We start from the raw sequence: 57,671 nt of genomic DNA on the forward strand, positions 1-57,671 counted from the left end.
CGGACCTTTCCAGATCGCTTCGTCTACTTCGTTTCTTTGTAACTCCGTTTAGAGTGTCCTACAACCCCAAGGGGCAAGCCCCTTGGTTTGGGCTGTTACCGTTTCGCTCGCCGCTACTCAGGTAATCGAATATTTCTTTCTCTTCCTCTGGGTACTTAGATGTTTCAGTTCCCCAGGTCTGCCTTCTCATACCCTATGTATTCAGATATGGATACCATCCCATTACGGATNGTGGGTTCCCCCATTCGGAAATCCCCGGATCAAAGTTTACTTACAACTCCCCGAGGCATATCGCTGTTCGTCGCGTCCTTCGTCGGCTCCTAGTGCCAAGGCATTCACCGTGCGCCCTTTCTAACTTAACCTAATTTTTCCGTAATAAGCTGCGGATCTCTTCGTTGGCTTCTCTTTTCTGCGCTGCTCATGTATCCTTAAACATACACTCCGCTGCTCGAAAGCTCGCCGCCTCGATCTCCTTGCTTCTTCCGAAAAAATACCTGTTTTTTCAAAAGGATTTTTCGTCGAATTGAATTCTTGACTACTCAAGATTTACTCAAAGTCATAATGACTTCCGGTAAAACTTAAATGTATTGTTGTTATCTAGTTTTCAAAGAACGAGTCGGCAAATGATAAACGTCGTATTTCTTCGTCAGCTTTCACATTGCCTTACTATTTAAATGAGAGATCATTCTCTCAAAACTGAAACACAGCGTCAGCGTACTTTTCCTAAGAAAAGCATCGACTAGAGTATTACTCCATAGAAAGGAGGTGATCCAGCCGCACCTTCCGATACGGCTACCTTGTTACGACTTCACCCCAATCATCTGTCCCACCTTAGGCGGCTGGCTCCAAAAGGTTACCCCACCGACTTCGGGTGTTACAAACTCTCGTGGTGTGACGGGCGGTGTGTACAAGGCCCGGGAACGTATTCACCGCACGCATTTCACCGCTACACATGGAATTCCACTCTCCTCTTCTGCACTCAAGTCTCCCAGTTTCCAATGACCCTCCCCGGTTGAGCCGGGGGCTTTCACATCAGACTTAAGAGACCGCCTGCGCGCGCTTTACGCCCAATAATTCCGGACAACGCTTGCCACCTACGTATTACCGCGGCTGCTGGCACGTAGTTAGCCGTGGCTTTCTCGTTAGGTACCGTCAAGGTACCGCCCTNTTNGAACGGTACTTGTTCTTCCCTAACAACAGAGCTTTACGACCCGAAGGCCTTCATCGCTCACGCGGCGTTGCTCCGTCAGACTTTCGTCCATTGCGGAAGATTCCCTACTGCTGCCTCCCGTAGGAGTCTGGGCCGTGTCTCAGTCCCAGTGTGGCCGATCACCCTCTCAGGTCGGCTACGCATCGTCGCCTTGGTAAGCCGTTACCTTACCAACTAGCTAATGCGACGCGGGCCCATCCTGTAGNGTTAGGTAAACCCAACTTTTACTTTAGAACCATGAGGCTCCAAAGATTATCCGGTATTAGCTTCGGTTTCCCGAAGTTATCCCAGTCTACAGGGCAGGTTGCCCACGTGTTACTCACCCGTCCGCCGCTAATTTCAGGGAGCAAGCTCCCATCCATTCGCTCGACTTGCATGTATTAGGCACGCCGCCAGCGTTCGTCCTGAGCCAGGATCAAACTCTCCATAAAAGTGTTTGATAAAGCTCAAAATAAAACATTGACGAGATAATGTTATCTCTTTTAATTCGCTTGGCTGTGTGTTCAGTTTTCAAAGAACAATCAATGTTGTCCAAATCGCAACAAGAATTAAATCTTATCAATTTTTTCCTTGTTTGTCAACAACTTTTTTCAATAACGTCAACCGATGTTCAAATCAGCGACTTTTTAAATATACCATTTTAACCGAGTTATGTCAAACACTTTTTAAAACTTTTTTTTGAAAAATAAGTGTTTCACACTTTAAGCAACTAGCAACTGTCGTTTTTAGCGACAAGATTTATTATATCACCAAACCAACCAAAGTCAATAACTTTTTTTATCACCTAAACCTAACATAGTAAAACCTCCTAAATATTTCTTCACTATCTGTTTTCACCTTCATTATATCAATTATTCCTTTTTGAACTAGATAATCGACAAGTAAATTTAATTCAACCACACACCCTTTAAATTCAAGTTGAGTTATTACTCCTTCAATATCCACAGGTTCTTTTAAGTTTAATATCTCTATCAAGTAGGTTGCACTTAACTTTGATTTTGATGCTATCGCAAAATCAATCGCTAGAAAAAGGAGTTCTAATCTTTTTTCTAAGTTTTCACCACCAGTAACAATTTCATCATACAATTTATATATTTCTGGCTCAATACGTTTAACCTGTTTCCAAACATTAACCTCAGGATAATACCCATGTTCAATTATCGAGAGTTTAGCAAGGTGTTGTAACGAACAGACAATTGTATTGAAAGCATCCAAATAACATCCATTAAGAAATAATTTCTTACCATAGTTATATTTACGAATTAACTTCGCAAGTTCGGTTAGCATTTTTTGTTTTCTTTCCATTAAAGGAAAATCATTAATATTTTCTCGATACATAGTTATATATTCATCTTTTTCAAACAAAACCATACCACTTAGTACCCAATCAATTAGATGAGAGTCACTACTGTTTACAGAACCCCTCTCTAATTCATCTTTATTAATCCATTGTAACTGTACCAACTTATTTTTTATATCATAGTGTTCTAAAGGGTTAGGTTTAGCGCTTTCAACAATTAGTAGCACAACTGCAGAAAGATTCGGAATCCCTTCTACCTTGGACATCATTTCATTTATATACAATACCCCTAATGTATCTTCAGTAATCCTGTTATCATATAAATGATTAATCAATTGTTCCAAAGTTATACCCTCCTTAAAAACGCTTATTAATCATACATTTTCGACACTATAATAAGTGAAACCTTCTAAAAACAATCAATATTATTTCCACAAAGTTTTATAAATGGTAGAAGAGAGTGAACAACAAAAAAATGAGCCTTATCCACTCCAAGATCGGAGATAATAAAGCTCATTTGTATGTATAAAAGGAGCTGACTCAAAAAGTAGTTAAGTCAGCTATTAATGTTGCTCTTTTTTCGAACACTCTGGGCAAGTACCGTAAATTTCCATTCTGTGACTCTTAACTTTAAACCCGGTCACATGCTCAGCTAAGGTTTCCACTTCATCTAGGCCTGGGTAATGAAAATCAACTATCTTTTCACAACATTGACAGATTACATGATAATGATCAGATGTAACACTATCAAACCTACTAGACGAATCACCATATGTTAATTCTCTCACTAGCCCAACTTCTTTAAAGACACGCAAATTATTATATACAGTTGCTACACTCATATTAGGGAACTTTCCCTCCAAAGCTTTATATATTTCATCAGCTGTCGGGTGGGAAAATGAACTAAAGAGATACTCTAATATGGCATGACGTTGAGGTGTCATACGTACTTTTGTGTTCTTCAAGGAATCAAGTGCTTCTTGTAAACGATACGTCATAAACAAACACCTCTCCTTTTCATTAAATATAAATTATTATTTTATAATGTTTATAAATAGTATATTATAACTAGGAAGTACTGTCAATAATTGTACCATTAACACAAAAAATAATGACGTTAAAAGCTATTTGTAACTAAATATACTAATTTAATATCCTCTGTCAAAATCTATTTTGTTCAAATAATTTTTTTCACCTTTTAAGAATAACTTTAAATTCTCTTCAAAAATTTCAAGTGCTCTAGGTTGGTATTGAGATGAAATTCCAGACAAGTGAGGTGTTACCGTTACATTTTCCATATCCCAAAATGGGTGACTTTTTGGTAGTGGCTCTTCTACAAATACATCTAAAACAGCGTGAGTAACCTTCCCTTGATTTAAGGCTGAAATCAAATCTTTTTCTACTACATTTTTTCCTCGACCTATATTTATAAAAATTACATCTTCCATTAGATCAAATAGTTTTTTATTTAATAAACCATTTGTCATACTAGTGCTAGGAAGTACAGATACAATAAAATCACTTTCTTTTATTAATTTCTCTAGATTATCAATAGTGACAATTTCATTAAAACCGTCGACTTCTTTACCACTACGATTAAAACCTATAGTTCTCATGTTAAACACTTGCGCATATTTGGCAATTTCTGCTCCTATTGATCCTGTCCCTAGTATCCCCAATACCTTTTGATTCAACTCCATCATTGGTATGCGCCGATCCCAAGTATGATCTTGTTCATTTTGAATTAGTTGCTTAGTTTGCCTTGCTACTTGAAGCATCATGCCGATCGTATATTCAGCCATTGGTATTTTATGAATACCTCTTGCATTCGTTACTAAAATGCCTTTTTCTTTAATCGCTTGAAATGGCATCATATCTAAACCTGCTGAAATAACCATTATCCATTTTAAACTATTTACCTTTTTAATAATTTCATCCGTTAGATCCTCTCCATACGTAATTAAAACATCAGCATCTAATAACTCAGTTAGTCCTTCATCAATATTTTTATAAAAGTAGAAGGATACCTCTGGATATGTAGAAACTAATTTTTCTTTTAATCTTGTTTTTAAATTAGCAGACGAAACTACCTTCATTTATAAACACCTCTCAAAAAAGTTACCTTTATTTTAACAAACCATAAAGCTGAACTTCAATCAGTGGGGGTTTTCCTTCATCCCCCACTGATTGTTAGTTCAACTTATCGGACCTTTAGGGGCAGTTTATCCCCCACCTAAACTTCTCGATTTTCTTAAGTTTTGAGGTGGGGGTCTTACTTGCCCCTTAAGTGTGGGATAAAATAATTGTATGCTTTTCACTTACTGCTTATCTAAATAAAAAAAAGCGAGAATAACGTATATTCTCGCTAACAATGTATGAGGAGGAAAAATCAAAAACAAATTTCCTAATTTATCTATATTCACCATGAATAAAAATGTATAGACAGACGCCTCGACTTATGGAATTAAAAAACTTTAGTACAAATCCACCTCATTTGAGTGAATTTCACCATTACCAAAAAAACGTCACATAAAGCTGAACTTCAATCAGTGGGGGTTTTCCTTCATCCCCCACTGATTGTTAGTTCAACTTATACCACGGGCATAAGAATAACTAATCATCAGCTTCACTGATGAAAGTTATTCTATATCGGACCTTTAGGGGCAGTTTATCCCCCACCTAAACTTCTCGATTTTCTAAAGTTTTGAGCTGGGGGTCTTACTTGCCCCTTAAGAGTGGGATAAATCTATACCCAGTTAGAACTGACCTGCGTATCTAAATATAGTATCTTAATTGCGATAATAATGAATGATGCAATTCATTAAGTTAACTCACTTATTTCAAATTATTTTTAACGTATTCTAATGCCTCTACTACATGTTCCTTTACCTTTACTTTACGCCACTCTTTTACAAGTACTCCCTCTTTATCGATCACAAAAGTAGAGCGCTCTATCCCCATATATTCCTTACCGAAATTTTTCTTTAACTTCCAGACACCATAAGCTTCTGCAATCTCATGGTTCTCATCAGAAAGGAGCGAGAACGGAAGTCCATGTTTTTCTATAAATTTATGATGTCTATCTATAGGATCTGGACTCACCCCTAAAATAACTGCGTTTACCTCGTCAAAATTTTTATGATAGTCTCTAAAATCACAAGCCTGAGTCGTACAGCCTGGAGTCATATCTTTCGGATAAAAATATAATACAACATTTTTACCACGAAAATCTGAAAGTTTCATTGTTTTACCATTTGTTGCTTCACAAGTAAAATCAGGAGCTACCTGACCTATTTCCAATACCATATTACCCCTCCATTTTAAAACTTTAGTAAAGTAGTAAACCATGTATGAAATAATACGCGATTAATCCTACATTAGTATAAGGGTAACCAAATTCAACCAAATGTACAACTAGTTTGCTCTTATCTTTTCTTTTAAGTTAGCAACAGTAGAAACTACAAAAGCTGCAGGAAGTAAATATCCAAAAAATGCTTCAACCATCGCTATCCAACGACCGATACCTAAAGGTGTTATATCTCCATATCCGACCGACAAAATGGTCACTGCACTAAAATACAATGCATCTTCTAACAAATGAAAGAAAGATCCACCTACCCTAACTTCTCCTTCAGTCAGTACTGGCACTCCCATCAATTCTAGTGATATATATAAACAACCAAAACCTATCGCTACAGTCACATACACAAGAAATAAAATAACAAAATTCCGAACTGAAATCCTTTTACCATGAAAAATAGGTTTATGTTTTAAAATCAATAATACACTCATCATAATTCCAGCCACAGATATGAACATCACTAAAAAAAGCACAACTTTGCTCATAACAAAACCACCTCCTCATATTGTATGATCAGGTGGTTTCATTTAGGACAGGCAACAGCAACTAGTTGCCTGCACCTCGATATTTTTTTACACCAACATTCCATATACAGATCGATATTATAATAAAAATTAATCCCATTACTGGTGTTAAGAAAGCATAATAATACCATTCCTCACGCTTTAAGAAATAAGCAGCTGGATAGACCCCAACAAAAGCAAACGGTAAGATCCACGTTAAAATATAGCGAATTACTCGATGATAAATATCGACTGGGTATCTACCGTAGTTACCTATGTTATACATCATTGGCATAATATCGGTTCGACTATCTGACCAAAAACCAATGCTTGCTAATGAGATAAAAATACCAGCATAAATAAAGGCTCCACCTAGGACCATCACGATGAATACGAAAACATCATACCAAGCGATAGATAGTCCTAAACTACTTCCTGCATAATACATAATGACCAACCCAGTGACCACACCGAATAACGACTCTAGTTCCATGCGTTCCATAATAATTTGAAAAAGGCTATGAATTGGCCTTGTTAGAACACGATCCAATTCCCCTTTAACAATATAACGATCATTGAAGTCCCAAATATTAAAAAACGATGTAAATATCGCATAAGGGACTAGGAAAAAACCGTAAATAAAAATAATTTCCTCACGGTTCCATCCACTTAAAAAAGTTGTATGTCCAAATACAACCAAAATGAAAATAAGGTTTACTGCTTGGAACAGTAAGTCCGAAAGTATTTCTACAAGTGTATCCACTCTATAGGTTAGTCTTGTTTTTAAGTATTGTGCAGCATACTGAAAGAAAATACTCACATAAAACATACTTTCTATCCCCCCTGCACAATCAACTGTTTTTTAGCTATCAGCCATAACAATTGAATTGGTATTAGTAAGATTGCCACCCAGATCATCTGCAGAATAAGAGCAGAATATATCTCTTGGCCAACAAACCCCTCAGTGAAAATCATACTTGGAATATAACTGATCGCTTGAAAAGGCAAATATGTCATTACTGTTTGCGCCCATATTGGATAAAAACTAATCGGCAACAGTAATCCCGAGAAAAGGTCGATAACAACTCGCTTCGCTCTTATCAAACCAGAATTATTAAAAAGAAAAAACGTCATTATACCAGTAAGGAGATTAATCTGAGTGTTAACGATAAAGCTAAATAAAAGTGAAATAAAAAACAATCCCCAAGTTGTTAAATTGGCAGAAAAGTTTAACGGGAATAAAAATGCAACGATAAACATCCCTGGCACCGAAAAGAACAACAGGCGAAATACACCTTCGCCTAAACCTTGCATCGTTTTCATACCTAAATAGTTGTAGGGGCGGATCATTTCTATAGCAACCTTACCGTCTTTAATCTCGGCTGCAATTTCTCTATCAATGTTATTAAAATAAAATGCTCTAGCCATCCAGGCAACTGCTACATATGTAGTCATTTGAATGACTGAAAGGCCTTGAATTTCTTCCTTCCCACCATAAATAGCCGTCCACAAAAAATAGTAGGCACCTATATTAATACTATAAATTAAAATTCCACTATAGTAATTTGTTCGATAAGCCAGCATCATTAAAAAACGAACTCTTATCATTTCTAAATATTTACTCATGAAGTCGCCATTCCTTCTTCATATATTTTTCGAATGATTTCCTCAGTAGAAATCTCATTAATTTTAATGTTCTTAATTGGATCTTTCTCAACAACTTCACTAATTAATTTTGAAACTTGAGTTTCATCTCCATCAACCATTGCAATCCAAGTATATGGATCTTTCCTTTCCCATTTCACATTACCTTTCTTTGGTAATACTTCTTCAGATATATCCTTTAAAAACTGAAATTCAATTTGTTTTAATTCAACAGAATTAGCCTGTAATTGATCTAGTCTTCCGTCATAGACAATTTTTCCTTCATCTAATAACACAACTCTTTCACATAGCGCTTCAATATCAGTTAGATCGTGCGTTGTTAATAATACAGTAGTTTTATACGTTTCATTCATTTCTTTTAGGAACTTGCGAATTTTCAACTTCACTAGTACGTCTAGACCAATCGTAGGTTCATCCAAAAATAACAATGGTGGATTGTGAATGAGCGCAGCTGCTAACTCACATCTCATTCGTTGTCCTAATGAAAGCTTTCTTACTGGTTTATCTAACAAAGGACCAATATCTAACGTCTCAATTACATATCCCATATGCTCTTTATAATCTTTATCAGATACCTTATAGACCTTCTTTAACAACCTAAAAGATTCTTGAACGGCAATATCCCACCAAAGCTGCGAGCGTTGCCCAAATACAACACCAATTGTTCTAACAAACTCTTCTCGTTGTTTATGAGGATCCATTCCATTGACGATGACGGATCCTGATGTAGGTGTCAAAATACCAGTAAGCATTTTAATGGTAGTCGATTTACCAGCCCCGTTTTCACCAATATAACCCACCATTTCACCTTGTTTTATATTTAATGAAATATCATCTACTGCAGCCATAACTTTGTAATTTCTAGTAAACAAGTCTCGGAAAGCTCCAGTTAGTCCTGAACGACTTGAATAAGACTTAAATTCTTTACGTAATTTTTTTACCTCTATTACATCCATTCTTAATTCCCCCTGAATTTTTCAACGAGTTAAGTGTAACTGGTGGTCTTCATTACTTCAAGTAGTCTGTGAAAATTGAAGGGCTATGGTATAAAATAATTTCAGATCAAGAACTAGAAGTGAAAAAAACAACTAATTTATGAACAAGGAATACAATGATCAATGTTGTCGAACAGCAAAGCATAAAGTTACATAGTAAGTCATCATTCATGCTAGAATATGTAGGACCTTAAATGAAGGAAGATTTAAGGCATCTCTCTAATGTTTTTTTAACTTAGTAAATTTCATCATTACATTGAATACATCGACACAAACTAATTCTATTCAAAATGCGCTAATTCAACTAACTATAGTAACTCAGTCGAATAAACTTTTGAGTATTATTGTTTTAAGGAGGAAATTATGGAATTTCAAAAATCAGAACTTCTATATAATGAAGCACTAGAACATATCGTTGGTGGCGTTAATAGTCCATCACGCTCGTTTAAAGGGGTGGGTGGTGGCACGCCAATTTTCATGGAAAAAGCAAAAGGGGCTTACTTTTGGGATGTAGATGGAAACAAATATATTGATTACTTAGCTGCATACGGACCATTAATTACTGGCCATGCTCACCCCCATATAATAGAGGCAATTACAGCTGCCGTAAAAAATGGAGTTTTATACGGAACACCCACAATTCTAGAAGTGAAATATGCAAAAATGTTAAAAGAAGCCATACCATCTATGGAAAAAATTAGGTTTGTAAACTCTGGAACCGAAGCTGTTATGACAACTATTCGTGTTGCACGAGCCTACACGGGGAGAGATAAAATTATTAAGTTTGCTGGATGTTACCACGGACATTCTGACTTAGTCTTAGTCGCCGCCGGGTCCGGACCATCGACTCTCGGAACACCTGACTCGGCTGGTGTTCCTAAAAGCATTGCCCAAGAAGTCATTACCGTACCTTTTAATGATATTGATGCATATGAAAAAGCCTTACATAAATGGGGTAATGAGGTGGCCGCTGTTTTAGTCGAACCAATTGTGGGTAATTTCGGAATTGTCGAGCCTTCTTGTGGATTTTTAGAAAAAGTTAACGAACTTACTCACAAGGCAGGAGCGCTTGTCATATATGATGAAGTAATAACAGCATTTCGCTTCATGTATGGTGGAGCACAAAACCTTTTAAACGTAGAGCCGGATATAACTGCTTTAGGAAAGATTATTGGTGGTGGACTACCAATAGGCGCCTATGGTGGAAAAAAGGAAATCATGGAACAAGTAGCACCATTGGGGCCTGCTTACCAAGCCGGGACAATGGCTGGGAACCCAGCATCAATCAGCGCAGGAATAGCTTGTCTTGAAGTTTTAAAAGAGCCTGGAATATACGAAAAGTTAGATCAATTAGGGAAGATGCTAGAAGAGGGAATTGAACAACTTGCAACTACACATCAAATTCCTATTACTATCAATCGACTAAAAGGTGCGTTAACTATCTATTTTACGACTAAAAAAGTTTCTAACTATGAACAAGCCGAACAGACAAATGGAGACATGTTTGCTAAATTCTTTAAATTAATGTTAAAAGAGGGAATCAATTTAGCACCTTCGAAATACGAAGCATGGTTCCTCACAACCGAACATACAAAAGATGATATCGCACTTACATTAAAAGCTGTTGAAAACGCATTTAGGGCTTTACAAAATGAATAAACATACATTATATACCGCCCTGAAGAATATTAATCAAACTAATTTGTACTTAAGGGGCATAGAACCCCACCTCTAAGCGTAGTATAGGTGGGAACTTCCATTCAGGTGGAGTTGAGACTCCATCTGAATTTCCGATGTTCTAGCGAAGCTAGAACGAGTTCTCTTTGAAAAAGAAACCGATCAAAAAAATCCTTTACTTAAACGAACTTGCCACTAATAAACCTTCACATATTAATTGTCGCTCGTCCATTCGAATAAATACAAATAATTGATTTAAATATTAACAAGTGATATACTTATTTTATAATTCTGACAATTCAACTAACATACTTCTGTCGTTACCTACCAATCTAGTATTGGTTTTTTTTAAGATTGATTAAATTAAATTTCATAATCTAATAAACATAACTACAACTCTATATTTGGTTAAGAATGGTTCAACTCAACCAGCCTAAATGTCCATCTAATAAACGAGCGCACAATACCGCCAAATGGCGTAAACAAACTCATACATCATATGTTATAGACTTTAGCTTCTATCCCATTTCTTAATAAAGCTAGTCTAACTTTTTTATTGGAGGTGACGGTCAGTACTTGACCAAATACTATGAAAATTAAATGGAGCCCCGAACACTTTACTGGTTTTAAGAATGAAGAGCATGACTCATGCGGTATTGTTTCTGCCATTGAAAAGAAGCGTATCCCAACAAAGAAGAATATTGATAATTGTATTAACGCATTGATAAAAATGAATCACCGTGCAGGCTTTATTAATGAAGAAGGTGATGGCGTTGGTATACACATCGATATACCTCGTGCTCTCTGGAAAGAAAAGTTACATGAAGTCAATCAAACCCCCAATATTGTAGATAATCCAAATTTCGTTGTCGGTCACTTCTTTATAAGTAAGGAAACTGATGTAACAAAATCTAAAGATAACATTAAAGTTAAATTTGCAAAAGCTAACTTAGAGGTTGTCTATGAAACTGATCAAGTAACCAACTCTGATGCATTAGGACCATTGGGACGCAGAGAAGAGCCTTACTTTTGGCAAGTAGCTTTACTTGCCAATGACAATGTCGAAAATCTCTCTAGAAAATTATTTGACTTAACAATTGAAATCGAAAAAGACGCTTATATTCACGTTACCTCTCTCAGCCAATACTCTGCTGTTTACAAAGTAATGGGTGCTGGTGATATCTTACCTAAATTCTACAAGGATCTATCTAATCCATTAGTAGCTTCTACTATGACACTCGGCCATAATCGCTATTCCACAAACACATTATCAAACTTTTTTCGTGTTCAACCATTCAGTCTCTTAGGACATAACGGAGAAATAAATACGATTGCTAGATTACGTGACGAAGCAGCCATGCTAGGCGTGCCTCTTGTAGAAGGTGCTAGCGATTCCCAAGATTTAAGCCGCATCTTAGAAACATTCATCTGTAGACATAATTATTCTTTATTTGAAGCTCTTGAAATTATGTTCCCACCAATCATAAATGAAATCAAATCTTTTCCAGAACACTTACAAGATTTATATACGTATATTCGCGAAGCATGGGGCCATTTTGCCCAAGGTCCAGCTGGTATCATCTCAAGATATGGAGATGAAGCGGTATTTTCCTTAGATTCGTTAGGATTGCGTCCTCTTTGGATGATAGAAAATAAAAGTACGTATTATTTTTCTTCTGAACAAGGAATTTTAACCACTAATGAATTTGTTTCTGATCCTAAACCACTTGCCCCTGGTGAAAAAGTTTCCTTAAAGTGGAATAGAGACGATATTCAAGTTTACTTTCACGATGAAGTTCAAGAAGAAGTCTATAATCGGATGAAAAAACGACTGAACTTTACGGGGAGCCGTAAACGTTTAAGTACAAAACTAGAGAACATTAAAACACCTCATAAAATGAAAATAAAAGTAACAAACAATTACTATTCAGCGTTTGGATGGAATCGTGAACACATTCAAATGGTGGAGCAAATGGCTGAAAAAGGTGTAGAACCAATTCGTTCATTAGGTCATGATGCCCCTCTTGCATCTCTTGATCAGAATCGTAAAAACTTGGCTGATTTTATTAAAGAAAGTGTAGCAGTCGTGACAAATCCAGCAATCGATAGAGAACGTGAAATGGAACATTTCTCAACTCGAGTTATTGTTGGTAAGCGTCCATCACCATTTACGGATGCACCATTTCATGTTATCGAGCTAGCATCACCACTCGTAATTGAAGGTTCACCTGGTGAATTTATAGCTAGAGAGAATAACCACCCATCTTATGAGCAAGTAATGGGAAACTTTAAAAATAAAAATGAAGTTTATTATATTGCTATCTCCTTTTCTAAAGAGGAAAAAATTGAGGATGTATTAAAACGATTAGTTGAAGAAGCTGCCTTAGCAACGAAAAACGGTGCCGCACTTATTGTCCTAGATGATGAAAAAGCACATAAGGAAGATCAATTGTGGTTAGACCCTCATTTAGCCGTTTCTGCCATTGACCAAGGGTTAACAGAAATGGAACTAAGACGTGGCTGTTCAATCGCTGTACGGTCTGCTAGTGTTCGTTCATTACATGATGTAGCTGTAATGTTTGGGTTAGGTGCAGATATCATTAATCCTTATTTAATGTTTGCAACAGTTGTTGAACAAAGTGATGAACCAGCAATTAAGCTTTTCACCGCATTAAACAAAGGACTAGAAAAAATTATTTCTACAATTGGTATACATGAGTTACGCGGGTACGGTCGTTTATTTTCATCGATTGGTTTGAATAAAGAAATTGCTGATGTATTAAATATTGTAAATTTCTTAGGGTCAAGCGAAGTAGTTCTTAACTTTAAAACATTAAAAGAAGATGCTTTAGCACGCTACAAAGATTTTCATAGCGACAAATCAAAACCAGGAAAACTTTTTCATTTCTTCCCTCGTATATGGAAGTCAATAGGAGACTTAGCAACTGGTGCCGCAACTTACGAGGATTATAAAAATAAGCTTAATGAACAAGAATTAAAAAATCCTATTTCTATTAGACATTTAACAGATATAAAGAAATCAAAAAAGAAATTAAATCCAGAAGATGTTAATATCGGTATTAAAAAGCATAGTCTCCCATTCATTATCAGTTCTATGTCATTCGGTTCTCAAAATGAAATTGCGTTCCGAGCTTACGCTGAAGCTGCCGAACGCCTAAATATGATTTCGTTAAATGGTGAAGGTGGAGAAATCAAGGATATGTTAGGTAAATACCCGAATACAAGAGGGCAACAAGTTGCTTCTGGTCGCTTTGGGGTAAATGTAGAGCTCCTTAATTCAACAAATTTAATCGAATTAAAAATAGGGCAAGGAGCTAAACCTGGTGAAGGTGGACATTTACCTGGTTCTAAAGTAACGGCAAAAGTAGCAGCGGCTCGTAATGCTACTACTGGATCAGACCTTATCTCACCATCTAACAACCATGATATCTATTCAATTGAAGATCTTGCTCAAATAATTACAGAGTTTAAAACTGCTAATGACCAAGCGAAAGTAGCCGTTAAAGTACCAATCGTCCCAAACATAGGAACTATCGCTGTAGGAATTGCTAAAGCCGGGGCTGATTTTATTTCATTAAGTGGGTTCGACGGCGGTACCGGTGCTGCTCGTGTTCACGCTATCCAACATGTCGGCCTACCAATTGAAATTGGTGTAAAAGCAGTCCATAACGCCCTTATTGAAGCAGGACTTCGAAATTCTGTTGAAATCTGGGCCGACGGCGGAATGCGTAGCTCTCTTGACGTTATGAAAATTATCTTATTAGGGGCTAACCGAGTTGGATTTGGTACATTAGCGATGATCGCGGTTGGTTGTACAACTTGTCGTGGTTGTCACTTAGATACTTGTCATGTCGGGATTGCAACACAAATCGAAAGTGAAGAACAAGCTAAAGAACACGGGTTGCGTCGTTTCGTTCCTCGGCAGTTTGATTTGGCCGTTAATGGATTGATAAACCTTTTCACAGCATTTGGAAATGAGTTGAAAGTACTTACTGCATCTTTAGGTGTAAAGCGTACACAAGATCTCGTCGGACGATCAGATTTACTAGAGCAAGTACGTGGTAAAGAATTAATGGATTTAACTAGTATGTTAGAAACTATTTCAGTAACTGATATTTCTCATTTTGATTCTCATCAGCAAATGGAAAAAACTGCGTTATCACTTGCAGTTGGAGCTGAATATTTAGATGGAAACGTAGACGAACTTTCTCAATCTAGAGAGTTCACTTCTGTAACTGCAGAGCAACGAGTGCTAGGAAGTCGCGTTTCGTGTCATCGAGTAAGAGGAAAACTCGATGGTTCTTATCGGAACCTTCCTGAAGTAACCTTAAATTTTAAGGATGGATCAATTCCTGGGAATGGACTTGGCGCATACAATTGTGCTGGTGTAACTATTAATGTAGTAGGTGGGGCTCAAGACGGCATTGGAAAAACTTCCTTTGGTGGCTCGTTTGCAATTTTAAAATCTGAAGGAGCTGACGGTAGGTATTATAATGGATCAGTCGGTAAAGGAGCAGGGTATGGCGCTCAAAAAGGACTTTTCATTATTCAAGGAAATGCCGATGCGAGAGCAGGGATTCGCCTTTCTGGGGCAGATATGATTATTGGTGGCCGAGTAACAAAACCACTTCGTACCGATTACTTTGCAAACATAGGTACACACGCTAATATAAAAGGATTTGCTTTTGAATATATGACAAATGGCCGTGGTGTTGTTCTAGGAGATCCTGGTCCATGGATTTGTGCTGGTATGACTGGTGGGATTGTTTATCTACGTCACCAACCTGAAGTTGGCTTAACAAAGGAAGCTCTTCTTAGACGCATTGCAAAAGGAGCTCACGTCACAATTCAGCCGTTAACCAATAGAGGAATTGATGATTTAACAGAACTATTGACTATTTACAAAGATATACTAACGAAGAATGGTCAATCAGAAGAAGCTGAAATCATCGGTATGTTGCTTACTGAGCCAGAAGAACATTTCTTACAAGTAATCCCGACAAAAGAGCAGGCAGATCCATCAGTTTCTACAGAATAATAAGAAAAGCGCAAGCGCCTTGGTCACGAGCAGCTGCTCCTGTGCCACTCCGTTTGCTCAAGAGCAAAGCCGCTTCGAAGTAATCCAAGTAGTAGCTTCACTGGGGCGGCCTTTGACAGAAGCCGCTCTTTGGCTTCTTACATGCTTCTGCATCTTCAAGTACTGCTTCGTAGTAAGCTTCCTCGAAGCAGTGTTTTGTGCGACGAGTAACCGCAGGAGCAATTGTTTTCCGTGCGACGAGTAACCGCAGGAGCAAAGCTGCATGAAGCTAATCAACGAAGAATTTCAAGCGGTAATTGAAGTCAGTTGCTTGACTGAAGTGACCGAGCTCGTAGGCGCTTGCGCTAGACAGTTTCCAAGTTAGAAATTTATAAATTCTGGTGTATAAAAAAATATTGAGTACATTATAAATGCACAATACGCGAACAACATTATCTTTTATAATGTAAAAATAATATCTTTTCATTTTCTATCTCCAAAAGGTCAAGTTTACCAGATTTATCACCTGGTAAACTTGACCTTTTTTAAAGAACCTTATTTCATTTTTTTGTCAATTTTGAAAACGAAATCATTTTAATACTAAAACTTTTTTATCTTGATTGTTTTATAAATTAAGTGTATATTACCTTTCGATGGATTAAGTTTAGTGCGGTTGTTAATAATACTTGTTTAACAATCAAATAATAGGATATAGGTAAAAATATTTAGACTATAATAGAAATTTATAACGAAAGGAATTAATAAAGATATGAAACTTGGAGCCCGGATTTTTAAAACCGGTTTATCCATTACACTTTCGCTTTACGTGGCTCTTGCTTTTAATTTGCAACCACCTATGTTTGCTGCTTTAGCAGCTACATTTGCTATTCAACCTTCAATTTACAAAAGCTTTCAAACAATACTAGAACAGGTTCAGGCAAACATTATTAGCGCCATACTAGCTGTAATATTTGTCCTTACATTCGGTCATGATCCCTTTGTTGTTGGTGTCGTAGTTATCATTGTGATTGCTATTAATATTCAATTAAAAATGAACTCAATTATTCCACTTGCAGTAGTTACCGTTATTATTATTATGGAAACTCCTACAGATGATTTCATTACTTTTGCAACAACTCGATTTCTTTTGATTATGATTGGTGTATTTTCAGCATTTATTATTAATTTATTATTCATTCCACCTAAGCACGAAACTCAGCTTTATTACAAAATTTCTAATAGTACTGAAAATATTATTAAGTGGATTCGTCTTTTAACGAGGAATGATGCCAAGCATAAAATGCTTAAGAAGGATTTATCAAAACTAAAAGAATCGATGATGAAAATTAACAATCTCTTTCTTTTATATAAAGAAGAGCGAAATTACTTTAAAAAGCGACAATATGCAAAAGGAAGAAAAGTTGTACTTTTTCGCCAAATGCTAGCTACTTCAAATAAAGCACTAACGATCTTGAAATCACTAAACAGAAGAGAAAATGAACTACATCATATGCCGGAAGAATTACAAATGCTAATTCGAGATCGACTTGATTATTTAACAAATTATCATGAACGTATCCTTCTTAAATATGCTGGTAAAGTAAAATCTCACACAACTGACGAATGTATTCAAGAGGTTTGCCACGGCAAAAAAGAGTTAACAGAGCTTTTTATGAACTTTTATAAAAAAGAGGATATTGACTCAAATGAATGGCTTCACCTTTTCCCAGTTATTGCTCAAATTATTGAATATAGTGATCAATTAGAATACTTAGATAAACTTGTCGACAGTTTCTTTACTTACCATAAGCAAGAAAATGAAGTGAATCTTAAGGATAGAGAAGAATAGTTATTAGTCATTTGATTGATACGTGGCTTACTGAAAAAAAGTCCAATACCTATAGGTATTTGGACTTTTTATGTATACGAGTTCCATGCTTATCTTTCATTCAAGATACACTTTATTTATTGTACTTGTTAAATATCAAATAATTTTCGATACGTTCCACCACGATTAAGCAACTCATCATGTGTACCGACTTCAGAAATTTGCCCATTTTCAATTACAACGATTCTATCCGCATGTGTAATTGTTGAAAGACGATGTGCAACGATAAATGTTGTACGATTTTTTGCTAATCTCTCCAGAGCGACTTGAATCCAATGTTCACTTTCATTATCTAGTGAAGATGTTGCTTCATCGAAAATTAATAACTTTGGACTTTTCAAGAACACTCTAGCTATAGCAATTCTCTGTTTCTGACCACCAGAGAGTTTTACTCCTCGCTCACCAATTTCTGTTTCGTAACCCTCGGGTAAGCTCATGATAAACTCGTGAGCATCTGCTGCTTTTGCTGCAGCTATCACTTCTTCTTCAGTTGCAGCGGGGTTGCCCATTAATATATTAAACTTAATAGAATCACTAAAAATAATATTATCCTGTAAAACCATTCCAATTTGATCTCTTAATGAACGCACTTTATAATTTCTTATATCCTCACCATCAAGGAGAATTCTTCCTTCATTCACATCGTAAAATCTAGGTAATAAGCTTACTAACGTACTTTTTCCCCCACCACTCATTCCGACAAAAGCGATAGTTTCACCACTACGAATAGTTAAATTAATATTCTTAAGAACTGGCTCTTTGTCTTCGTCATAGGAAAAAGTCACATTTTCAAAACAAACATCACCTTTAACATTCTTTAATTCTTTTGATTTTGAATGATCAACGATATCATACTTTTCATCAATAAATTCAAATACTCTATCCATAGAAGCGACTGATTGTGTTAGTGAGGTTGAAGAATTCACCAGACGCCTTAGCGGATTATAAAGTCTATCCATATATAGAACAAAGGCACCCATTGCTCCGATACTTAAATCTTCATTAATAACTAAAAATCCAGCATAACCTATGACTAATAAAGGAGCAATATCGGTAATCGTATTAACAACAGCAAACGTTTTTGCATTCCACTTCGTATGATCAATCGCTTTTGATAGAAAATTAAAGTTCCTTCTATCAAACTGTTCTTGTTCATAATTTTCAAGAGCAAAACTACGAATAACAGTCATACCCTGTAGCCTTTCATGAAGGTGACCTTGAACTTCTGCTAATGCTTGTGAACGTACTTTAGTTAACATTCGTAGTCTACTATAAAAGAATTTAATCGAAAATCCGTATAACGGTAGTAGCGCTATAGCTACAATTGTTAACTTTACATTCATTGTAAACATAATAATAATTGCCACAATTATGGTAAACATATCAAGCCAAACATTCATTAAACCTGTAATAATGAATGTTTTGGTTTGTTCTACATCATGTATTACTCTTGAAATAATTTCTCCAGATTTACGATTTGAATAAAAGCGGAGACTAAGTTTTTGGATGTGTGAAAATAATTGATCACGAATATCATATAAAATTTTACTACCGGTCCATTGCGCAAAATATTGGCGATAATATTCGATAGGCGGTCTTAACAAGACAAAAATAACAAATACAATCCCCATTAACCAAACTAATTCTGTTATTTTTTCATTAGCAGATTGATTTCCACCAATTATGTGATCAATAACATATTTTAAGATAAGTGGCATAGCTAGAGGAATACCGAATTTTAACATACCAATAAAAATTGTCCCAATAATTTCTTTCGTATAAGGTTTTACAAAAAGTAAATAACGTTTAATACTATCCATTAAATCACCACCATTTTTAAGAAAAGCGCAAGCGCCTTGGTCACGAGCAGCTGCTCCTGTGCCACTCCGTTAGCTCAAGAGCAAAGCTGCATGAGGCTAATCAACAAAGGATTTCAAGAGGTAATTGAAGTTAGTTGCTTGACTGAAGTGACCGAGCTCGTAGGCTGCTTGCGCTAGACAGTTTTAAGTTAGAAATTTTATACTTTCTTACCTGATAAAAAAGCATAAGCGCCGCAGCTCTAGACGTCATAAATAATTGTGCTTGTTGTTTCTACAAGAATATCCTCGTGTTGAATTACTTGTACAATGCTACATAAAACATTGTATTTTTTGATTATAAATGTAACGTAACCTCGACTAATTGTAAATGTCGAGGTTACGTTTTATTACAACGTATTTAAATTCAGAACTAATCACGATATTGTAGAAACCTTTCATACCACATTTCTACAAAATGAGGATCAAAAGGACCTTTCCGTTGAGTAATCCAACTAATTAGTTCCGTCATACTTTTTTGAATAATGCTATCTAACGCCTCAGGATAGTTCATTAATTTACGATGCTGCTCATACTCATCTTCATCCAAAATTACATATGTCATATCTGGAAAGACTTTAATATCTAGATCGTAATCAATATACTTTAAGGCTTCTTGATCCCATGTAAAAGGTGTTCCTAAATTACAATAATAGTATATTCCATCTGAACGGATCATCCCAATTGTATTAAACCACTTTTCAGAGTCAAAATAACAAATCGCTGGCTCTCTAGTTCGCCAATGCCTGCCATCTGCTTCTTGGACTAAAATACGATCATTTCCACCAATAACAACATTCGACGTCCCTTTTAACACAATGGTTTCTTCCCAAATTCGATGTATAGTCCCGTTATGTTTATAGCTATGAACTTGAATGCTGCTTCCTGTCTTTGGGAAACTCATGCTAATCTCCTTTCTGTATTATTCAGGACGCCGATGAGTCACCATTTTATCCCTTTTATCAAGGTATAATTCAACTTCAGGTTTATTATGCAAATAATGCCTAATTAAGTAATAGCTGATTTTCCTATCCGGATTCCCTGGAATAATGGGTTCTTCACCTGTTTCCTGCATATACTGATCTACTGCTTTTTGAACATTGTCAATTTGCTTAGGAAGTTCAGCTGTTTCAAATATTTCAAACGTTTCTTTGGACATATAAAAAGGTTGACTAGGCAGCCCTTTTAGCGTCCCTTTTAATAAATGAAAATCAATGGAGTGATCATCTAAGATTAATGTTCGAAGTGAGATGCCTTGCTTAAGTCCGTCCGCATATTCATTAACCGCTTGTCTCACCTGACCAATTGTAACATTGATGATTTGTTCCTTTACTTCTCCTTTCTGCTTGCTTTTTCTTTTTTTAAAGAACAATGATTTCAACTCCTTAAACTTTCGAATATTTGAACAACATTTCCCCATTTTATTAGTGCTTTTTTTTCTATCATATCTATTATACAGTTTTAAAAGTAAATTTGAAATGAAACAACCACCCTTTTTTAGGGTGGTCCGGAATTTAACTATAAAATAAATCTATTATCCACAAAATGTTTGCACATATTCTTCAGACCTATGCTGAAAGGCCTTTCTTAAATGATCATATAACTCCTTTTTTTGTTGTAGCTTTACTTGAATATAATGAATCGCAAACTCTGTTTCTACTTGCTCATCTTTACAACCTAATGCTTTTTTATGAAGTTCTCTATCGCGTTTCAAAACCAATTCTTTCTCTAATTTTTCATAATACTCAATCTCATTTTCAATAGCTATTATTTGATCGGCAATCTCTACTTGAATTTGGACAAGTTTTTCAAAATCATTATGTCCCACTATATTCGCCTCCTAATAAAAGCGCTAGGTAACTGAATGTAGGCAAAACCAGAAGAACATACACCAAATACCGGTCGATAAGTAGACTGAAAGTGCCTTAAAGTGGTTAAGCCTAGCTACCTCGAGCTAGATTACATTCTAACTATAATTTTCCCTTCCAATATCCTCGGATAAAAATAGGTTTTTAATTGAGTGAATTTCATAATTACCTAAATGGAGCTACATAAGTCTAAATGTTATTAGAAACGGTCTTTATCCAACAATATTTAGTATCCTAGTAGCGAAAATTAATAATTTATAAGTTCATTAAATTTTGTAATAGCTATTTCTATATTGTTATATTGCTATCAATTTAGGATCGTTCACTCCTAACTAGAAGAATCCTTTTATAACTCTAATAATTCGATGTATTAAAAGTGTTTCCTTTGACTAGTTATGTAGATGCGTAAGAACTTTTGTAGAAATATATGATTTGATTAAGCTTACAGAAACAGGAAAAAGCACTCCTTCGTGTAAAGGAGTGCTTTTCTCAATTATTGTTGTTGTTGACTTTTCTTTTGAGCTGATTGTTGATTTTGCTGACGAACTTCTTGAACATCAGTTTCGCTAGCAAATTCTTGGCTTAGCCCTTGAGCAGAAGATTGGTTTTGTTGTTTAACTTTTTGTGCATTAGTTTTTGATGGATTATTTTTCATCACTATCACCTCCACAAAAATTAATATCTCCTCACGATGTGATTTTATCCAAAAAAATATTAATTTTATTTAATGGAGTGAATTTCAGTATTACCTAAATCGAGCTACATATAGTATCTCACTGGTGAGAATAATGAATGATGAAGCAATAAATAGTGTAGAAAAAACATTATATGCTTAGTTAAACTAATAAAGAAATACCACCATCTACAATAATAGTTTGCCCTCTAATCATTGAAGCATCATCAGATAATAAAAACATGACTGCATTAGTTAAATCAGTTGGGGTAACTATTCTCCCTGCCGGTGTTCTATTTGCCGCATTTTCTAAAATTTCTTCACGGTTTGGAAAATGAGTTAATGCATCTGTATCAACTGCTCCACCTGAAACAGCATTTACTACAATGTTTTTTGCAGCTAATTCAACTGCTAAATACCTCGTTAACGCTTCAAGTGCTGCTTTCGAAACTCCGACCACAGTATAATTTTCTAAATACCGAATAGAGCCTAGTGAACTTAACGATACAATTTTCCCACCACCTGTTTTTTCCATTCTTCGCGCAGCTTCTTGCGCACAAAATAGAAGAGCTTTACTATTAATATCCATTGTCCAGTCCCAGTGAGTTTCTTCTAACTCCATTATAGGCCTTAACACACCAGAAGCAGCATTGTTAACAAAGACATCTAACCGCCCAAAGCGCTCATCGATTTGAGTAAACATTTCTTGGATTTTTTCTTTTTTTCCAACATTAGCCTTAACAATTAGTACATTGCTTCCTAAGGCTTCTAGCTCTTTTGCAGTTTCAATTGCAGCTGTTTTATTTCTTGCATAATTAATGACAATATCATAACCTATACTTGCTAATCGAAGTGCAATCTCTTTTCCGATTCCTCGACTGCTCCCTGTTACAAGTGCAACTTTTCGTTCCATATATAAGCCTCCTACAAAGTATGTACATCAAACATTATACCGAATACTTATTATTGTTACTACAAAGACTAGAAAAGATGAGAAAAACTCATCTTAATTAAATAACGGTTCGCCTGAGGAGGGAATTGTTCATGTATGTTGGCCGTGATATGACTGAGCTCTCAATGATGTCTAAAAAAGAATGGACAGATAAAGAATTAGCTTATTTTCATCGAAGCTTACAACAGGTGGTTCCTTATTTAAATGCTGAAGGCGTAACAATCCACAGGGAAATCGTTAAAGAAATTATGTCTCGAGGCAGCATGTCTCAGGAAGACGAAGCAAGTTATGAGCACGGGTCAAGAGTTCATTTTGAATAGTTCAAAATGAAAAGCTTGCTTCACAATAAAGCTGAACTTCAATCAGTGGGGGTTTCCTTCATCTCCCACTGACTGTTAGTTTAACTCATACCACAGGCATAAATAAAAAGTATAGATTTCTATCCTTAAAGGTTGAGTTTTAACTCAGCCTTTTTTTATACTAATTTGGACTATAGTTTTATTTTTAAAAAGATGGAAGCTTGAAACAGGCTAAATTTCTATATTTATAAAGGGGAGAAATCCATGTTTGATCCGACAATTTATGAAAATTTAAAGGTTGTATTGGAGGGGCAAATTTATGAGCGCGATTTTAATAATGAAATAATTATTGTAGATCGGCAAGACAACATTGACCTAGCGTCAATGTCTCGTCAATATGTTATTACTTTCTCGATAAAAAGTGGCTCAAAGAATTATCAAGCTAAAGTAAAACTAAAGGCGGATTCTAAAGACCTCTATGGTGAAATCTTAGAAAAAGAAACAATAAGTAACTGTGGGTGCCATTTGATGCTTTCTTTAAATGGTCCATTAACAAACATTTCTTCAAACCCCCAAATAATCAAACAAATGTTAGAGAACAAATGGAATAAACGACCTATAATAACTCAAGAAATATATTACACTTGGAATCCAAACGAAGCTCATCAATATTTTTTTAAAACCATCTTAAGCTTCGATCGAAAAATTAATGAAGATCATATAGATGATTTCGATCAAATAATGAATCTTCTAATTGAGTCTCTACTACTAGTGGAAAAAATTAATACAAACCCTTGACGAGAGCTTTTCTTGCGATAATAATGAGTAATAATTAATTTCACAAAGGACTGGTAAATATGATTAATCACTCAAAAAGGTTAGCTCCTTTATCAACTGGGATTTTTAATCAACTATTGCAATATAAACAAGAACAGTTAAACCTCGGAGTTGATATCATCGACTTAAGTATCGGTAGCCCGGATTTGAAACCACCTACTTTTGTCACTAATACACTTTCTACCTCTGCTTTAAACACCGATTTATACGGTTATGCCATTAACAGTACATTAGAATTCAAGGAGGCCGTAACTCATTACTATAATCGAAAATTTAATGTTACGTTAAAAGAAGAAGAAGTTCTGCAACTTATGGGTTCACAGGACGGTTTAGCACATTTAGCTTTAGCTTACTTAGATCCAGGAGATATCGTGATAGTGCCTGATCCAGGTTATCCAATCTATTCTGCGAGTGTTCATGTTGCAGGCGGTAAACTTTACCATATGCCTTTAATTGAAGAGGCTGATTACCTACCATCTTTAGAACAGATCCCAGAAGAAGTTTGCAAAAAAGCAAAAATGCTTATAATTAGCTACCCAGGAAATCCAATCCCTGCTGTGGCTAGTGAAGATTTTTTCAAAAGCTTAATTGAATTCGGAAAAAAACATGAGATATTAATTATTCATGATTTTGCATATTGCGAATTACTTTATGACGGTAGAAGACCGTTAAGCATTTTATCGATACCTGAGTCCCGCGACATAGCCATCGAGTTTAATTCACTATCCAAGAGCTTCAACATAGCGGGAAGTCGTATAGGTTACTTAGTTGGGAATGCAAATTTACTCTCTCCTTTAGCAATACTAAAATCTCATTTTGATTACGGAGTATTTCTACCCATTCAAATCGCTGCAACAAAAGCTTTAAATGAGGGCGATCAATTTTTAGAAGATCAAAGAAAGACATATGAAAAAAGACGAAATACATTTGTAGAAAGTTTATCAAACGAGGGATGGCAAGTAAAAATTCCTGCTGGAGGCATGTTTGTTTGGGCTAAAATACCCGATGGATATACATCTTTTGAGTTCACACTTAAAGCTATTGAAAATGGTGTGGTTGTTACCCCTGGTGATGCTTTTGGTCCTCATGGGGAAGGCTATATTCGAATTGCCCTCGTAGAAAGTGATGAACAATTACGAAAAGCGGCAAAACGGTTGAGTAGTATATATTCTGAAAAGCCATAAATGATGATTTTCGAAAATACTCCGTTCGAATCGCACACAAACACTATACAACACACTTTCAAACAATCTATAACATAACATAAAAGAGCTTTTTTATTTTTCAAAAAAAATTTCTACCAATACTGGAAGTAAAACAAAGGTAATTAGGACATACTCAATTGGTAGAGGTGATAAAAGATGAAAGGCTTACATGTAAAATGGTTTACGGAACTCGAACCCATAAGAGAGCCAATTGAAAATATACTTACGTTGAACTTCTTTTTGGTTTCATTATTAATCGCAGCCTTTTTGGCAATTTTACCGCAAATCATTCCTTATATTATGCAGCTTAAAATTGTAAAAGCATTTGACAAAAAGTTATCAACTTTAGAACCTTACACAGGTTTAATCTTAAAATACGGAACCGCATTTGCGATCATATTACAACTTTTTTGGGATTCAATTTTAGCTCCTGAAATCCATTTGACATCATTCTCTTTGATCGTTGCCATATTTGTAGTTATTGCGCTACTGATTCCTCACCATCTCGCAACTAAAATTGGTGCAATAGGAATAATCATTCTATTTATGGATGCATTATTACATATAGGATGGTTTAATACATTAGATTATGCTTTTTATTTAGCTATTGCTTTTGCTTTATTTACTCAAAAAACAAAGTGGGAAAAATTCGGGATGCCCGCCCTTTATCTTGGAACAGGATTATCTTTATGTTGGGTTGCTGTAGAGAAGTGGGTATACCAGGAAATGAGCATTGATATTATTTTAAATCATGCTGTTCCTACGTTTGGACTTGAACCTGTAACCTTCGTAATTATCAGTGCTTTTATTGAATTTGTTGTCGGGTATCTCCTTATAGTAGGGGTATTAAACCGATTATTAGCTCTAGTACTTACGTTAATATTTGTTGCTACAACGATGTTGTTTGGGCTACTTGAAATAATTGGTCACTTCATCATTCATATAATATTAATTACATTTATCATAGAAAATACAAGTTTTTATAATCCACCTGTTCAAATGCACAAACGAAAAATTGATCAAATTATTTTTATCTTTTTAAACTTTCTCTTTGTGTTAGCTACTACCTTGCTCATTTACTATCGTTTTGCTTAGAGAACTCGTTCTAGCTTCGCTAGAACATCGGAAATTCAGATGGAGTCTCAACTCCACCTGAATGGAAGTTCCCACCTAAGTTTTTAGGTGGGATTCTTACTGCCCCTAAAAAGTAGTATAAAGCTGAACTTCAATCAGTGGGGGTTTTCCTTCATCCCCCACTGATTGTTAGTTCAACTTATCGGACCTTTAGGGGCAGTTTATCCCCCACCTAAACTTCTCGATTTTCTTAAGTTTTGAGGTGGGGGTCTTACTGCCGCTTAAGAGTGGGATAAAGCTGTTCCACAAGACAATTTTCTAAAAATTTGACTTCGATTGACCACCATCTACATTGAGTGTAGCACCTACAACCCATGATGCTTTTTCCGATGCTAGAAATAGAACAACGTTTGCTACTTCCTCAACAGTACCGAATCTCCCTGATGGGATTTCTTTTTCCACAAAGTCATTTATTTGTGTAGGATTTGCTTCAAGTCGTTTCTGCCAGTTACCTGTTGAATGAAGGATAGAGCCAGGAGCAACACCATTGACTCGGATCCCTTCCTTAATAACTTCATCAGCCAAAGACTTAGTAAATGAAATCATAGCTGCCTTGGCACTATTATAAGTAGGTTTACCGCCAGATTCGCGTCCAAAAATAGATGATATATTTATGATTACACCTTGCCCTTGATTTTTCATTATTGGAACAGCCAGTTTACTAAAATGGACAGCGGAAAAATAATTTAAGTTCATCGCTGATTCGAAAAGTGAAAGATCTGTTTCGACTGTCGTACTTCCATTACTTCCCCCAACATTATTAATAACAATATCTACTGTTCCAAAATCATTAATTAATTGACGGAAAATATTTTCACGATCTTCACTCACAGATAAGTCACCTTCGTAATGAGCATCTAAGTCAAGTTCAATACTAGCTTTTTCTAAATCTTGCTTCGTCCTTGCAGCAATGGCTACTTTTGCTCCTTCTTCTTTAAAAGCTTTGGCAATTGCTTTCCCAATCCCCTTTGAACCACCTGTGACGAATACTACTTTTCCTTCTAATTGTAAGTCCATAATTAAATTTCTCCTTTCAAGCAATGATTCATTATTTTTTGATGGGAAACTGGAAAAGGATATGCCTTTATCTCTGAACTAGATACCCAAACAGATCGTTCATTCTGTTTTTCACCACTACTTAACAACTCCACTTCAAAAATCTTAATATCCCACTTTAGGTGTGAAAAAACATGGTCAACATGGAAAATTTGTTCACCAATAATGGTGTGTAAGGAGAATTCGGTTAACAAAAAGTCGGTTAATTGCTTCTCAATAGGATTTTCATCATTAATTTCAAGATTGGGGAATTCCCATAAATTTGCTAATAGACCGACGCTTAGACGTTGATGAATAAGAACTTGCCCATCTTTATTTTTTATAAAAGCACAAGCCATTTTTTTCTCTTTTGGTTTTGTCTTTTTTGCTTTAATAGGAAGTTGAGTTTGTACATTTTCTTCATATGCTTTACAATGCTTTTGAACAGGGCATATCGCACACGAAGGCGTAGTAGGGGTACAAATTAATGCTCCTAGTTCCATCAAACCTTGATTAAAAGCAGACGGATCATCTTTACTAATAAGTATTTTTATTATTTCTTCAATATTTTTTCTAGTTTTTTGCTTACTAATATCATCATAGCTAGCAATAATACGCGAGATTACCCGCATGACATTACCATCTACAGCTGGCTCCGGGATATCAAACGCAATACTCAGAATTGCTCCTGAAGTATATGGACCTACCCCTTTTAACTTAGATATTTCTGCTTTAGAGTTCGGTACCACCCCACCATAACTTGTATGGACTTCTCTTACAGCTGCTTGTAAATTTCTTGCTCTAGAATAATAACCTAATCCCTCCCAAGCTTTTAGAACATCCCCTTCATCTGCCAAAGCTAGGGCGTCAACAGTAGGAAACTTTTTAATAAACCCATTAAAATAAGGAATTACAGTTTCTACTCTAGTTTGTTGAAGCATAATTTCTGATACCCAAATCTTGTATGGATCCTTATCCTGGCGCCAAGGTAAATCGCGTTGATTTCCTTTAAACCAACTAATTAAATCATTTCGAAATCCTTTCACTGATGCTATATTATCTAGTTGCATTTTAGCTCCTCTATTCTTGAATTTGCTTTGTTTGAAATGCCCAACAGTTTAATCTATCCAGTCCACCTTCTATATACTTATCTAACTGACTAAAAATTGGGTGTTCATAAGATTTTCGTAATTTTTTCAATGCTTTATAATGAGCAATATTTGGAACTTGAAACATTTCCACATATAAATTTGGTTGATCTGTTGAAACAAACCACTGTATATTTTCTGCACTATACTCCGGTAACTTTCTTATGACTTCTTGCATAACAGATTCGTATTGAGCAACTTCTGTCTCATTAATTTTATATTCTATAAAAATTTGTAAATTTAATTTATTCATATTGTAAAACCCCTTTTTAAACTATATAATTTCGGGTAAAACTAATATAAATTAGAAGAAGATGTTGATACTATGATGAGACAACGTCAATTTTTAACGGAGGTGCAATCACTATTGGATACTGGTACGCATGTTGTTATGGGCATTGCTGTTGGATCCATTGCAACGTTAGACCCTGTTGTAGCAAATGACCCTTTATTGGCACAAACTATCATGCTAGGTGCCTTAATTGGATCGCAAGCACCTGATTTTGATACAGTACTTAAACTAAGAAATAATGCTAAGTACATCCGCAATCATCGCGGTATTACTCATTCGATTCCCGCTGTTGTTCTTTGGCCTATTTTAATAACTGCAGCATTAGCTTTTTTTATTCCGGGTGTTAATTTGCTTCACCTTTGGGCGTGGACATTTTCAGCAGTTATTCTGCATGTATTTGTCGACATTTTTAATGCCTACGGAACTCAAGCTCTATATCCTTTTAAAAAGAAATGGATAGCCTTAGGTGTTATTTATATTTTTGACCCATTTATATTTATTGGCCACATAGTAGCAATAATTTTTTGGCAGATTGGTTTCCATCAAGGATTTACATTTCTGACTCTTTATTTCGTCTTAATTTTTTATTATGTTTGGCGTTTTTATGCACGTAATAAAGTATATAAACTAGCAATGCAAGAACATCCTGATGCTACTCATGTTTTTATATCACCATCGTTTAAATGGAGAAGGTGGCATGTTGTTATCAGAACAAAGGATATGATGTATGTTGCACAAGCAGAAAAAGACCAAATAAAATATCATGAAAGCTATCCTTTTGAACCAATACCAAATATTCCGATCATTAATGCTGCAAAAAAAGATGAAAATTTATCTGCATTTTTATCCTTTTCTCCATCGTATCGTTGGGAAATTGTTGATGAGGGTGATCATCAAGAAGTTCGTTTTATAGACCTTCGTTATCGTAGTAAAGGTCATTATCCATTCGTTGCTATTGTAAAGATTGACAATAACCACAATATTTTAAGCTCATACACTGGCTGGATATATAACCAAGATACGTTAAAGAAAAAATTGGAGTTTGCTACTGAATAAATGGTAGCAACTCTTTTTTTCTACCTACTTTAGCAAATGCTTGAACTTCTCATTTTTTGAGGCGAACTTATGAAGATAAGCACCATAATTTTGAATAAATTGTTTCACATAGCTTTCTGTTACCTCTTGTCCTTCATAATCATGTCCAGCTTTTGCTCTAGTGGCTTCAAAGTCTTCCCACAAAGCTTCCACCCAATTCCGAGCTAACTGTTCATTTAGGTCACAATTTTTTTCCATTAATAATTTTGCTAAACGCTCAAATCTTTCTTCCATACAAACTCTCCTTTACTAATTATTGCTAGAAATTTCACATGCGTGTTAGTTCAGCCAACTTTTACTACTAATAATCCTTCATCGAAAACTCATACTAATAACGTACCGCTTTGAAAGGAGGTTTCACCAAATGCGTAATAAAGAAAAAGGATTTCCTAATCGAATGTCTTTCGACGGAGAGCCGCGAGCAAAAGTAGAATATTCTTCTAAAAGAGCCGATGGCACAATTAAAGATCATCCACAAGAAAGAATGATGAACTCTAATCAAAATCGAAAGTAACTATTTAGAAATCATTGTTTGGATTATTCTAGGAGGTGCTTATCTTGGCAAAAAATAGTAAGGACCATCGAGCCCACTATCAAGATCCGTTCCAATCTCCACGTGCAAATCCAAAACATGCTTTTATGCAAGTGAATGGTGAAACTGAACAAAGTCTTCACAACTACGTTCTTCAAGTTCAAACACGAAAAAGATCGTAGAGGTACAGGGCTACTCATTCGAATACTCCAAATGTAGTAACTGATTTACTACAAATAGGGTACCTTTATGGGTAGCCTTTTTGTTAGTTAGTTTACTTTTCTAAGTAATAATGAAATTGGAAAGGCTTCTTCTTCGTTCTCATTACCAATTCTAAATCCCCAAGCGAAAATACCATTCATATGCGATATATGGAATAACGAGCCGTCATTTAATTCATAGGTTTCTCCTGCCTTAAAATCATCAGGATGATTTAATAAGTATGACCTTGCCATCGTAATTTTACGTTCATAGACTGCCAATTCATTTATCATACCCATCTGTTCAGCTTTCTTTGATTTATCATTTAATTTTGTGATTTCTTGGTGTAATTCGAACTCCGTCATTTGACTATAACGTTTCTCCAATAAGACCACTCCCATTTAATGAATTTCAAAAAAATAGATATTACTCGACTAAAATAGTATATCTAGTTGAATTAGCGCTTTATCAACTTTAATGGTCGCTGAAATAATGATGAGATTCACTTCATTGAAAAAGTATTGTAAGTTTAATTATAATGTTATTTTACGAAAAACAAAACTTTCATAACTTGAATGATCACTTTCAGCAAATAAAGCTGAACTTCAATCAATGGGGATTTTCCTTTATCCCCGACTGATTGTTAGTTCAACTTATACCACGGGCATAAGAATAACTAATCATCAGCTTTCGCTGATGAAAGTTATTCTATATCGGACCTTTAGGGGCAGTTAATCGCCCACCTAAACTTCTCGATTTTCTTAAGCTTTGAGGTGGGGGTCTTACTGCCCCTTAAGAGTGGGATAAGTTCAATAACTTTTTTCACAAAAGTACAATGGTACACACTTTCTACTTGCTACTTTTTCTATCCTACACACAAATTTCCTTTATTTACTTTGAAAAAATTTCGTTTTGACTAGGAATTTATTCTTTTCCTTCACGATTTGGTATACCCTTTGCTGCAAAGTTACTTTTCCCAATTTCCCATTTACTTACGTGTTTCTGTACTTCACTACCCGTTCTATTCTATTCTAATTGGGTACCGTATTTCGTTACTCAATCTCTACTTATACTTACACATTTGACTTGAAGACATCACTTCAATTGTAGCAATTTAACAAAAAAACACACGGCATCTGCCTATACAGACGCTGTGTGTTTCATTTCATATCTAAACTAAATATGCCAATATTAGACCAATTAAACCGGAAAATAATGAGTAGTAGAACATTGGTCCAAGTGTCATTCGAATAATCGTACCTTCTTTTCCTAATAAACCAACAACTGAGGCTGCAGCTACCACATTTAGTACACAAATCATATTTCCAGCATTTGCACCTAATACTTGCATACTAACCACAATTGTTGGATCTACTGCTATTTGATCAGCAACACTAAATTGGAAAAGTGAGAACATCATATTACTAAATGTTGCACTTCCAGAAATAAATGACCCTAAGGCGCCTATTAAAGGTGCCACTAATGGCCAAGTCCCCCCCATTAAAGCTGATGCAGTATTTGCCAGTTCAATCGGCATACTTTGTAAGTTTGCATCATTTAATCCAGAGTTAATGAAAATACGGACCATTGGAACTGCAGTAAATAAAGCAATAGCGCTTCCTACAATTGCCTTCCCCGACAGTGAGAAGGTTCTTGCTAACTGATTTGTACTCATATTATGAACAAAAAATGTTATCAATACTACAAGAATAAAAACTGTACCAGGTAAATATAGGGGTTGAAGCGACGTCCCAATATTAGTCCCTAAAATATTGTTCCAAGTTATACTAAAGCTCAATAACCACTGTTTTAGCCCTATTGCCTCTATCCTAGTGAGTACTAGAAAAAGACCAACTAATAAATATGGGATCCAAGCAACTAATAGCGGTAGCTCTTTTTTCATTCCTTTCTTTTTTACGTAAGGTGCTTCACTTTCTTCTTCCCGTCCAATCCATGATTGAAGCCAATTAGCTTTTTGAGGGAAATCCCATGATTCTTTCGGTAATAAAAATCCCTTTTTAGCTGCCGGTACAACAATGATTAATCCAATTAAACCACCAAATATTGAAGGGAATTCTGGGCCTAAAAAGGTTGCTACAAGGAGTGCTGGAATTGTAAAGGCTAAACCAGCAAATATAGCAAATTTCCAAATTCTTAACCCTTCCTTAAACGTACGATTTTCACCAAAAAATTTTGTTAATAATAAAACCATTATTAATGGCATTAGTGTTCCTACAAAGACATCTACCCTCATTGCTTGAGCACCAATGATATGCATGTAATCTAGCATATTCATATCACCTAAATACGGTTGAACGATAGGAGCAATAATTGATCCTTCTTGAAGACCTTGATTTACCCCTACAATTATTGGTGTACCAACAGCTCCAAAGGATACAGGGCTACTATCAGCAATTAACGCTAACACAACTGCTGCTAATGGCGGGAAACCTAACGCAACCAATAATGGTGCACATATTGCTGCTGGAGTTCCAAAGCCCGCTGCTCCTTCAATGAACGCTCCAAAAAGCCATGCAATAATAATTAATTGCACACGACGATCCGGTGTAATTCCTAAAAAACTGTTTCGAATCGTATCAATCGCACCACTAATTTTCAAAGTATTTAATAGTAAAATTGCCCCGAATACAATGTATAAAATTGAAACGCCAATGATAATTCCCTCAAGTGAAGCAGCCAACACTTGGATAACCGGAACTCTCCAATAAATTATAGCTAATATAGCTGTTGCCAAAAGGCTTATTGGCATAGCTTTCACAGCTGGTATTCTTAAAATAACTAAAAATAATAGTACAGCAATTATTGGTGTAAGTGCTACTAAAGTTGTAATCATAATTATGCTCCTTTTTCTACACAAAGTTATCCTATATACAGAGTCCATAAAAATTTGAATTTTATGTTCCTAATACTATTAGCTTGTCCTAAAAGGAAAAATAAAAAAGCAGAAAATTTCTGCTTCCCCTAAACATATTTATTTATCTTTCCTTAGACAAACTCTTCAATAAATTTTTCAATTAAATCGACTGTAAATCCACGGCGATATAAGTATTGTTTTATTTTTTTCTTTTTCTCCCAACCATCTTCATTTTTATATTTTCTCAGCGCTTTTTCACCTTGATAAGTTACAGCATCCCACTCAGCATCAAAATCCTCTACCGTTTCTTCAATTAATTTCTGTAATGCATGTTGTGCAATTTCATAAGTAAACCCTTTAGATAATAATAATAGTTTCATCTTATTATAATATTCTGTTCGTGAAGTCCGCTTAGTATTCAAGTTTTTTTTCAGTAACAATGTACTAGCTTTTTCTATTTGATCTTCGAAAGTGTACATCTTTAAACTTTCAGTAATTTCTACATTACTTATTCCTTTCTCAATTAATTCTTTTTTAACAAGTTCTGGACCTTTGTTTGTTAAATTAATCCTCGAGCGAACAAAAGCATTAGAAAATTCAGCGTCATTTATGTACTTCTCCTCGATTAATCGATCAACTACAATAGAAATAACTTCTTTATCAAACTCTTTTTTTATTAAATAATCAATCACTTCTTTTTTTGATCTCATACGATAAGATAAGTAATTTAAAGCATGATGGTATCCTTTCCTTATCATCTCTTCATGAGTAATTTCAGTTAATAATTCTTTTGTTATTTCCAATCCTTTTCTAAGTTGGAATGTAACCAAAACTCCTTGATCGACACTAAATGCATATTGTTCTCCATGACCATCATCTAGAAATATATTGTAACGTTCTAAATTTTTCTTTTGGGTAGTTATTTTTGAAATCACTGCCACATCCATCACTTCCCTTCCTAAAATTAACGTAGTATCTTTTCGTACACTAAAAAATCTATTGGAGGTAAATTATGAAAATTGTAATTGCTGGTGGAACTGGTTTAATTGGCGCTCATTTAGTTAAAAAACTAGCTCATGAAGGACACCATATTTATATATTAACAAGAAATGTTCAAAATAAGAAAACAAACATGAACACCACCTACGTAAATTGGTTATCGAAAGAGTCTAAACCAGAACAACAATTAACCGATATTGATATATTCATTAACCTCGCTGGTGAAACTATTAATAGAAGATGGACGAAAAAGCATAAGGAACGTATCTTACATAGTCGAATTGAAGCCACTAGAAGATGTATTTCATTAATGAAAAAATTGAACAGATTACCAAAGGTATTTTTAAACGCTTCTGCAATAGGCCTTTATGGTACATCACTAACCCATACTTTTACAGAAAATCATCAACTGGTTGGAGACGATTTTTTATCATCGGTTGTGCACAAATGGGAAAAAGAAGCCTTAAAAGCAGAATTACTTGGCGTTCGAACCGTTTTACTACGTTTCGGCGTCGTTCTAGCAAAAGAGGGTGGTGCATTATCGAAGATGTTACTCCCTTATCAGCTACTAATTGGCGGAACAATAGGTTCTGGACGCCAATGGATATCGTGGATTCATATCGATGATGCAGTAAACATGATTTATTTTGCTATAAATAACGAAAATATTAACGGAGCATTAAATATTACAGGACCAGAACCGATACAAATGAGCTCATTCGGAAAAGCTATAAGTACCACATTTCAAAAGCCTCATTGGCTTCCCGTACCATCTTTTCTCCTCAAGATACTATTAGGTGAAATGAGCACCCTTGTACTTAGTGGCCAAAAAGTATTACCTAATAAAGCAATGAACCAAGGCTATCAGTTTACATATTCTAATATAGGTGATGCCTTAAAAAATTTCACATTAGATTAATGTGCTTGGGGATCTATCTCCAAGCACATTTTGATGGAAAGGGGTTTAGATATGGAAATACTCATTGAAAATGCAACAATTTACCCAATTACCTCTGAAAAAATACAAAAAGGTTCATTATTCATTAAAGACGGGAAGATAGTTGCAATAAAAAATTACATTGAACCTACATCTAATATGACAGTTATAAACGCTGAAAATAAATATTTACTCCCTGGTTTCATAGATGCTCATACTCATCTTGGTTTATATGATGAGGGAACAGGGTGGGCTGGAAATGATGCTAACGAAACGATTGATGCTCTAACACCTCACATTCGCGCCATTGATGGTGTGTACCCATTAGATATCGGTTTTAAAGATGCTATCAAATATGGTGTTACTACGGTGCATGTCATGCCAGGAAGTGCAAATGTGATTGGTGGGACTACATCAGTAATCAAAACGGTGGGAAAGAACATTAAGAAAATGATTTTAAAAGAAAGAGCAGGATTGAAAATCGCCTTAGGGGAGAATCCTAAGCGTGTTCATAGTAATTCTAATAAAAATGATATTACTCGAATGGGGATCATGGGAATGCTTAGGGAAGTTTTTTATCAAGCTAAGCGAAATCAAAACAAAAATGATCTTCGAATGGAACCTATCATTTCTGCGCTTAATCGCGAAATACCTGTTAGAATCCACGCTCATCGTGCTGATGATATATTAGCTGCAGTTCGTTTTGCCCAAGAGTTTCAATTAGATTTGCGAATCGAACATTGTACAGAAGGTCATTTAATTGCAGAGGAATTAAATGAGTATCCATTGCAAGTAACAATTGGGCCAACATTAACAAGGCGTTCTAAAATTGAATTAAAAAATAAAACATGGGATACGTATCGAATACTTTCTGAACTTGGCATAAACGTATCGATTACCACTGATCATCCTTATACACCCATTCAATATTTAAATATTTGTGCCTCTATCGCTGTGCGAGAAGGTTTACCTGAAAAGAATGCTCTTGAAGGTATAACAATTAATCCAGCAAAAAATTTAGGTGTCGCAAATCGGGTTGGTAGCTTAGAAGAAGGGAAAGACGCAGATGTTGTACTTTGGAGTCACCATCCATTTCATTATATGGCCACCCCAATTATGACCATAATAAATGGGGTAATAATTTACAAAAAAAACATATAAAAAAAGGTTCCATTTTGATACGAATTCGATTATGATGATATAGGATTTTCAAGTAATCACAAAAATGTGTAAGTAAATTTAAGTTTTTGTGCATATAATTAACCAATAACAACATATTTGACAATATTTCATGATTTATTTGAGTTTTTCAAGTTTTTTACAACAGAATAGGCAAGAATGGGAAGGCAATTGGTTGCGCCACCAGATTACTGGTCCTAGTGGGTTCGATTCCCACCCCGAATTTGATACGAAATTTCATTAAATTCGAGGGGTAGGCCTTTTTCTGCCCCTATGTGGAGGGGTAAAAAAAGATGATTAAAAAGCGCGAATTAACGGATTGTCAAAAATTGTACGAATTAATGATTGACCCAGCTGTTTTCCCATTTGTTCGGCAAAAAGCACATTCTTATGAAGAGTTCCTTTTCCTAACTAAGCAAACAATTGAGGCTGAAGAACGAGGCGAAGTCATTTCACGAACAGTTGTAGACGAGTGGGGTAACCCAATTGGTACCATTAATTTATTTGACATTAACAATCATGCTGGTTTTTTAGGTACATGGTTAGGTAAACCATATCACGGGAAAGGCTACAATAATATTGCAAAAGATGCATTTTTTAGTGAGTTGTTTTATGAACTTTCTATAGAAGCAGTATTTATGAGAATTCGAACAGAGAATGTTCGGTCTAGAAAGGCTGCAGAAAAGTTACCTTATGCAGCTTTAGCAAATGAAACTCGAAAAGATATTTATAATGAAATTAATCCCAATTCAAAGATTTATGATTTATTTCAAATTGAAAAAGATCAATTTACTTTATACCAATACAGACAACAAGCAGATGTATTCGAGTTAAAAGAAGCATAGTACAGTTTTACTTCAGTCCTACACATTCAATCATAAAAACTAACCATCTTCAATTTCTTTTAATTTTAAATTGTGGTCTTTTGCCACTTTAAAAATGAATTGAAAAACGAGCTGCCTAACAAGCTCGTTTTTTTAGTATAAAAAATTGGTCGGATAAGCAAACTACAACAGAAAAAGCTAGAGCTTAAAGGTGGTTATATTATGGAAAGTAAAAAACAACGCGCAAGAGAAGAAAGAAAAACGATGAGTAAGGCTCAGGAATTTCATTACTTATCAGATTTCAAAGCAGCTGATCGTGCCATGGATCGAGCAAGGAATAATAAAGCTTAACTACGAGTAGTCCAAAAGGAAAAAAAGTAAGGAGTGAACCAAAGTGGGTAAAAAGAAAAAACAGAAAAATCAAGAAATCATTAGTGATGGTAGAGATATAGAATTCTCTCAAGAGTTAGCTGATCAAGATGATTTAGAAGCACAAGAAAGATCACAAGCAGCTGACAATAGAGCAAAAAAGAAAAAATAACATTTTTCAGGGAAACGTCAACTTTTCTTGACGTTTTTCTTTTTACAAAAATAAAACACTTAACTTTCGAAAATTCCCGCATTTATTATTTGGTGGGTGCATACTTTAAATTAAATCATTGCTAAAAGTTGTGTGTATTGAGTCACTCTTTACATACAACTTTTTTGCTGCTAATCGCACTTGGAATAACCACATCTTTTGTGTAAGATAGTAGTAAATATAGTTTTAAAAAGAAAGTAGGGATGTTTTTTGAATAACAAACTTCCACAATGCCTTCTAGGGAAAAAGGTCTATTTAAACGAAAAAAAGGCTTATACAATTAAATATCAAGACAATCGTAACAAAGACGGAATCCATGTTTTATTGTTTGTGGGCGATAAACCTGTAATTTTCGCTATACTGAAAAAAGACGGCTCATTTAGTGAATCATTTTTTCTTGATAAAAAAACAAACGAGGCATCAGTAATAGCGATAAATCGGTATAATCGAATAGTAGATCGAAAAGCAAAGCTACAGTTGACCCAAGATGATCTAAGGGATGCACTGCGAAGTAAAGAAGATGCAAAAATGAAAAACAATCATATTATTAAGCTTCTCGTAGATGAACACTTAGAAGATATAAGCAATGGTTGGTCTTCTCGCCTCCTCTATTTACAGATGACAGAATTTAAAACAGATCAATCTCTAATAAACGCTTCCTTAAGAGAAGCATTACGAAAAGCCAACCCACAAAAAGCATTTTACTACCTTACTCTTCATCGTCGTGATGATCTCTTACTTGAACTAATCCACCAATTATCCAATCAAAATCAATTACTTGAAACAATTTTTGAATATTATATAGCTTTTCCTGAAGAAACCTATTTACTTTCGTTTCTGAAACAAGCTGCAAAAACACTTCCCATAACTGATATTAAATTAATTCAAAAAGTACTTACCTTCACTCTTTCTTTCGACATACATTACAAATCCCATTACTTCAAACCTATTTTTTTATTATTTTATAAACGCACAAAAAAAGAACCAGATATTGAAACTAAGGATTGGCTCACACAGATTTCAAGAGATTCATCGTTAAAAGGAGCTATTCGATCCATAACAAAAACCAAATAATTTTTTATAACAAATTAACTCTTCTATTCTTACAACTACCTCATACAAATATGTTGAGGTGATACTATGGGTAGAAAATTTATAGAACAAATTATAACTCTGTTTACTGCTGCGATTGGTGTTATGGCTGCCCTTGCTTGGAATGATGCTGTACAAGCCTTATTTAATTCTTGGTTTCCTCAAGGAGGAGGAATTAAGGAACGTTTTGTTTTTGCAATTATGATAACAGCGATCGCCGTTCTAGTTACTAGCATATTTGCAAGTTACTTAGATAAAGATAATTAATTAGTTGCCCAGTTTTTTCTTAAAACAGATAAAGAATTGTTCAAAATTCAAGAAAAAACTTTTTTAGGAATTTTATCTGCCGCAAAAACACAAGTAATTTGTAAAAATTTCTCACATTATTTGAAAACAGTTGGAAATAGCACAATGATGTAGTATTAAATTATATTTTAATCCTTACGTACACTCATAACGACTGATGGTAAATAATCGCTGATTTTCCCTAATAAACAAGTTTGATAATAATTGTATAAATAATTATGATTATTTATGTGCAATAATAATTACTTTAAAGGAGAGTGAATTATATTTTCATTCAAAGACATCTTCTCAATCGTGGTGATCTTCAATGAAAAACAATTATCATATGAATCAAACATTAACGATAGAAAAACCAACAGTTGCAGATGGAGCCTTAATGTGGCAACTAGTAAAACAATCGACACTTGATCTCAATTCTCCCTATAAATATATCATGATGTGTGAGTATTTCAGAGAAACGTGTGTGGTTGTAAAAGAAAATGATGAATTACATGGTTTTATAACTGCTTTTATTCCCCCAGACCGTCAAGACGTTATTTTTGTATGGCAAGTTGGAGTTGATCCATCACAACAGGGTAAAGGTATAGCATCCAAAATGCTCCAAGAGTTACTTTCAAGACCTGCTTGCAAAAATGTACGATATTTAGAAGCAACTGTTACCCCTTCTAATATTGCCTCACAGTCATTATTTCGAGGTTACGCACGAAAGAATCAAACAAATTGTGTTGTGAAAGAATGTTTCTCTGCTGACCTTTTCCCTGGTAAAGGTCATGAAGAAGAATTAACATTTCGAGTCGGACCTTTATCCTAGTAAACAGATCAGAAAACTTTCATTCATTTAGTAATACCTAATAATTTAAAATGATTTCTAATAAATCGAGGAGGTTTCATTAAACATGGTAAATAATGATTTGAAAATATTTGAGGAATTAGAATCAAGTGTACGTAGTTATGTAAGAAGCTTTCCAACTGTATTCAAAAAAGCAAAAGGCTATAAAATGTGGGATATTAACGGAAAGGAATACATCGATTTTTTTGCAGGTGCTGGTGCCCTAAATTATGGACATAATGATGAAAAAATGAAAAAAAAGCTACTAGAATATATAGCACAAGATGGTATTGTCCACTCTCTTGATATGGCCACAGAAGCGAAAGCAAATTTCTTAGAGAAATTTAACGAAGTAATTCTAAAGCCTCGTAACATGAATTACAAAGTAATGTTCCCGGGACCTACTGGAACAAACACTGTAGAGAGTGCTTTGAAACTTGCACGCAAAGTAACTGGCAGAACAAATGTTATTTCTTTTACAAACGGATTTCATGGAATGACGATTGGTTCATTATCTGTTACAGGCAATTCTGCAAAACGCCAAGGTGCTGGTATTCCTCTTCAACACGTAGTAACAATGCCTTACGATAATTTTGTTAGTAACAATCTCGACACCGTGGAGTATCTCGAACGCTTTTTAGAAGATAACGGTAGTGGCGTTGACATCCCAGCTGCTATGATTCTCGAGACAGTCCAAGGTGAAGGTGGTATTAATGCCGCAAAGTTCGAGTGGCTAAAACGTATTGAAGAAGTATGTAAACGTTGGGGCATTTTACTTATCATTGATGATGTGCAAGCAGGAGTAGGTCGTACAGGTACTTTCTTCTCATTTGAAAAAGCAGGTATCAATCCTGATATTGTTTGTCTATCAAAATCAATTGGTGGAAACGGTCTACCACTAGCACTTACATTAATTAAGCCCGAACTAGACATTTGGAATCCGGGTGAACATAACGGAACATTCCGAGGAAATAACTTTGCTTTCATAACAGCAACAGAATCTCTTACTTATTGGGAAACTGATGAGTTTGAAAAAAGTATTGAAGAGAAGTCAGTAAAAATTACTGAATTTTTAAATAATATCGTTGAAAAATATCCAGAACTTAACGGGAAAGTAAAGGGTCGTGGCCTTATGCAAGGAATTAGTACTCCGATTGAAGGTCTTGCTAGTGAAATTGCTGCTAAAGCATTTGAAAATGGATTAATTATGGAAACAGCTGGACCTGAAGATGAAGTATTCAAATTATTCCCACCTCTTACTATTGATAACGAAGGTTTAGAGAAAGGGTTTAAAATCATTGAAGAAAGTGTTCGTAGCTTAGTAGCATCGAAACAATTAGTTGGACAATAAAAAAAACAATAAAAATTTTCTAGATATTTTCGAGGAGGAACAGTAATGAAAGTTGTAAAATTAGAAGATATTATCGGAACAGATCAAGAAGTAAAAGGTGAAAACTGGACTAGTCGTCGTCTACTTTTAGCGAAAGACAATATGGGCTATTCGGTACATGACACAATCATTAAAGCTGGAACTGAAACACATATTTGGTACCAAAATCACCTTGAAGCTGTATATTGTATTGAAGGGGAAGGTGAAGTTGTTACTTTAAAAGATAATAAAGTTCATCCAATTACAGCAAACAGCATTTATGCCCTTGATGAAAATGATGAGCATTTACTAAGAGCAAAGACAACTATGCGTATGGTATGTGTATTTAACCCACCAATTACCGGAAAAGAAATCCACGATGAAAATGGAGTTTATCCACTTGTAGAAGAAACAAAAAAATAAGAAGAACTTACCCTCGCTTGTCATTAATCAAGCGGGGGTTTTTTTGTTAACCCTAGTCATATACATTTTTATTTCTGGACCTTTTAGAAAATGCCTACTATTCCTGTATGAAAATCAAATCACAACAAAATATAAGTGTATAGTTATTCCACTAGCTGAGGTGAGAATTATCAAATTATCTGTATTGAGTATGAATATTCGTCATGGTCGTGGTTTGGACGGGAAAGTGAATTTAAAACGCATTGCTGAATTACTAAAGAATTCGAAAGCAACAATTATAGGTTTAAATGAGGTCGATAAATATTTTTCAAGAAGAAGTAATTTTGTCGATCAAGCAAATTGGTTAGCAAGTGAATTGAACATGTTCTATGTTTATGGACCAGCTATCTCATTAAAATGGGCCACAACAAGAGAATATGGCAATGCCCTATTAAGTATTTATCCGATAGTTCAACACACAAATAATATTTTTCGCTTGACTACTAAAATAGCTGAACCAAGGTCTGTTTTAGAAGCAACAGTTAATGTAAATGAAAGAAAACTGAAAGTATTGGTTGGTCACTTTAGCTTTCACCCTACCTTACACAATAGACAAATAGAGTTTTGCCTTGGAACTGATGAATCGTATCCTCTAATAATTATGGGGGATTTAAATCGAAAACCTAATTCTTCTAGTTATAAAAAAATGGTGAAAAAATACCACGATTGTAGCTTTAATAATAACGATTTTACATTCCCTTCTAAAAAACCTAAATCCAAAATTGATTATATATTTGTAAACAAGTATTTTACTGTCGATTGCGCTAACGTTATCAAAAGTGATGCTTCTGACCATTTACCGGTATTTTCAAAATTAAAATTATTGAGTTGAATTGAAGTAATATTCAAAAAGGAAGGATGATATATTATACTCCATCCTTCCTTTAGCTAATTAAAATATTGATAGTTCAATGGAAAGAAAGCCAAAATTCCCCTTTCTTATCGATGATATCGATTATTTTTAAGAAAGGTATTTTAAATGTCGGAAAGCCCGCTGCATAAGGGCCAATTTCATAAGGTTCAAAATAAATAACCAGAAATTCTTCTTCAACATAAAACGGCTGATTTTTAGATATTCCTTTATAGGCACCTGGAAATACATAGTCATACTTCGGATCAGTTTTTATCATATGTCTAATAATTTCACTTAAGCGTTCCACGTAATCACTATCTTTTTTAAACAGATTCTCTAACTCATAAAACCGACCGTTAATTAAATTTATATTGACAAAAGTTTTATTTGGCATTCCGTGGGCTGCTCCAAAATAATACTCATAACCATACAACTCTATAACGAGCAGATTTTTTTTGAAAAAGGTCACATTAAAATCACCATTATAGCTATAATCTAGTTGTTCGTTTTGTTTGATTTTTTTTAATTTTGATAACAATTTTAGTCTTTTATTAACTACCATTTCTATGACACCAATTTTTAAGCCATCGAGTTGTGGATAATACACAACATAATCTTTATTAGGTTTATATTTTTTTTCCAGTATACGATACCGTTTTGTTAAAGGAATGATTGTATTTTGTTTCCATATGAGTTTTCCTTTTCTATCTACGTAGCTAACTCTAGTATTTTCAAGAACACGAATTAACTTCCCAACTAAAGTAACACTATCCGCGTTTTTCACAACAGGAAGGCCGCGTGCCCTATTTCCTGAACGATCGATAAAATAAGCTTTTTCATCTTCTGATACAGAAGCAATTCCCTGATCAAACAAAGAAATATGATTATATTTAAAAGCTGTGAGAACTTCTCCCTTCCAATTTGCAACAGCATACTTTGAACCAAGATATGGCCTTTGTTCGTCTATAGCTTTACCTACTGCAACTCGGTGTTCTCCTAGGATCGTAATATCATTATAAATTGGCTTTATAATGTAAGCACCTTTTTTATTTATTAAACCAAACTTATTTCCGAAATCTTCTGCTGCATTTACAACCGCCCTCCCATTTTCAAAAGGTTGTGCACTAGTAAAGGATGGTTGAATGACAATAGTTCCTTCTGTATTTACGTACCCATACTTCCCTTTGACACTTTTCCGAAACGAGAGCATATTTTCTCCATAATTTCCTACATAATTATAAAAAAATAATTTAATTTCGTTACCATTAATATCAATTAACGAAAAAGTATCTTCCTTGATTTTGACAACAGCCATACCGTCTTTAAAATCACTAGCCATTTCATATTGTAAAGGGATAACGACATTTCCTGCTTTGTTCAAATAGCCATATTTAAATTTCCCGTCTGTATCAATATCTGAAAATAACGCTCTACCATCTTGATACATACTAATAAAATTAAATGGTTTTGAATTTAATAGTAATCCCCTTTCATCTATCACATGAAAGCCATTATCTAAAACAACCGTCGCTCGACCCTCAGAAAATTCATTAATAGATTCAAATTTCGGTGGTATGACAAAATTCCCTTTAACATTAATACCACCATAACGTTGTTTCGTTTTTACAATTGCCAATCCATTACTTTGAAAGTCATTTGCAAAATCAAAATGAGGTTTAATTTCGAATTCACCAGTTTCATTAATATATCCCCATTTCGTTCCATCCTTTGTTTTTAATGAAGCTGTATATAAGAAGTTATTATTAATGTCCATCCATAAATTCTCCTAATAACGTTTTCTGTATTATATGGAGATTTGTTTAGGTTCGTGCCTACTAGTTCGATTAATATAACTCTATATTTTTTTAATTGTTAGTTTAATAAGTTGTTATTTTAGAAAGACTGATAACAACGATATCAGCACGAATACATTGAACAAATTAACAAAATACTTACAAGTGCGAAGGATGAAACAGAAGAAGTTGAATACATTAATTTATATTTAGAAGAATTAAGATCATTATTTTCCCAATGATCTGCTTTTATCCAACTGAGTGAATTTCTAATTACCTAAATGGAGCTACATAAGTCTAAATGTTGTTGGAAACGATCTTCATCCAACAACATTTAGTATCAGAGTAGAAAATAAGCAATTATGAAATTCCTTAAACTAAATAACTAAAAAATTGTTGGACAAAGTCCCATTTTTCCCTTACTTACATATTTTACTTTTGTATGTAATGAATGAAGGGAGAGGGAAGCATGTATCACTTTTATCAACCTACAAATATAGTTGTCCAAAATGCGGCACTGTACGATTTACTAGCTAATTATTATAAGTATCTAGATCCTCAAAGGCATATTCACTATTATCAGTTGCACTTCATGTGTATGCAACAACTTTGCCAACTCCAAGCACAGCAACAACTTTATAGACACTTTGAAGAAAATAGAAATTATTACAGAGCAAATGCGAAGGTTCGTGTACTTCACGCCTCACCAGATGCTCCAGCTGTTGACGTTTATGTAAATGGAGAAAAAACTTTTGATAATATGACATATTATCAAATTAGCCCTTATCTAGAAATTCCAGCAGGCTCTTATGAGGTAGAAATTTACCCTGCCGGACAAACGACCAATCCTGTTCTAAGTCAAAGTGTTGAAGTGGAAGCTGACAAAAACTATACAGTCGCTGCTAGTGATCGCCTCAATAATATTCAGCTAGTTCCTGTTGTCGATACAACCGATATCCCTAGAAACAAGTCTAAAGTTAGGTTTTTACACATATCACCTAATACCCCTGCAGTAGACATCGCCGTGCAAGATGGAGATATTTTATTTGAAAACATTTCTTTTGGTAATGCTTCAAATTATATAGAAGTAGACCCTGGCAGAGTTACACTTGAAGTTCGAAAAGCTGGAACAAATGAGGTTATCTTAACACTTCGAAACACTAATCTCAGAGCAAACCAAGCTTATACAATTACGGCAATCGGAATTTATGAAGGACGACCACGGTTAGAAGCACTCATTTTAGAGCCGTGAACTACTATCCGTTAGTTTTTGCCCTTCACCTAGTTTAAAGATGGGTGGAATACCCTTGACGAATTTGCTATTTACCTTCCGAAAAGTGGGGAAGTTACCTAATCATTCGTTGTGCTTTAGCTAGGAAAATTTAAATTTTCAGCTTTAAATCTTGTTAATACAAAAGACTGTTTTCGTAAACTTTATTGCTTTTAGGTCATCAAGCATTCGCTTAGTTACGACCTAAAAGCTAATAGCAACAATCTTTTAGAAAAGAGCGATACAAAAAGATAAAGGCTGTATCAAAATAAATTGAAAGCCTTTATCTTTTATTAATACTATTAATCTAATTTAATGAATTTCTTAATTCATTATTCTCCCCACTAAGATACTGTATCTAAGTGCAGTACATTTTATTAACTAAATTTATAAGATTGTCACACCGCTCTTTTTTCCATCGACTTTTCTACTTATCCAGTTTGATTAATCAAATTCTTTAAATCAGTTAATTCAATTGTTTTTTTTGTATGATTAGCTAGACTTCGAACTCTCTTTAAAAGTTCTTTCCCAGTATTTTTGTCTACTAAAATCCCTTCTTTTTCAAGAAAATATTGAAGAGAGCTTAGTCCTGAATGCTTCCCTAATAGAAAAGAATGATCTTGACCTACTTCAACCGGGTCGAAAGTTTGATATGTTTCTCTACTTTTAAGCAACCCATCTACATGAATACCAGATTCATGGGCATACACCATAGATCCAACGATTGGCTTAGATTCTGATAAAACCCGTCCTGAAGCTTCAGAAACTATTTGAGCTAAAGCATGAAACAGTCTTGTATCAATGACGGTTTCTCCTTTATATAAATGTTTCCATGCCATTACAACTTCTTCAAGCGGTGCATTTCCAGCTCTCTCACCTAAGCCCATAATTGTTGTACTTGCCCATTTGGCTCCAGCCTTAATAGCTGCCAAAGTATTAGCAGTTGCTAAACCAAAATCATTGTGAGCATGAATTTCTAACTCTATATTGGGACATGCCTTTATAATGCTTTCAATATTTTCATACATATCAAAAGGTTGTAACGCTGATACTGTATCTGCATACCTAAAACGTTTTACCCCAATATAAGATAGTTGCTCAATTAGTTTAATTAAAAAGTGATGATCAGCTCTTGAAGCATCTTCAAAGCCAACCGAAACTTCCACGTTTTTATTTAATGCATATTCTACGACCTTTTGAATCATATACATAATCTCTTCTTTATTACGGTTCATCTTTCTTTGCATTTGTACATCTGAAGTCGGAATAGACAAGTGTGTCCAGTTAGCTCCTACACTTACTGATGCATCAATATCAGAAGTCGTAGCTCGATTCCAGGTAATTAGTTGTATTGGTAGATTCATATTAATTAATGAATGTATATCTCTTTGTTCCTCCAACCCCATTGCTGGTATACCAATTTCGGCTTGTTCAACACCAGCATCAGCTAGTAAAGATAGGATTGCCTTCTTTTCTTGTAAGGAGAAAACAACGCCAGCCGCTTGTTCCCCATCCCTTAATGTAGTATCACAAAACTTTATCTGCTTCATCCTTTAACCGTTGCCAAAACATTATAAAACTCTATAAAAATTTGTTTCTTTCTTGCTTCCACCTGTCCAATTTTGCCGAAGCTTCTCTCGTGTGTTGTGACAGTCCACAAGCGTAAATTCGGGTACAACGAACCCTACATATTAACAGTGTCTTTTGAGTGACTAGACTGCTAATTTTCCAAAGTTTGATAGATTGATAGCCGCATTCAAGTCTCGATCAATTTTCAATCCGCAGTCACATGAGTAAGTTCGATCAGAAAGGTTTAAATCTTTCTTGACATCTCCACATGATGAACATGTTTTGGATGATGGATAAAAACGATCCACTTGTACGAATTCAATTCCATACTTCTGACACTTGTATTTCATTTGGCGAATGAACTCATAAAACGTTTGATTCGCTACAGCTTTGGATAAGTGACGATTTTTTATCATCCCATTCACATTCAAATCTTCCATGACAACTTTGCTAGGTTTGGTTTTCACGATAGCATTTGTCGTTTGATGAATGTGATTGGTTCGAATATTAGCTAATCGTCTGTGTAGTCGTTGCGCTTTCTTTTCGAGTTTTATAATGTTGCTTGTTTTGACAAAACGGTTTCCCTCCTTATTCATTTCATATTTACGAGAAACACTAAGTTGCAACCGACGTAAGCGTTTCTCGGTCTTTCTTACTTCTTTCGTTTTGTTGATATTTTTGAAGTTTTGGCCTGTGGAACAAACAGCTAGTTCTTTTATTCCTACATCAATTCCTATAATGCTGTTTGTAAGTTCGACTTGCATTTCAGTTTCAACCCCAACTGAAATGTACCAGTATTTATTATCAAAACTAATACGTGGGTTTTTGTACTTTACATCAGTAGGAAGCTGTTCGCTCGTTTTTATCCAACCTACTTTTTCAATTAGAACAAGGTTTTTCTTCACTTTTAATTTTTCTGTATCGTTATAGAATGACGCTTTTGATTTTCTTCTGCTTTTAAATTCAGGGAACTTCGTTTGACCTTTAAAGAATTTTTTATATGCATCACACGCATCTTTTACAGCTTGCTTTGTGATGTTATTTGATACATTGTAGAGCCATTTGAATTCTTCTGTCTGTTTCAGCACAGTTAGCTCTTTCCTCAAATCTCCATTGGAAATAAACTTACCACCTTGCTTATAGTTTTCTTGTTGTTTATTCAATGTCCAATTATACGCCCATCTAGCCGTACCTACAGATTTCCATAGTTGTTGTTCTTGCTCTTTTGTTGGTCGAAGTCTAACTTTCTTCGCTAGAATCACTATCGATCTACTCCTTAATCATCTTCTTACATTATGTGCTCGTTTACCTTGTAACCTATGATCAGAGAATTTTTTTCACTTTTACGAGCAATTACCTAAACTTGATACCTTACATGCTGAGCACGGAGATGATTTTTGAAGAATCATAAATCCTTCACTGTCTCCTTGTTTCACATATTCAATTACTGCACCAGTTAGCATATGAAAAGAATCAATATCCATAAATATATTCATAAAGCCCTGTTCTACAACTGCATCTCCAGGTCTCTTTATATCTTCTAGTGTCATCTCGTAGTTAACATTACAACCATTCATCCTTGCTTTTATCCGAAAACCTATATAACCTTTGTTACTTGGATGATCAAACAATTCCTTTGCCTTTTTTTCTGCTTCTTGTGATAATCTGATCATGCCGTTTCCTCCTTATCTAGGGATTGCAATTCCCTTTCCATACAACCTACAATAAATCCTCCACTCAGGTAAACAGAATAAATCAGAATATCTTGTAAAAAATACCCATGGTCTACTACGACGCCTTCTGTACCTTTTTTTACAATTATTTCTCCTCTTTCATAATTAGGAACTGTACCATCATTACGTAAATCTTTTGTGATAACAACTCTTTCGTCTAAATCGTATTTATATAACATTAGCTATCACCTTTCTTTAACATATCTAATGAAAAAAATGCAGATTGTTGTTGAAAAACAGGAAATACCTTTTCAACGAGTGGTGATGAGGTAACAAAGTCTTCATAAGCTTTCTTAAAAAGTTCCCTCTGCTTATTCCAAGTATCGGCATCAGATTCACATACAATTTCGACTAAACTTTCCTGTTCTAGGTATTGTCTAAAACGTTTTAAAATGTGCAATCGAGTAACTCGGACTACTTTTGGATCAAATGGTACTTTGTAAAAACGGAAAAAATCTTCAGCATCATGTAGCTGCTCTATATTCATGTTCCTTCTCCCTCCTCTCTACTCCCTTACAGTGAGTACATTCTGAATTTCTTTTTAGAGAAACCGTATATGGCTCTAAAGTCAACGTATTCAAACGATAAAGTTTATTAATAAATGGTGGTGCAATCCCAGTAATAAGCTTGATTACTTCAATAGCTGCAAGGCACCCTGCCACCCCTGAAGTAGCACCTAACACCGGAAATCCTAATGGTTCCCAATCCTGTTTTTGCTCTGGATAGATACATGCTAAACATGCCGTCTCACCAGGAATTACTGTCATTAAAGAAAGTTCAAACCCATACATAGCAGCTTCAACCATCGGTTTACCACATGCAACACTTAGACGGTTTAGATCATATCGTTCTGGAAAGTCATATCTAGCATCGATGACAATATCAGACTTTTCAACCCATGGTTTTGCTTTATGAAACTCAATACGTTCAGCATAGCCCTCTACTTCTACTTCTGGATTAATTCGCTTAAGACTTTCAATAGCGCAACTTATTCTCTCTTCGCCTAGCTTTTCGTTATCCATCAAGATTTGTCTATTTAAGTCTGGAAGCACAATCACACCCTCATGGGCAATAATAAGCTTTCCTACACCAGCTGCAGCTAAATAGACAGCTGCCGTCCCACCTAACCCCCCTATACCACCGATAAAAACAGTTGACTTCTTTAACTTTTCTTGACCATCTTTACCAAGAAGCTTTAACTGTCTACTATAACGATCAAATGGATCCTGTATACTATTTAGCTTCCAATTCACCTGCATCTGACTCACCTCTATACATAGGAAATCTTATTATCTTTAATCAAGCCCTCTATATTTAACTAGTAAGATGGGAATACCTATCTAATGTTTTTACAGCCAATTCAGAAATTTTATCACCTTGTTTACAGGCCCTTTCCATATTTGTAAAGGCAAGTTGTTGAGTACCACGAATAGCTTTATTGACCATAATTAAATTCCCCGAATAAATTAGAGCTCTTCCGAAACCTTCACTATTCATTTCTACAATACTACTAACCATCTTGTTCGTTTTCCTTTCAACATTTAAAGCAACTGCTTGAAAAAAAATATTGATTTGGGCTTTTAACCGTTCAGAAATTTGTCCACAGGAATCCATTTGTTTCTTTTCATCAACACTTAATAAAAAAGCTCGATTTAGCTTTTGTTCATCAGATAGATTTTGAAAAACACCATACATGTCATAGGCATTAATAATTTGTAGTAAAGAAGCTTGAAATGAATAACTATTCTCTGCACTATCCATAGTTGGCCTCCTTTAGCTAACTATTTGCCATAGCTTTAGCCAGCCATATCGGCGGCTTAGTTTTTAACATATTTACTAGACGTTCCATCTGTTCAAATATTGTTGTATCTTCACTGACTTTTACAGGCATTATTTTACTATTCGTAACTTTTGCCGCTGCAGTTGGCCCAATTTGTGTAAGAAAAACTAACTTACAGTCTTTAATAAGATTTACCCGAGTTTCAATTCTGTCCATCTCATTTAAAGACTCAACATCTACTTTTCGAATTTCCAAAAGAGAATAATTATCATCTTTTATTTCGTAAATTGTAAAAAAAGGGCACTGTCCGAAATGAGCATCAATATCCGTACTATTCGTTGAAGAAAAAGCTACTTTCATGATTATGCTCCTCCTTTCTCTCCATTAATAAGTTTCCTACCTTATTTACTAATTCAAGTGTTCCACGGTAACCAACTGACGTTGCATGCACAGCACCAAGTATATGATAAACAGGAAAACCCATTGGCATGTAACTACATTCTTTTCGAATAGCCCCTTGTTTTCCTTGCGAGTTACTGATCCAAACGTCATTTTTGTTAGCACCCACTTCTAAATCATCTAAATCTCCAATAACCACTTCTTCGGCTAAATTGTGAATAACTGGAGAATGATGAGTTGTTACTAACCGCTTAAGCTCAACCCCCATCTCTCGTAACCACGAGCTAATAGAATAAAGATGATCTGGTTCTAAAGCTACTACAGCAGAACTTCCTAAATAATAGAAATGTGCATCTAACATTGCGTCAACCAAATTCTCTCTTTGTAACATATACCTTAAAGGTACGTTCTCTCGACTTATCGATTGAAGGAATGTAAATAATGCATCAGTCGCTAGTAACCCAGTCACACTCGGGAAAACCTGAAAAGGTATACCGGTATAGGCAAATATTTTCTCTGCAATAGGTTGCATACTTGCTCCAATTGCAATAGTATACTTTGCTGTTACTAATTGCTCTAAATAATCTAATGGAACTCCTCCACGACTTAATGGCGTAAACCCTTCTAGCAAGTGGCCTGATAGTGATGTAGACAAGTCCGGAATGGCAATAACTTCAAAACCGTAAGATGTGATGATATCTTTTAATTCAATTACATCTGCCGGTGTTAAATGTGAGCCTACTAACAAATTAATTCGTTGATTCAACCTTACTTTTGGTACTTTCGATTTTGTTTGTTCTAGTACAGCACTAACAATCGCATCTACAGTTTGGTTATAACCACTTTCTAAAGACCCAACAAAATCTGGTAAGGAAACGCCTACCACTAGTTTATTCTCGCGATAATTCTTCTTTAGATAATCCTTAATATTTGCTTGAATATCATCACCGGCAACTTCAGTTAAACTAGTACTAAGAACACTAATAATATCTGGGTCGTGTTTTTCAATGACATTATCAATAGCTTCATATAAATTTTCAACACCACCGAAAATCACGTTCATTTCTTGAAGTGCTGAGGTTTGAATGCTAATCGGATCTCTGAAGTGCCTTGTCATCAACGCTTTTATAAAAGCTGCACATCCTTGAGAACCATGAATAATTGGAATTGATTTATAAAATCCTTGCATAGCTAACGTTCCACCTAAAGGTTGGCTAACTTTTAACGGATTAATAGAAACTGACTTTTTTGATAGATTAGTAGCCATCGTTATCACCTACCCAAGGAGCTTTATACTTAGTTATTTTCCATATTGGATGTTGTATGGAATGAACTAGGTCGTTTGCAAGTCGTCGTATACCTTTATATGTGGCATATGCGGTATGACGTTCTTGGTTAATATCTAAAAAAGGTATTTGTTCTTTGATCGCTAAATACATATTACGACCACCGGCTATTAAAATATCAGCTTGTTTATTTCGAATGACATTCAAAATTTCCTTAGCTCCACCTTTTTCAATAAGAACACAATCAAAGCCAACTCTTTCTTTTATTTTAGATATATCTTCTAATGTGCTTTTATTCGTACCTACACCTACTACTTCTATTCCTAGTTCTTTTAATGCCGAAATAATAGACCAACTTTTTACTCCACCAGTGTAAAGAACTGCTTTTTTCCCTTTTAAAAATTGACGATGCGAAAGTAATTCAGAAAAAACTTTTTCTTCTTCCTCATATATAAGTTCATCAACCTTGGCTTCTAGTGTTCGATCCCCAATTAAATAAGCAATTTGTCGGAGTGAAAAACTCGTTTCCTTAATACCATAAAAAGAACCTTCAAAATATGGTATTTTGTATTTTTCATCCATTTCACGCGCTAGACTTATTAACGCCCTACTACACACAACCATATTTACTTTAGCTCTGTGAGCATAAGTTATTTCTCTATACCTACCATCTCCAGTAATTTTCGATAATACTCTTATTCCGACTTGATCAAATAACTCTTTAATATCCCAATATTCTCCAGCGATGTTGTATTCCCCAATAACATTTACATCGTAGTCTGTGACTTTTTTGGGCTCCCCTGTTCCAATTACATGTTGCAGCAAAGAATAACCGGCTAATCGATTACCCAAGTTTTTACTTCCTACAAAACCTGGACTATTTACTGGAATGATCGGTATATTCCACTTCTTACTTTCATTCTTGCAAACAAAGTCTAAATCATCTCCAATTAATGACGTCACACAAGTTGCATAAACAAAAATAGCTGGCGGTTGAAATCTAGTTACCACTTCACTAATAGCGGAAATTAACTTTTTTTCTCCCCCCATAATAATGTCTTGTTCTGACAAATCTGTAGTTAGTCCATATTGGTAAAGAAGAGGGCCTGATGACAGGCTACCTCTTCCTCCCCAGCTGTTTCCAGCACAAGCAATTGGACCATGAACAATGTGAGCAGCATCTGTAATTGGAAGTAGAGTGATTTGACTCCCATCAAATGAACAGCCCCCCGCAGCTTCACCTGGTTTCGGCCTTGCACAGCCTTGCTTCGCTTTGGGTGTATGGTTATGTTCACAAGCGGGTTCTTGAAAAGCTTCTTTTACAATATTTTTCATCACTCAAACCTCCTTTTGTTTCCTCACATCTATCTTACAACATCATAGTTAAATCCATCAGCATCTTTGTCCATATTATCTAACAAGGTATTTACAATAAGTGTTAGTACATTTAGTGTACCTTGGTATCCAATAATTGGGTATCTATGCATATGGTGACGATCAAAGATCGGGAAACCAATCCTAACTAAAGGAATGTCTGCATCTTTGGCATTGAACTTCATATGAGTACTTCCAATAACAAAATCTACTGGATCCGTAAACAATAAGGAACGTAAATGCCATAAATCTTTTCCAATATAAACCTTAGCGTCAAGCCCATAAGGACTGCTAGCTAATAACGTTTCTGCTTCTTCTAGGAACTTCTTATCACCATTTGTACAAACGATGTGTACCGGTTCAATTCCAACTTCTAAACAGAATGAAATTAAACCAAGGAGTAAATCTGGATCCCCCGCCATAGCAACTCGTTTTCCATGCACATACGTGTGCGAGTCAGTCATTGCATCAACGATACGTCCGCGTTCTAATTTAAGTTCTTCTGGAATTGGTAAGCCAGTCATCTCACTAATCGTCTTAACTAATTCGTCTGTCTTAGTGATACCAATTGGCGTTGAAGAAACTGAAACAGATTGCTTCCATTTTTTCTCAATATACTTCATTGTTTTCTTAGTCGAATATTTTTGTAGAGACAATGTACCTTGCGCTTGAGCAGCTTTTGGTACCTCATCTAGTTTTGTTCCACCATAGTAATACTTATATTCTCCATCTGCAGGTGAATCTAAGTTTTCACTATAGTCACATAGATACGTATAATCAGCACCAAACAAATCTAGAATTCGTTTCATCTCGGAAAAATTCCCTGTATACGTATCAAAACCGTGAATAATGTTAATTTTTTCAGTTTTTACTTCTTTATCAATTGTTGCCTTCTCACTTAAGTTACTTAAAATTGCCTTAAGCATGCTATCATAACCAGTTAGGTGAGAACCGACGAAGCTTGGTGTATGTGCAAATGGTACTGGGAAGTCTTCACTAATTACTCCTTCTGAGCGTGCATTTCCGATGAAGGCTTGTAAATCATCACCAATAACCTCAGCCATACATGTTGTACTAACAGCAACCATTTCTGGTTTATACATTTTCGTACAGTTCTCTAAACCGTCTATAAGATTTCGCATTCCTCCAAAAACTGCTCCATCTTCTGTCATTGAAGAAGAAACCGTTGGTACAGGCTCTCTAAAGTGTCTTGCAAAGTGGCTACGGAAATAAGATACACAACCTTGTGAACCTTGAACAAATGGTAGTGTCTTTTCAAACCCTAGCCCAGCCAAAACAGCCCCTAAAGGCTGACAGGCTTTAGCTGGATTAATGACTAAATCTGTACGAGCGAAGTTCTTTTCCTTGTACTCTTCAGTTTTCGTGTAGTCCTTAATTTTTTCAACTTCTTCAGTAGAACAAGCTGTTTCAAATATTTTCTTATTCTCAGCTTGGTCAATATATTTTTGATCTTTAAATAAAGTATTATGGTCTTTTAGTTCAAGCTTTTTTGTCATCTTTTCTCACCTCTCTTTTTAAAATGGAGATTTAATTAAATCCCAAGTCGGACTGTTAATAGCCATATCCATGTCACGTGCAAATATTTTAAAACCATCAAAACCATGGTATGGTCCACTATAATCCCATGAGTGCATTTGTCTAAACGGCACACCCATCTTATGATATACATACTTTTCCTTAATACCTGATCCCATGAGATCAATATCCAGTTTTTCTGCCAAGAGCTCTAATTCTAAAGCAGTTGGATCATCATAAATGATTGTTCCTTCTTTAGTATCTCTGTAAGTTTTTTCGTATTCAGTACTATGAGCAAACTCATAACCAGTACCTACAATTTCCATACCTAAATCTTCATATGCCCCAATTGTATGACCTGAACGAAGACCACCAACTAAAAGCATTACTTTCTTTCCATCCAAACGAGGACGATACTTAGCGATTACTTCATCCATCTCATCTTGATACTTAGCAATAAGCTTTTCACAATTTTCCTGAATTTTTTCATCAAATTTGGCCGCAATCATTCTAAGACTCTCAATTGTTTTTGTTGGTCCGAAGAAATTATATTCCATCCAAGGAATACCATATTGATCTTCTAATGTTTTACAAATATAATTCATTGATCTATAACAATGAATTAAGTTCAATTTAGACTTATGAGTAATAGATAACTCATTAAGCGTTCCGTCACCAGACCACTGGGAAATTACACGTAATCCCATTTCTTCTAATAGAATACGGGAAGCCCAAGCGTCACCACCGATGTTATAGTCACCAATAATAGCAACATCATAAGGTCCTGTTTCCTCTAATTCACGTGTTCCTAGAACATGATCACGGATTGCATCGTTAGCAATATGGTGACCTAATGATTGACTGACACCACGGAAACCTTCACAACGAACAGGAATGACTGGCATTTCTAACTCTTTTGTCTTTTTCTTTCCAACTGCTTCTATATCATCACCAATTAGTCCAACTGGACACTCAGATTGAACAGAAATACCTTTAGCTAATGGAAACATTTCGGTAATTTCATCACAAATTTTATCTAACTTTTTATCTCCACCAAAAACAATATCTTTTTCTTGGAAGTCACTTGTGATTTGCATTGCACCAAAGCTATCGATACCTAATACACCATTTGCATAGTTACGACGCGTACCCCAGCTATATTGACCACATCCAACTGGACCGTGACTTATATGAACCATATCTTTAATAGGTCCCCATACAACACCTTTAGATCCTGCATAAGAACAGCCTCGAGGTGTCATAACACCAGGTCGGGATTTTTTGTTTGAGACAATTTTCCCTTTACATGTTTCAATCTTTTCTTCATCATTAATGTCAAAGTGTTTCTTTCTATCCTTTTTTGCTTTATCTGGATATATTTCTAATAGGTCATCAATTAGTTTTTGTTTTTCATCCAACACCTTTGCCATATGAAACCTCCTCTACAGTTCCCTTTATATTACTGTTACTATTACTGACTTGCAGCTTCTTTTTCTTCTAGTTTTTTGATTTGAGTTTCTTCATCTTCAATAATACCGAATTCCATTAATAGTGATTCTAACTCATCAGTTTCGATCGGCGTTGGAATTGTCATCATTTCGTTTTCTAAAATTTTCTTTGCTAACATATCGTATTCTTTCGCTTGATTACTTTCTGGAGCATACTGAGCAACTGTCATTCTTCTTAACTCAGCATGTTGTACAATATTGTCACGAGGAACAAAGTGAATCATTTGAGTGTTTAAACGTCTTGCTAATTCTGTAATTAGTTCTGCTTCTCGGTCAGTGTTACGACTATTACAGATTAATCCACCTAAACGTACACCGCCACTATGAGCATATTTTAATATCCCTCTTGCAATG

General features: G+C 35.1%; 57 protein-coding genes, 1 rRNA gene and 1 other annotated feature (1 of these 59 running past the window's edge). Of the genes, 22 read left to right on the forward strand and 36 right to left on the reverse strand.

The window, feature by feature from the left end; genetic code table 11:
* The 9 genes from BKP45_RS00005 to BKP45_RS00045 all read right to left on the reverse strand — a co-directional run.
* Positions 1 to 362 (reverse strand): 23S ribosomal RNA (locus BKP45_RS00005); the annotation flags it as partial.
* A gap of 396 nt (positions 363 to 758) precedes the next feature.
* Positions 759 to 1,641 (reverse strand) — a sequence feature (16S ribosomal RNA rRNA prediction is too short).
* Positions 1,642 to 1,990: 349 nt separating this feature from the next.
* Entirely contained in the window at positions 1,991 to 2,854 is an 864-nt protein-coding gene (locus tag BKP45_RS00010) for a nucleotidyltransferase-like protein (protein ID WP_071307974.1), read from the reverse strand.
* A 219-nt stretch (positions 2,855 to 3,073) separates the two neighbouring features.
* Positions 3,074 to 3,508: a peroxide-responsive transcriptional repressor PerR gene (perR, locus tag BKP45_RS00015; RefSeq protein WP_071307975.1), complete on the reverse strand. Its 435-nt coding sequence runs from the start codon at positions 3,506 to 3,508 to the stop codon at positions 3,074 to 3,076.
* Between the two features lie 150 nt (positions 3,509 to 3,658).
* Complete coding sequence (locus BKP45_RS00020) at positions 3,659 to 4,606, reverse strand: D-2-hydroxyacid dehydrogenase (RefSeq protein WP_071387829.1); 948 nt, start codon at positions 4,604 to 4,606, stop codon at positions 3,659 to 3,661.
* A gap of 739 nt (positions 4,607 to 5,345) precedes the next feature.
* Positions 5,346 to 5,816 (reverse strand): thioredoxin-dependent thiol peroxidase, encoded by a 471-nt coding sequence (bcp, locus tag BKP45_RS00025; protein WP_071387830.1) that lies wholly within the window; start codon positions 5,814 to 5,816, stop codon positions 5,346 to 5,348.
* 108 nt (positions 5,817 to 5,924) lie between these two features.
* Positions 5,925 to 6,356, reverse strand: a complete 432-nt coding sequence (locus tag BKP45_RS00030) for a potassium channel family protein (RefSeq protein WP_071387831.1) — start codon at positions 6,354 to 6,356, stop codon at positions 5,925 to 5,927.
* Between the two features lie 61 nt (positions 6,357 to 6,417).
* Positions 6,418 to 7,203, reverse strand: coding sequence for an ABC transporter permease (locus BKP45_RS00035; protein WP_071307979.1), 786 nt, complete (start codon positions 7,201 to 7,203; stop codon positions 6,418 to 6,420).
* A gap of 5 nt (positions 7,204 to 7,208) precedes the next feature.
* Entirely contained in the window at positions 7,209 to 8,000 is a 792-nt protein-coding gene (locus BKP45_RS00040; protein ID WP_071387832.1) for an ABC transporter permease, read from the reverse strand.
* Entirely contained in the window at positions 7,997 to 8,995 is a 999-nt protein-coding gene (locus tag BKP45_RS00045; protein WP_071387833.1) for an ABC transporter ATP-binding protein, read from the reverse strand. The genes BKP45_RS00040 and BKP45_RS00045 overlap by 4 nt, the downstream gene beginning before the upstream one ends.
* Positions 8,996 to 9,397: 402 nt before the next feature.
* Between BKP45_RS00045 and BKP45_RS00050 the strand changes: the two genes are divergently transcribed.
* The 3 genes from BKP45_RS00050 to BKP45_RS00060 all read left to right on the forward strand — a co-directional run bounded on the left by BKP45_RS00050 (position 9,398) and on the right by BKP45_RS00060 (position 17,598).
* On the forward strand, positions 9,398 to 10,693 hold the full coding sequence (locus tag BKP45_RS00050) for a glutamate-1-semialdehyde 2,1-aminomutase (protein WP_071387834.1): 1,296 nt from the start codon (positions 9,398 to 9,400) through the stop codon (positions 10,691 to 10,693).
* Positions 10,694 to 11,300: 607 nt separating this feature from the next.
* Entirely contained in the window at positions 11,301 to 15,770 is a 4,470-nt protein-coding gene (locus tag BKP45_RS00055; RefSeq protein ID WP_071387835.1) for a glutamate synthase-related protein, read from the forward strand.
* 748 nt (positions 15,771 to 16,518) lie between these two features.
* Entirely contained in the window at positions 16,519 to 17,598 is a 1,080-nt protein-coding gene (locus tag BKP45_RS00060; RefSeq protein WP_071387836.1) for an FUSC family protein, read from the forward strand.
* A 128-nt stretch (positions 17,599 to 17,726) separates the two neighbouring features.
* Here BKP45_RS00060 and BKP45_RS00065 read toward each other — a convergent pair whose 3' ends face one another.
* The 6 genes from BKP45_RS00065 to fabL all read right to left on the reverse strand — a co-directional run bounded on the left by BKP45_RS00065 (position 17,727) and on the right by fabL (position 22,947).
* The gene (locus BKP45_RS00065; protein ID WP_071387837.1) at positions 17,727 to 19,457 is read right to left on the reverse strand and encodes an ABC transporter ATP-binding protein; all 1,731 of its coding nucleotides are present in this window, start codon (positions 19,455 to 19,457) and stop codon (positions 17,727 to 17,729) included.
* A 409-nt stretch (positions 19,458 to 19,866) separates the two neighbouring features.
* The gene (gene ntdP, locus BKP45_RS00070) at positions 19,867 to 20,397 is read right to left on the reverse strand and encodes a nucleoside tri-diphosphate phosphatase (protein WP_071387838.1); all 531 of its coding nucleotides are present in this window, start codon (positions 20,395 to 20,397) and stop codon (positions 19,867 to 19,869) included.
* An 18-nt stretch (positions 20,398 to 20,415) separates the two neighbouring features.
* Entirely contained in the window at positions 20,416 to 20,865 is a 450-nt protein-coding gene (locus tag BKP45_RS00075; RefSeq protein ID WP_071387839.1) for a DUF3939 domain-containing protein, read from the reverse strand.
* A gap of 162 nt (positions 20,866 to 21,027) precedes the next feature.
* The gene (locus BKP45_RS00080; protein ID WP_071387840.1) at positions 21,028 to 21,321 is read right to left on the reverse strand and encodes a hypothetical protein; all 294 of its coding nucleotides are present in this window, start codon (positions 21,319 to 21,321) and stop codon (positions 21,028 to 21,030) included.
* Positions 21,322 to 21,854: 533 nt separating this feature from the next.
* On the reverse strand, positions 21,855 to 22,016 hold the full coding sequence (locus BKP45_RS00085; protein WP_071387841.1) for a gamma-type small acid-soluble spore protein: 162 nt from the start codon (positions 22,014 to 22,016) through the stop codon (positions 21,855 to 21,857).
* A 181-nt stretch (positions 22,017 to 22,197) separates the two neighbouring features.
* Positions 22,198 to 22,947, reverse strand: coding sequence for an enoyl-[acyl-carrier-protein] reductase FabL (gene fabL / locus BKP45_RS00090; RefSeq protein WP_071387842.1), 750 nt, complete (start codon positions 22,945 to 22,947; stop codon positions 22,198 to 22,200).
* Between the two features lie 131 nt (positions 22,948 to 23,078).
* Between fabL and BKP45_RS00095 the strand changes: the two genes are divergently transcribed.
* The 4 genes from BKP45_RS00095 to BKP45_RS00110 all read left to right on the forward strand — a co-directional run bounded on the left by BKP45_RS00095 (position 23,079) and on the right by BKP45_RS00110 (position 26,422).
* Positions 23,079 to 23,306, forward strand: a complete 228-nt coding sequence (locus tag BKP45_RS00095; protein WP_071387843.1) for a cytosolic protein — start codon at positions 23,079 to 23,081, stop codon at positions 23,304 to 23,306.
* Between the two features lie 243 nt (positions 23,307 to 23,549).
* Complete coding sequence (locus tag BKP45_RS00100; RefSeq protein WP_071387844.1) at positions 23,550 to 24,083, forward strand: hypothetical protein; 534 nt, start codon at positions 23,550 to 23,552, stop codon at positions 24,081 to 24,083.
* Positions 24,084 to 24,142: 59 nt separating this feature from the next.
* Positions 24,143 to 25,306 carry an LL-diaminopimelate aminotransferase gene (locus tag BKP45_RS00105; RefSeq protein ID WP_071387845.1) on the forward strand — a complete coding sequence of 388 codons (1,164 nt, stop codon included), beginning with the start codon at positions 24,143 to 24,145 and terminating at the stop codon, positions 25,304 to 25,306.
* A gap of 177 nt (positions 25,307 to 25,483) precedes the next feature.
* Positions 25,484 to 26,422, forward strand: coding sequence for a DoxX family membrane protein (locus tag BKP45_RS00110; protein ID WP_071387846.1), 939 nt, complete (start codon positions 25,484 to 25,486; stop codon positions 26,420 to 26,422).
* Positions 26,423 to 26,719: 297 nt separating this feature from the next.
* On the opposite strand, the gene BKP45_RS00115 is transcribed toward BKP45_RS00110, so the two are convergent.
* The 3 genes from BKP45_RS00115 to BKP45_RS00125 are packed head-to-tail and all read right to left on the reverse strand — an operon-like array spanning position 26,720 to position 28,897.
* A complete protein-coding gene (locus BKP45_RS00115; RefSeq protein ID WP_071387847.1) occupies positions 26,720 to 27,478 on the reverse strand; it encodes an SDR family NAD(P)-dependent oxidoreductase in 759 nt (252 codons plus the stop codon).
* A 2-nt stretch (positions 27,479 to 27,480) separates the two neighbouring features.
* Positions 27,481 to 28,566 (reverse strand): A/G-specific adenine glycosylase, encoded by a 1,086-nt coding sequence (gene mutY / locus BKP45_RS00120; RefSeq protein WP_071387848.1) that lies wholly within the window; start codon positions 28,564 to 28,566, stop codon positions 27,481 to 27,483.
* A gap of 10 nt (positions 28,567 to 28,576) precedes the next feature.
* On the reverse strand, positions 28,577 to 28,897 hold the full coding sequence (locus BKP45_RS00125) for a hypothetical protein (RefSeq protein ID WP_071387849.1): 321 nt from the start codon (positions 28,895 to 28,897) through the stop codon (positions 28,577 to 28,579).
* Positions 28,898 to 29,011: 114 nt separating this feature from the next.
* On the opposite strand from BKP45_RS00125, the gene BKP45_RS00130 reads away from it, so the two are divergent.
* On the forward strand, positions 29,012 to 29,992 hold the full coding sequence (locus tag BKP45_RS00130; RefSeq protein ID WP_071387850.1) for a metal-dependent hydrolase: 981 nt from the start codon (positions 29,012 to 29,014) through the stop codon (positions 29,990 to 29,992).
* 24 nt (positions 29,993 to 30,016) lie between these two features.
* Here BKP45_RS00130 and BKP45_RS00135 read toward each other — a convergent pair whose 3' ends face one another.
* Positions 30,017 to 30,265, reverse strand: a complete 249-nt coding sequence (locus BKP45_RS00135) for a YfhJ family protein (RefSeq protein WP_071387851.1) — start codon at positions 30,263 to 30,265, stop codon at positions 30,017 to 30,019.
* A gap of 130 nt (positions 30,266 to 30,395) precedes the next feature.
* Here BKP45_RS00135 and sspK point away from each other — a divergent pair, with 130 nt between their 5' ends.
* Together sspK and BKP45_RS21310 are read left to right on the forward strand one after the other, a co-directional pair.
* The gene (gene sspK / locus BKP45_RS00140) at positions 30,396 to 30,545 is read left to right on the forward strand and encodes a small, acid-soluble spore protein K (RefSeq protein WP_071308000.1); all 150 of its coding nucleotides are present in this window, start codon (positions 30,396 to 30,398) and stop codon (positions 30,543 to 30,545) included.
* Positions 30,546 to 30,589: 44 nt separating this feature from the next.
* Positions 30,590 to 30,745, forward strand: a complete 156-nt coding sequence (locus BKP45_RS21310) for a YpzG family protein (protein WP_084034499.1) — start codon at positions 30,590 to 30,592, stop codon at positions 30,743 to 30,745.
* A gap of 87 nt (positions 30,746 to 30,832) precedes the next feature.
* Here BKP45_RS21310 and BKP45_RS00145 read toward each other — a convergent pair whose 3' ends face one another.
* The 3 genes from BKP45_RS00145 to recX form a co-directional block, all read right to left on the reverse strand.
* Positions 30,833 to 31,150 carry a YfhH family protein gene (locus BKP45_RS00145; RefSeq protein WP_211272935.1) on the reverse strand — a complete coding sequence of 106 codons (318 nt, stop codon included), beginning with the start codon at positions 31,148 to 31,150 and terminating at the stop codon, positions 30,833 to 30,835.
* Positions 31,151 to 31,935: 785 nt separating this feature from the next.
* Entirely contained in the window at positions 31,936 to 33,618 is a 1,683-nt protein-coding gene (locus tag BKP45_RS00150) for an L-lactate permease (RefSeq protein ID WP_071387853.1), read from the reverse strand.
* A gap of 152 nt (positions 33,619 to 33,770) precedes the next feature.
* Positions 33,771 to 34,586, reverse strand: a complete 816-nt coding sequence (recX, locus tag BKP45_RS00155; protein ID WP_245747350.1) for a recombination regulator RecX — start codon at positions 34,584 to 34,586, stop codon at positions 33,771 to 33,773.
* Positions 34,587 to 34,651: 65 nt separating this feature from the next.
* Between recX and BKP45_RS00160 the strand changes: the two genes are divergently transcribed.
* The 11 genes from BKP45_RS00160 (at position 34,652) to BKP45_RS00205 (ending at position 43,048) form a co-directional block, all read left to right on the forward strand.
* The gene (locus BKP45_RS00160; protein ID WP_071387854.1) at positions 34,652 to 35,557 is read left to right on the forward strand and encodes a TIGR01777 family oxidoreductase; all 906 of its coding nucleotides are present in this window, start codon (positions 34,652 to 34,654) and stop codon (positions 35,555 to 35,557) included.
* A gap of 51 nt (positions 35,558 to 35,608) precedes the next feature.
* A complete protein-coding gene (locus BKP45_RS00165; protein ID WP_071387855.1) occupies positions 35,609 to 36,736 on the forward strand; it encodes an amidohydrolase in 1,128 nt (375 codons plus the stop codon).
* A 311-nt stretch (positions 36,737 to 37,047) separates the two neighbouring features.
* Positions 37,048 to 37,599, forward strand: a complete 552-nt coding sequence (locus BKP45_RS00170) for a GNAT family N-acetyltransferase (RefSeq protein ID WP_071387856.1) — start codon at positions 37,048 to 37,050, stop codon at positions 37,597 to 37,599.
* Positions 37,600 to 37,800: 201 nt separating this feature from the next.
* The gene (locus tag BKP45_RS21315) at positions 37,801 to 37,929 is read left to right on the forward strand and encodes a YfhE family protein (protein WP_084787468.1); all 129 of its coding nucleotides are present in this window, start codon (positions 37,801 to 37,803) and stop codon (positions 37,927 to 37,929) included.
* Between the two features lie 43 nt (positions 37,930 to 37,972).
* A complete protein-coding gene (locus BKP45_RS00175) occupies positions 37,973 to 38,119 on the forward strand; it encodes a YfhD family protein (RefSeq protein WP_071387857.1) in 147 nt (48 codons plus the stop codon).
* A 249-nt stretch (positions 38,120 to 38,368) separates the two neighbouring features.
* The gene (locus tag BKP45_RS00180; protein WP_071387858.1) at positions 38,369 to 39,232 is read left to right on the forward strand and encodes a hypothetical protein; all 864 of its coding nucleotides are present in this window, start codon (positions 38,369 to 38,371) and stop codon (positions 39,230 to 39,232) included.
* 66 nt (positions 39,233 to 39,298) lie between these two features.
* Complete coding sequence (locus tag BKP45_RS00185) at positions 39,299 to 39,517, forward strand: DUF5654 family protein (protein WP_071387859.1); 219 nt, start codon at positions 39,299 to 39,301, stop codon at positions 39,515 to 39,517.
* A gap of 346 nt (positions 39,518 to 39,863) precedes the next feature.
* Complete coding sequence (ectA, locus tag BKP45_RS00190) at positions 39,864 to 40,367, forward strand: diaminobutyrate acetyltransferase (protein ID WP_071387860.1); 504 nt, start codon at positions 39,864 to 39,866, stop codon at positions 40,365 to 40,367.
* Positions 40,368 to 40,452: 85 nt separating this feature from the next.
* Entirely contained in the window at positions 40,453 to 41,736 is a 1,284-nt protein-coding gene (ectB, locus tag BKP45_RS00195; protein WP_071387861.1) for a diaminobutyrate--2-oxoglutarate transaminase, read from the forward strand.
* Between the two features lie 45 nt (positions 41,737 to 41,781).
* The gene (locus tag BKP45_RS00200) at positions 41,782 to 42,177 is read left to right on the forward strand and encodes an ectoine synthase (RefSeq protein ID WP_071387862.1); all 396 of its coding nucleotides are present in this window, start codon (positions 41,782 to 41,784) and stop codon (positions 42,175 to 42,177) included.
* Between the two features lie 190 nt (positions 42,178 to 42,367).
* Entirely contained in the window at positions 42,368 to 43,048 is a 681-nt protein-coding gene (locus BKP45_RS00205) for an endonuclease/exonuclease/phosphatase family protein (RefSeq protein ID WP_071388989.1), read from the forward strand.
* Between the two features lie 76 nt (positions 43,049 to 43,124).
* Here the strand turns inward: BKP45_RS00205 and BKP45_RS00210 are convergent, their stop codons facing one another.
* Positions 43,125 to 44,843 (reverse strand): WG repeat-containing protein, encoded by a 1,719-nt coding sequence (locus tag BKP45_RS00210; protein ID WP_071387863.1) that lies wholly within the window; start codon positions 44,841 to 44,843, stop codon positions 43,125 to 43,127.
* A gap of 488 nt (positions 44,844 to 45,331) precedes the next feature.
* Between BKP45_RS00210 and BKP45_RS00215 the strand changes: the two genes are divergently transcribed.
* Complete coding sequence (locus BKP45_RS00215; RefSeq protein WP_071387864.1) at positions 45,332 to 46,114, forward strand: DUF4397 domain-containing protein; 783 nt, start codon at positions 45,332 to 45,334, stop codon at positions 46,112 to 46,114.
* A 449-nt stretch (positions 46,115 to 46,563) separates the two neighbouring features.
* Here BKP45_RS00215 and nifV read toward each other — a convergent pair whose 3' ends face one another.
* The 13 genes from nifV to nifH all read right to left on the reverse strand — a co-directional run.
* Positions 46,564 to 47,682, reverse strand: a complete 1,119-nt coding sequence (gene nifV, locus BKP45_RS00220; RefSeq protein WP_071387865.1) for a homocitrate synthase — start codon at positions 47,680 to 47,682, stop codon at positions 46,564 to 46,566.
* Positions 47,683 to 47,844: 162 nt separating this feature from the next.
* On the reverse strand, positions 47,845 to 48,963 hold the full coding sequence (locus tag BKP45_RS00225; protein ID WP_071387866.1) for an RNA-guided endonuclease InsQ/TnpB family protein: 1,119 nt from the start codon (positions 48,961 to 48,963) through the stop codon (positions 47,845 to 47,847).
* Positions 48,964 to 49,044: 81 nt separating this feature from the next.
* Positions 49,045 to 49,374 carry a HesB/IscA family protein gene (locus BKP45_RS00230; protein ID WP_071387867.1) on the reverse strand — a complete coding sequence of 110 codons (330 nt, stop codon included), beginning with the start codon at positions 49,372 to 49,374 and terminating at the stop codon, positions 49,045 to 49,047.
* Positions 49,371 to 49,613: a nitrogen fixation protein NifZ gene (locus BKP45_RS00235; protein ID WP_071387868.1), complete on the reverse strand. Its 243-nt coding sequence runs from the start codon at positions 49,611 to 49,613 to the stop codon at positions 49,371 to 49,373. The genes BKP45_RS00230 and BKP45_RS00235 overlap by 4 nt, the downstream gene beginning before the upstream one ends.
* Positions 49,613 to 49,921, reverse strand: a complete 309-nt coding sequence (gene nifW, locus BKP45_RS00240; RefSeq protein WP_071387869.1) for a nitrogenase-stabilizing/protective protein NifW — start codon at positions 49,919 to 49,921, stop codon at positions 49,613 to 49,615. The genes BKP45_RS00235 and nifW overlap by 1 nt, the downstream gene beginning before the upstream one ends.
* Complete coding sequence (locus BKP45_RS00245; RefSeq protein WP_245747351.1) at positions 49,899 to 50,687, reverse strand: HesA/MoeB/ThiF family protein; 789 nt, start codon at positions 50,685 to 50,687, stop codon at positions 49,899 to 49,901. The genes nifW and BKP45_RS00245 overlap by 23 nt, the downstream gene beginning before the upstream one ends.
* A 61-nt stretch (positions 50,688 to 50,748) precedes the next feature.
* Positions 50,749 to 51,195, reverse strand: coding sequence for a DUF269 domain-containing protein (locus BKP45_RS00250; RefSeq protein WP_071387871.1), 447 nt, complete (start codon positions 51,193 to 51,195; stop codon positions 50,749 to 50,751).
* Between the two features lie 16 nt (positions 51,196 to 51,211).
* A complete protein-coding gene (gene nifX, locus BKP45_RS00255; RefSeq protein ID WP_071387872.1) occupies positions 51,212 to 51,574 on the reverse strand; it encodes a nitrogen fixation protein NifX in 363 nt (120 codons plus the stop codon).
* Positions 51,546 to 52,880: a nitrogenase iron-molybdenum cofactor biosynthesis protein NifN gene (gene nifN / locus BKP45_RS00260; RefSeq protein ID WP_071387873.1), complete on the reverse strand. Its 1,335-nt coding sequence runs from the start codon at positions 52,878 to 52,880 to the stop codon at positions 51,546 to 51,548. The genes nifX and nifN overlap by 29 nt, the downstream gene beginning before the upstream one ends.
* Positions 52,870 to 54,234 (reverse strand): nitrogenase iron-molybdenum cofactor biosynthesis protein NifE, encoded by a 1,365-nt coding sequence (gene nifE / locus BKP45_RS00265; RefSeq protein ID WP_071387874.1) that lies wholly within the window; start codon positions 54,232 to 54,234, stop codon positions 52,870 to 52,872. The genes nifN and nifE overlap by 11 nt, the downstream gene beginning before the upstream one ends.
* Before the next feature lie 29 nt (positions 54,235 to 54,263).
* The gene (gene nifK / locus BKP45_RS00270) at positions 54,264 to 55,790 is read right to left on the reverse strand and encodes a nitrogenase molybdenum-iron protein subunit beta (RefSeq protein ID WP_071387875.1); all 1,527 of its coding nucleotides are present in this window, start codon (positions 55,788 to 55,790) and stop codon (positions 54,264 to 54,266) included.
* Between the two features lie 18 nt (positions 55,791 to 55,808).
* Positions 55,809 to 57,239, reverse strand: a complete 1,431-nt coding sequence (gene nifD, locus BKP45_RS00275; RefSeq protein ID WP_071387876.1) for a nitrogenase molybdenum-iron protein alpha chain — start codon at positions 57,237 to 57,239, stop codon at positions 55,809 to 55,811.
* A gap of 41 nt (positions 57,240 to 57,280) precedes the next feature.
* A protein-coding gene (gene nifH, locus BKP45_RS00280) for a nitrogenase iron protein (RefSeq protein ID WP_071387877.1) crosses the window boundary here: on the reverse strand, positions 57,281 to 57,671 show its 3' end. It continues 485 nt past the right edge of the window; the window shows 391 of its 876 coding nt (coding positions 486–876); its start codon lies beyond the right edge, outside the window; its stop codon occupies positions 57,281 to 57,283.

The organism is Anaerobacillus alkalidiazotrophicus, from assembly GCF_001866055.1.

Coding starts and splice junctions, on each gene's coding strand:
- perR (WP_071307975.1), bottom strand. CDS start 3,508: ATGACGTATCGTTTACAAGAAGCACTTGATTCCTTGAAGAACACAAAA.
- BKP45_RS00020 (WP_071387829.1), bottom strand. CDS start 4,606: ATGAAGGTAGTTTCGTCTGCTAATTTAAAAACAAGATTAAAAGAAAAA.
- bcp (WP_071387830.1), bottom strand. CDS start 5,816: ATGGTATTGGAAATAGGTCAGGTAGCTCCTGATTTTACTTGTGAAGCA.
- BKP45_RS00030 (WP_071387831.1), bottom strand. CDS start 6,356: ATGAGCAAAGTTGTGCTTTTTTTAGTGATGTTCATATCTGTGGCTGGA.
- BKP45_RS00035 (WP_071307979.1), bottom strand. CDS start 7,203: ATGTTTTATGTGAGTATTTTCTTTCAGTATGCTGCACAATACTTAAAA.
- BKP45_RS00040 (WP_071387832.1), bottom strand. CDS start 8,000: ATGAGTAAATATTTAGAAATGATAAGAGTTCGTTTTTTAATGATGCTG.
- BKP45_RS00045 (WP_071387833.1), bottom strand. CDS start 8,995: ATGGATGTAATAGAGGTAAAAAAATTACGTAAAGAATTTAAGTCTTAT.
- BKP45_RS00050 (WP_071387834.1), top strand. CDS start 9,398: ATGGAATTTCAAAAATCAGAACTTCTATATAATGAAGCACTAGAACAT.
- BKP45_RS00055 (WP_071387835.1), top strand. CDS start 11,301: ATGAAAATTAAATGGAGCCCCGAACACTTTACTGGTTTTAAGAATGAA.
- BKP45_RS00060 (WP_071387836.1), top strand. CDS start 16,519: ATGAAACTTGGAGCCCGGATTTTTAAAACCGGTTTATCCATTACACTT.
- BKP45_RS00065 (WP_071387837.1), bottom strand. CDS start 19,457: ATGGATAGTATTAAACGTTATTTACTTTTTGTAAAACCTTATACGAAA.
- ntdP (WP_071387838.1), bottom strand. CDS start 20,397: ATGAGTTTCCCAAAGACAGGAAGCAGCATTCAAGTTCATAGCTATAAA.
- BKP45_RS00085 (WP_071387841.1), bottom strand. CDS start 22,016: ATGAAAAATAATCCATCAAAAACTAATGCACAAAAAGTTAAACAACAA.
- fabL (WP_071387842.1), bottom strand. CDS start 22,947: ATGGAACGAAAAGTTGCACTTGTAACAGGGAGCAGTCGAGGAATCGGA.
- BKP45_RS00095 (WP_071387843.1), top strand. CDS start 23,079: ATGTATGTTGGCCGTGATATGACTGAGCTCTCAATGATGTCTAAAAAA.
- BKP45_RS00100 (WP_071387844.1), top strand. CDS start 23,550: ATGTTTGATCCGACAATTTATGAAAATTTAAAGGTTGTATTGGAGGGG.
- BKP45_RS00105 (WP_071387845.1), top strand. CDS start 24,143: ATGATTAATCACTCAAAAAGGTTAGCTCCTTTATCAACTGGGATTTTT.
- BKP45_RS00110 (WP_071387846.1), top strand. CDS start 25,484: ATGAAAGGCTTACATGTAAAATGGTTTACGGAACTCGAACCCATAAGA.
- BKP45_RS00115 (WP_071387847.1), bottom strand. CDS start 27,478: ATGGACTTACAATTAGAAGGAAAAGTAGTATTCGTCACAGGTGGTTCA.
- mutY (WP_071387848.1), bottom strand. CDS start 28,566: ATGCAACTAGATAATATAGCATCAGTGAAAGGATTTCGAAATGATTTA.
- BKP45_RS00125 (WP_071387849.1), bottom strand. CDS start 28,897: ATGAATAAATTAAATTTACAAATTTTTATAGAATATAAAATTAATGAG.
- BKP45_RS00135 (WP_071387851.1), bottom strand. CDS start 30,265: ATGGAAGAAAGATTTGAGCGTTTAGCAAAATTATTAATGGAAAAAAAT.
- sspK (WP_071308000.1), top strand. CDS start 30,396: ATGCGTAATAAAGAAAAAGGATTTCCTAATCGAATGTCTTTCGACGGA.
- BKP45_RS00150 (WP_071387853.1), bottom strand. CDS start 33,618: ATGATTACAACTTTAGTAGCACTTACACCAATAATTGCTGTACTATTA.
- recX (WP_245747350.1), bottom strand. CDS start 34,586: ATGGATGTGGCAGTGATTTCAAAAATAACTACCCAAAAGAAAAATTTA.
- BKP45_RS00160 (WP_071387854.1), top strand. CDS start 34,652: ATGAAAATTGTAATTGCTGGTGGAACTGGTTTAATTGGCGCTCATTTA.
- BKP45_RS00165 (WP_071387855.1), top strand. CDS start 35,609: ATGGAAATACTCATTGAAAATGCAACAATTTACCCAATTACCTCTGAA.
- BKP45_RS00170 (WP_071387856.1), top strand. CDS start 37,048: ATGATTAAAAAGCGCGAATTAACGGATTGTCAAAAATTGTACGAATTA.
- BKP45_RS21315 (WP_084787468.1), top strand. CDS start 37,801: ATGGAAAGTAAAAAACAACGCGCAAGAGAAGAAAGAAAAACGATGAGT.
- BKP45_RS00185 (WP_071387859.1), top strand. CDS start 39,299: ATGGGTAGAAAATTTATAGAACAAATTATAACTCTGTTTACTGCTGCG.
- ectA (WP_071387860.1), top strand. CDS start 39,864: ATGAAAAACAATTATCATATGAATCAAACATTAACGATAGAAAAACCA.
- ectB (WP_071387861.1), top strand. CDS start 40,453: ATGGTAAATAATGATTTGAAAATATTTGAGGAATTAGAATCAAGTGTA.
- BKP45_RS00200 (WP_071387862.1), top strand. CDS start 41,782: ATGAAAGTTGTAAAATTAGAAGATATTATCGGAACAGATCAAGAAGTA.
- BKP45_RS00205 (WP_071388989.1), top strand. CDS start 42,368: ATGAATATTCGTCATGGTCGTGGTTTGGACGGGAAAGTGAATTTAAAA.
- BKP45_RS00210 (WP_071387863.1), bottom strand. CDS start 44,843: ATGGACATTAATAATAACTTCTTATATACAGCTTCATTAAAAACAAAG.
- BKP45_RS00215 (WP_071387864.1), top strand. CDS start 45,332: ATGTATCACTTTTATCAACCTACAAATATAGTTGTCCAAAATGCGGCA.
- nifV (WP_071387865.1), bottom strand. CDS start 47,682: ATGAAGCAGATAAAGTTTTGTGATACTACATTAAGGGATGGGGAACAA.
- BKP45_RS00230 (WP_071387867.1), bottom strand. CDS start 49,374: ATGATCAGATTATCACAAGAAGCAGAAAAAAAGGCAAAGGAATTGTTT.
- BKP45_RS00235 (WP_071387868.1), bottom strand. CDS start 49,613: ATGTTATATAAATACGATTTAGACGAAAGAGTTGTTATCACAAAAGAT.
- nifW (WP_071387869.1), bottom strand. CDS start 49,921: ATGAATATAGAGCAGCTACATGATGCTGAAGATTTTTTCCGTTTTTAC.
- BKP45_RS00250 (WP_071387871.1), bottom strand. CDS start 51,195: ATGGATAGTGCAGAGAATAGTTATTCATTTCAAGCTTCTTTACTACAA.
- nifX (WP_071387872.1), bottom strand. CDS start 51,574: ATGAAAGTAGCTTTTTCTTCAACGAATAGTACGGATATTGATGCTCAT.
- nifN (WP_071387873.1), bottom strand. CDS start 52,880: ATGGCTACTAATCTATCAAAAAAGTCAGTTTCTATTAATCCGTTAAAA.
- nifE (WP_071387874.1), bottom strand. CDS start 54,234: ATGAAAAATATTGTAAAAGAAGCTTTTCAAGAACCCGCTTGTGAACAT.
- nifK (WP_071387875.1), bottom strand. CDS start 55,790: ATGACAAAAAAGCTTGAACTAAAAGACCATAATACTTTATTTAAAGAT.
- nifD (WP_071387876.1), bottom strand. CDS start 57,239: ATGGCAAAGGTGTTGGATGAAAAACAAAAACTAATTGATGACCTATTA.